Source organism: Rubripirellula tenax (assembly GCF_007860125.1).
GTDB lineage: Bacteria > Planctomycetota > Planctomycetia > Pirellulales > Pirellulaceae > Rubripirellula > Rubripirellula tenax.
On sequence record NZ_SJPW01000005.1, the window covers coordinates 295,988 to 353,658 of the forward strand.

Here is a 57,671-nt window from a genome sequence, read left to right on the forward strand (position 1 = left end):
CCTTCGCGGGCTCTTTTTCGGCTTGATCGATTAGCGCCAACTCATAAAGCGCGTGCCCCAAATTCGTACCGCGAGGCGGGATGGCGAGAAACGTTTCCAAATCGGTTCGCGCGTCGTCGTACCGCTTCAAGTTGCGTAGCGTGATCCCGCGTGTCAGCATCGCGTCGCCTCGAAGCGGATGACTTTTGTACTTGTCGATCAAAGTTTCGACGGACGCCAAGGCGGATGTGTGGTCCCCGGACTGAAGCAGCGCGAATGCTTTTCCGTACAGCGCATACGGCAACAATCCCGGGTCACGGTCCGATGCCAAAATCTCATCAAACCAGCCGACCGCTCGGTCGAACTCTTCCTCGCTGCTTGCGGCCTGTGCCAACTTGTATCGAGCCTGGTCGGCCATCCGAGTATTCGGCGACGACTGGATCATCTTGGCCCAAGTCGCAATCGCCGATCCAGAATCACCGTCCGCCAATTTCGCCTGACCGACCATCAACGTCGCCTCTTCGGCACGCGGCCCCCTGGGATCGGCTTTGGCCGCCGTCGCGAAGGCTTCCGCAGCCTTACCGGGACGCTTCGCCATCATGTGAGCTTGGCCGATCAACATGGCGGCCTCTGCTTTCTGTGACGTCTGGGGCAATGAGTCTATTTCCGCACCCAGCATTTTGATCGCTTCATCGAACTTACCCGATGCATTTGCGGTCGTCGCCGCGCGAAGAACCCACACCGGACGCTGGACATTGTCCGGCTTGGTCGACGCAATCAGTTCACGATACGTTTGGGCTGCTTCATCCGTTTTGCCTGTCAATAGCTGGCCTTCCGCGGCAACAAACTTGACGTCTGGCAACAGTGTATCGCTCGGAAATTTGCTAATGAATTCGCCCGCGAGTGCAAGCGCCTTGGCAGGATCATTGACTTGAAGCGCCGAAAACGCAGCGTTGTAAAGCGCGCGAGGCGCAAGCTTGTCACCGGGCAATTCTCGATAGGCTTGCTCGAACAGCGACAACGATTCGGCAACCGTCTTCGGATTCATCGATAACGATTCGGCCAAATCCAGTCGCACGTCCATCGCGAACTCGCCTTCGAGCCCCTTCTTGATTTGAGCACGAGCGACTTCGGCGGCTATTTCTGGCTTTCCACGATCGATCGCGATCCGCGATAACCAGTGCGTCGCTTCGGTTGCAGCGACGGCGTTGTTTTGATCAAGCACCTTGGCGAACCGCTTTCCGGCTTCATCGATGTCGCCGCTGCGGTAGATACTTTGGGCGGATGCCAACGTGGCCGCTGCGGCGTATTCGGTATCCGGATAGTCCGACAACAGCAATTCGTACTTGGACGCCGCTTCGGCCGGTCGCTCGGCTTGAACTAACGCAAACGCTTGTCGAAAGATGGCGTACGACTTGTCCTCACTTGACTCGGTGGACTCGACCGCTCGGTCAAAAGACGCAACCGCTTTATTGTGTTCGCCTCGCAATATCGCCAGGTCACCTAAACGCAGATGAACATCGGTAACCAGATCGTTTTTTTCGCAACTGCTAAGCAATTGCTGAAACGAAGCCATCGCTTCTTCGAACTGATCGAGATCCTCCTGCGCAACACCGCGAGCATACAAGGCATCGCACCGGAGCGGCGATTCCTTCGCATCGGGCATCGCCATCAGTTCGTTGTAGTATGCGATCGCCTTCGCCGCGTCACCCAAGCCGTAAGCCGCTTCGCCACAGTAGAAAATGGCTCGATCCAGAAACCGTGATTTCGGAAATTCTTTGCGAAGCGTTTCGTAGACGTTGATCGATTCTTTCAACTTCTTTGCATCGCGTTTGTCTCGTTCGCCGGCCGACGCGTACAAACACCAACCTCGGTTGGCGAGACTCTCTTCGCGAAGGTCATACTTTTTGTCCTTCAGCGCTCTGGCAAACGCATCCGATGCAGCCGGGTAATTAGGCTTTTCGGCCTGCATGTAACAAACGCCCAAATAGTGCGCCGCCCGCGAAGCCATCTCGTGATCGGGGTGCTGTTTCAAATACGCCTGCCAACCTTGGATCGCCAAATCGATCGCGCCACCGGTCTGAAAGTTGGCGGCGTCTGCGTAGGCGGCCATCGCGGCCTCGGCTTTTTCATCAATCCCGCCGTCGCTCTTCTTTTGCTTGTCCTGAGCCGCCGCGGTAAAACCCGCCAAGACGATTGATATCCAAATCAACGCAGCGATCAATCTTTGGCCAATCACAGACGGGTGTTGGCCAACAACAGACAAGAAAGATGGCCGGGGTGATACGTCAGACGTCCAAATCACAAACTCTCTCCGAAGCCATTGCATTGAAGGAAAACAGGGATCCGGTGAAAATACGTTCCCTAAAACCTTGACGGCTTATTCTAGCGGCCTCGCAAGATGGTCGATAGTTCGCAGGCACGGCTTACCCAGACCTCAAAACTCACCAAACTTCGCGAATTACCTAATCGGTTGCTCGTCGACCGGCTCGGATCGAACCGTTCCCTGCTCTGTTTCGTAACGGTCCACCAATGGTGTGGTAGCGTCACCACCATCAACGAGGCTTGATTTCCCCTCAACGCCAGATGACGGAATCGCGGCGATCCGTTAGCGTCTATGAACGTTGTGCTCTTTGCCTAAATTCACTTCCATCATTCTTCGGTTCACCTGTGTCTGCGAAAAATTGTCTTATCACTGGCGGCGCCGGCTTCATTGGTTCCCATCTTGCCGAAAATTTGCTTGCGTCGGGGCACAAGGTCATCGTCGTTGATGACCTTTCGACCGGACGCGCAACGAATCTCGCAGCGGTGATCGATCATGAAAATCTTGAGTACATCGAGGGCACCGTCGAGGACGAGGACTTGGTGGCCGAAGTGGTCGATCGAGCTGACCGCGTGTACCACTTGGCCGCAGCCGTCGGCGTTGCGTTGATCGCGGCCCAGCCGATTCAGACGATCGAGCGAAACATCTACCCGACGCAACTGATTCTCAATCGCCTCGGCGAACGCGCCGTCAAGGGCGACCTTGTCCCCTGTTTCATCGCCAGCACGAGCGAAGTGTACGGAAAGAATCCCAAAGAAGTTTGGACCGAGGAAGACGACCTGGTTTTCGGCGCCACGACGAAACCTCGCTGGAGCTACGGCGTATCGAAGGCGATCGACGAGTTCTTGGCGCTGGCGTTCTATAAAGAGAAAGCGCTACCCGCCGTCGTCGGCCGTTTCTTCAACGTCGTCGGTCCACGGCAAACGGGCGCCTACGGCATGGTCCTCCCTCGATTCGTCGACGCCGCCCTGCGTGGCGAATCCCTTGTCGTTCATGATGACGGAAAGCAAATCCGATGCTTCGCCCACGTTGATGACGTCGTCGGCGCGGTCGCCAAGTTGGTGGACACCCCCGAAGCCGCGGGTCGCGTCTACAACATCGGCAGCGACGTGCCGATTTCGATTCTGCAACTCGCCGAGCGGGTCATCGCACGCGTCAACCCAAAGGCGACGATCGACTTTCAATCGTACTCCGAAGCGTACGACGATTCATTCGAAGACATTCGCCGTCGCGTACCCGACCTGACGCGCATCAGCAACACGATCGGCTACAAGCCAACCCATCACCTGGATGCGATCATCGATTCGGTGGCAGCGTTTCAACGCAAACAACTCGGCGGACAATAAGTGTCCGACCCCTTTTGTGCGAAGCACCCGCAGGACCGGTTCCCGGCAAAGGGGGTCGGACACTTTTTTGCTCGCCCACTTTTTTCTCGCCTAAGGAAGTTTGGAATGGACCTGAAAGATCTCGTACGACAGACGATCGCGACGACCGACCATGTCTGCATGATGTACCTTGGCGATTTGACGGACGCCGACTTGCTGCATCGACCTGTAGAGGGTGCCAACCACATCAACTGGCAACTCGGGCACTTGATTTCGTCGGAACACATGCTCGGCGAGATGGTCCAGTCCGGCGCGATGCCTGCACTGCCAGACGGATTTTCCGGAAAGTACGGCAGCGAATCGGCCAGCGGCGATGATGCGACAAAGTTCGCAACGAAAGACGAACTATTGGCCGCCAAGTCCACTCAGCGTGAGGGGCTGCTGAACCTTTTGGACACGCTGCCCATGGAGAAACTTTCGGACACGGCACCCGAAAGCATGCGTTCGTTCTTTCCCAATATGGCTGCATTGATTTTGTCCGCCGACAGCCACTGGATGATGCACGCCGGACAGTGGGCAATCGTGCGACGGTCACTCGGAAAGCCAGCGATTTTCTAGGCCCGCTTTCAACGCAAACCCGACGGGCCGCCGCTGGTTAAGCCGCCGACGGTCTGGCGAATCCACCAAAAGCGACTTACCGCCGGCTAGGTATCATCATGGTCGCGCAGTCGACGTAGCTTGTTGATCTGTCGCTGGACGAACCTTGCTTCGGATTCAATATCGGCGAGCCGCCTTTCCAGCTTTTCAATCGCGCGATCGGGATCGCGATGAATGTATCTTTGAAAACCGTCCAACAGCACGACCGCGCGAAGTGCTTTGACCGCCGTGCCGCGAAGTCGGTATACCCGGGCAAGCTTGGTCAGTTGCTGAATCTTCAACAACTTCGTCAGCCGCGTTGACTGGACCATCTGCAACGATCGAAGAAACGAAAAGAACGGCAATGAAATGATCGCCAAGTCGATCCAGTGTTTCTTGCAATACGCCAACTTCTTTTCGGCGACTGAGACTTTCAAGATGAATTCGAAAGCGAAAGCGAACCAGATGACCCCCGTCCCGATGTGCAATATCGTACGCAACCACGTGTACTCGGCGACCTGAGCTTTCATAAAAAACTCGATCACTAAGACTGGCAAGATCAACAGCGCGATTGCGATCATAGGAATGCTGAAGCTTCGCTCCAAACGACTCCTCAATCGCCGATTCGCTTGTCGCCAACCCAGCCCCGGCAACCACAACCGACAATTCATTTCGGGGCTTCGCGCGCACAACCGCAGACTGGGGCTGATGCAAAACAGCAACGCAAAGAAGTGGTACTTACGGTTCGCAGCGTTCCATGGCCGAGTCAACCAATGCCAAACGGACTCGACCACGACAATCGGCCAGATCAGAAACATCGCCCAACCGGCAAAATCGATGAAGCGATGGTCAATCACGTCATCGGTGTACATCGACCGCAATCGCGTTGCATCGGGACTGGCGGGGTCGATCGTCGTCAGCGCATTTTCCGACAAGTTCGGAACGTCGACCCAGACCACAACCAGAATCGCCTGGCAGACCAAAAACACTAACGACAATGTGAACATCAGGGCTGCCGTGTGAACGGCAATCCAGCGTCGCAAATCGTTTCGGTGGAGTTGGTTCATGCCGTATTCCAAGGCCGAAACGACGCCCTATCAGGGCGCGAAAAAACAGGCCGATTGCGAAACAGCGAATTCGCTCGCGATCACGACTGCTTGACGCTGACGTAAGCCATTCGCATCGCGTGCAGGGCTTCGGAGTGCATTTTTTTTTCCTGGTCGCTCAGGTTGCCCTTGGTCTTTTCACCCAGCATTTCCAACACATCGATGAAGTGTTTCGCGTAGGGTTTGTTGACGGTCGGCTGGCCGGTCGCCGGATCGGGAATTTGCCCAAGCATCGCCATCGATTGCGTAAAGAGCATCGAAAGCAGTGCCTCAAACGTGGCCGGCGGCGGAGGCATTTCGCCCGATGGCTGTTCCTTGGCGACGGCATCCGTTCCACCCTCACCGACTTTGATGTCCGCGTCGATCTTTTCCGCGCCGATCTTTTCCGCGTTAGTGCTTTCGGGTTCCTTGACGTTTTCCGCTTCCGTGCTGTCGTTTTTGTTTTCGTTTTCGCTCATCGGTTGCTCCAGGTGCGCGGCGAATGTTGATCGCCCACTGACTTTATGTTTTTATTCTAGTGCCTGCTCGCCTACGGTGCTTCGCTTGCCGATCGCGACTGCATACGATCAATCGCAGCGCCCACGAAACCGGCGAACATCGGATGGGCCTTCAACGGTTTACTCTTAAATTCGGGATGGAACTGAACCGCCGTAAACCAAGGGTGTTCCGGGATTTCAACGATCTCGACGAGGCCGCCATCAGGACTGGTTCCGGAAAACCGCATTCCGGCCGATTCAAATTGCTGGCGATACGAGTTATTGAATTCGTATCGATGGCGATGTCGTTCGTTGATCGATTCGGCGCCGTATGCTCGACCGGCGATGCTGTCGGGTTTTACCTTGGCCGGTTGAGTCCCCAGCCGCATCGTGCCGCCCATCTGGGTCACGTTTTGCTGTTCGTCCAACAAACAAATCACCGGGTGCGGCGTGTCTTTGTCGAACTCGCTGCTATGGGCGTTGTGCAGTCCCATAATGTGACGACCATATTCGATCACCGCACACTGCATCCCCAAACAGATGCCAAAGAACGGAACGCCGCGTTCGCGAGCGAACCTGATCGCTTGCACTTTGCCCTCGATACCGCGCTCGCCAAAACCGCCGGGAACCAGAATGCCGTGATACCCGCTGAGCAATCGCTCGGCACCCTCGCGTTCGATATCGGCGCTTTGAATGCGTCCGATCCGCACCTGCGTTTGGTGATGCATGCCTGCGTGGTCGATGGATTCGTAAATCGACTTGTAGGCGTCTTTGTGTTCGGCATACTTGCCGACCACGGCAATCGAGATTTCGTGGCGCGGATTGCGGAGTCGGTGCAGCAAGTCGGTCCAGGGCGAAATGTCCAGCGGCTTAGCGCTGGTCAGCCCGAGACGTTTGATCACCAATTCGTCCAGCTTGTTGTCGACCAGCGACAAGGGGACTTCGTAGATCGAAAAATCTTTATCCTTTTCTTCGATCACGGCTTCTACGGGAACGTTGCAGAACAACGCAATTTTTTCTCGGTCATCGCGGCTGATCGAGTGTTCACATCGACAAACCAGCACGTCGGGCTGGATACCGATTTCGCGAAGCTGGCCGACGCTATGCTGAGTCGGCTTGGTCTTCAGTTCGTCCGCAGCCTTCAGGTAAGGAACAAGCGTTAGGTGCATGTAAAGCACGTTTTCGCGACCAACGTCCAAAGAGAATTGACGGATCGCTTCCAAGAACGGCAAACTTTCGATGTCACCGACCGTGCCGCCGATCTCTGTGATCACGACATCGACGTCGTCGCCGCCCATCCGTTTGACCACCGATTTGATTTCGTTGGTAATGTGCGGAATGACCTGAACGGTCTTGCCCAGGAATTGGCCCTTGCGTTCCTTTTCGATGACGGACAAATAGATTTGCCCCGTCGTGTAATTGCAGTCTCGCGACAATAGCCCCGACGTGAAGCGTTCGTAGTGGCCCAAGTCCAGGTCCGTCTCGGATCCGTCATCCAGGACGTAGACCTCGCCGTGCTGATAGGGGCTCATCGTGCCGGGGTCGACGTTGATGTACGGGTCCAGCTTCTGCATGCGGACACGCAAACCCCGCAATTCCAGCAACATGCCGATCGAGGCGCTTGTGAGCCCCTTGCCAAGAGAACTGACCACGCCGCCGGTTACAAAAATGTGTTTCGTCATGGAACGAGATCATAGCGAACCGCTCTCGAAATGGGACCGGGTCAAAAACCGGGTTTTTGGCGAAACGGCGTTCTAAAACAGATTCCCGACGATGTGCGCTGACTCCACCCCATCGGCGTCCCAATCCGACGCAGATCGGATCGCCGCATCGATCGATTCGAAACTTGTGGGCAGAACATTGCGGCGGCGGCCGACCTCGTTGATGACCCTCAGTGCGTCCAGGGCTGTAATCGCGGTGTCGCCGCTGACGTTGTAAAAATACGCTTGGTTGAGCGTTGTTACGGCCCCAGGCTGCAGGTCAAAACCGGGCAGCTCGATGGTGCCGCCAGCCCGGCCGAGCACGTTGATGATCAACAACGCATCGAACGCCGTCACCGCCCCGTTGGCGTCCACATCGAAAGCGTCTTGAGGGTTCAAGTACCGCGACGTGACGGTGATCTCGAAGTCCTCATCACGAACGTTTCCTGCCACGTCGGTCAATTGCACGACGACAGTTTGTGGGCCGCGAAGCGGTGAACCGGTGACCCAAGTCAATTCGCCCGAGTCGCCGTCGATCTCGGCACCTTCGACCAAACCAGCCAACGACCAACGCGTTGCCGATTCGTCCGAAGTCAAAACACGTGTGAAAGCTTCACCCGCGAACACATGAACCACATCGTTGTCGCGGACAAGCGTCGGCGCGATCCGGTCCAATGTGATCGCCAATTCGGCCGTCGGGTCACTCGATTGGCCGCCACTCGTCGCGCGTGCCGCCAACGTCACAAGCCCGGTTCGATCGGCGACATCGATCGTCAGTGATACGGTCGCCTCCGTCGCGGTTGCCGATGCCAGCACTTCATCGGTCGCAACGTCGAACACTTCGACGGTCGTACCGACACTGACGCCATCGACGACCAACAAAAGCGAAGTCGCATTGGTGACGTTGTCATCATCGGCGGAACCCGAATCACTGGTCGCGTCGAGCGCTAGCGACCCGACGAACGGCGTGGGTGCAAACGTGATCGTCAAGGACTGGGTATCGAAAGCACCATTTCCGGTTGCGGTTGTGACACCTAACAAGAATTCAATGGAACCAACAAAGTCTGCCGCAGGGATCAATACGAACCTTCCGGTCACCGAATCCAAGCTCGCCTGGCTGTCAAAACTCTCACTTACGTACTGGCCTGCGTAAGCGACCGCATCCGACTCTAAGTCGAATGCGCGCAAGTCCAATTCAACCGTCTCGCCGGCCGTTGCGATGATCGGTGAAACGAATGGCAATAGATACGGATTCGCGTTGACTTGATCGTCAATTGTGCTGACCGTGAATGTCTGGCTTGTCGCGTTGCCTTCGGCGTCGGTGACAGTCACGGTCGCCGTGGTTTCAATGTTCGGCGCGAGCGCCCGCAACATCACCAGCGAGTTTTCGGTGTCACTAAAGATCTCGGCATGGGTGATCACGACATCGCTGACCGGGCTCTCGTCGCCGCCGCCGACGATGGGAGTCTCGCTGATCGCCTCGCGCACATCGAACCCTTCGATCAATTGACCAAAGATGGAGTGATTGAAATCCAAAAAACGAGGATCGGCTTCCGTCACAAAGAACTGCGAATCGTTGGTGTCGTCGGTGCTTTTTGCGAACGACAAGATACCTTCCCGATTGTGCTGTAAGTCAGGATGAAACTCATCGTCGAACGCACCCAATCCCGAGCCTTCGTTCGTCGTGCCGGCCGCAATACCGGCTTGAATCACGAAGTCACTGTCGACCCGGTGGAACAAGACGCCGTCATAGAAACCGGCTTCCGCCAACGCGATAACTCGCCCCGATGCCCGCGGCGCCCGCTGTTCGAACATCTGAAACACCATGGCACCGAAATCGGCAACCGATAGCCGCATGGAACGGTTACCGGTGATCACGATCGCTTCGACCAAGTCAGGATCGGCGACCGTGATCATCGTCGTCAGCGGCCCGCCGTTCTGATCGGCCGCGTCGATCGGCACATGCAGGGGGCTGCCGACCTCGACCGTTTGCGCATCGATGGAAACAAAGGTCGGCGCATCGCCGGCCAGCAATCGCCGCGATTCAAGCGACTCGATCCGGAGGGCGTTGGAACGCGACGAAATCCGGGAGTGTCGGCGGCGGCTTGGAAGAGTCATAGATTCAGTCACGAGGGCGGAAGATCGAGCGTCTAGTTTACCTCAACTTTTTTACGGCACAGCCCGTAAACACCGCACGCCGCATTCCCGGTCTTCATCCGTCATTTCGAGCTCATTCGATCCTGATCCGAAACGCTTCCAAGTCCGCCAAGGTGTCGATACCGGGTGCGGCGTGCTCTGCCCGCGCGACAACAACTCGCTTTCCCGCCTCGATCGCACGAAGCTGTTCCAGCTTTTCGGTCGCCTCCAAGAGACTGACGGACTGGCCCGAAAACCAATTCAAGAAGGCTCGGCGATAAGCGTATAGTCCGATATGGTGCCAAAAGAGGGGCGGTTCAACGGCAAGAGAATCGGCGGTCACGCCATCGCGGACATGGGGCACCGAGGATCGGCTGAAGTACACTGCCCTGCCCTGCCCTGCCTCGTTCATTCCGGCCATCACGATCTTGACCTTCGCGGGGTCATCCAGCGAAGCGGCGTCGCGGATCGGAACACCGGCCGTCGAAAGATCGGCATTCGCATCGTCGATCAAGCACCTTGCGACACGGTCGATGATCGCGGGATCGATCTCCGGTTCATCGCCTTGTACATTAACGAAAACGTCGACGTCGGGCATCGCCGCGGCGACTTCTGCGATCCGATCGGTTCCGCTGGCGTGATCCACGCGAGTCATGAACCAACGCCCGCCGAACGACTCGACTTCATCAGCGATTCGAACATCGTCGACGGCAACGACGACGTTCTCGGCGACATCGGACCGCATTGCCGCTTCGTACGTGAACTGCAACACGGTTTTGCCAGCCACCCGGCGCAACAGCTTTTCGGGCAACCGTGTCGATGCGAGTCGGGCGGGAATGACGATTTGACAGCGGGGTGCGGACATGGCGTGGCTACCGAAACGGGATCGTTGGACCAAAATCGAGGACCGAGTGACGTTAAATTTAGGGTTTTTGGGTTCGTTTGACACGCTGGCACCCCGTCGATAAACTCGCGACAACGATGCACGGTGACGCTCGGCGGATTGCTCCGATCGAGCGTACACAGGGAACTTCGGTGAAATTCCGAGACGGCCCGGCCGCTGTAACTGATGTGGATGAGTTGTTCGATTTGAACAGTTGGCCCACCACCCCTTCATTCTGTTTGCCATTGGGAGACTCGAAAGAGCCCCCTCCCGAGAAGGCTGAAATGGGTGGGAACGTCAGGAGTCAGAAGACCTACCGCGTTATCGGACACGAAGTGACCTTCTTGGGTGAGGTCCGTGTCGAGAGCTGAGTTGACACGATGCCAACGCGCGGAATCCGAAATTCCGTTCGAGCTTGCGTTCGTTCGTTAAAATCCGTTGCGACGCCAATCGGCGCACGTATTGGAAAACACCGAGTCGATCCAATGACCGCTTCCCCAACACGACGTAATGCGGATGCCTGCGCGTCCGTCATTCGAGCTCGAAAAGCGTTTACGTTGGTCGAGTTGTTGGTGGTGATTGCGATCGTTGGCGTTCTAGTCGGATTGCTGTTGCCGGCCGTGCAATTCGCGAGAGAGGCGGCTCGGCAGACGACTTGCCGAAATCACTTGAAGCAAATCGGTCTTGCGATACACGCCTACCACGGCACCCACCGGGCACTGCCGGTTGGCTGCGTTGATTCGCGAGTGGTGAGTCGTTCGCTGCGTTCGAAGAACTATGCCTGGTCGGCGCTGCTGCTGCCGTTCATCGAACAACAGCCACTGCACGAGTCCATCGATTTCGGTATCCCCTTCGATCACGCAAACAATGCCGACGCAGCATCGAAACAGCTAGCCATTTACCTTTGCCCGACCGTCACGCCTCAATACTCCGTTCGTGGTCCGACGCACTATGGCGGGCTGTATGGCGAAACCTTGGTCGATCCGGCCAATGATGACGGCTTGTTTCTTTACAACCGACGCTTGGCGTTCCGCGATTGCGGCGATGGACTCAGTCATACCATGGCGGTCAGCGAGGACGTGATCGGCCCCCATGGCGAGTGGATCAACGGCAACAACATTTTTGTCCAATCGCACGGAATCAACGACGAAACGGCCTGGATATTCGACAACGAAATTCGATCACTTCATCCCGCCGGCGCGATGGCGCTGTTCATCGATGGGTCGGTCCACATCGTGAACGAATCGCTCGATCGCAAATTGCTTGGTGCGATGATCACGCGAAATGGCCACGAAGTATTGGAACAAGGCGATCTGTAACGAACGTGATTTTTGAAACAACTTGAATACAACCTAACTTGAACTCAACCCCACTTTGACGAACACCATGAAGACACGACTCAATCCGGTTTCTAAGCTACTCCTCGCCCTGGCGTGCGTTTCACCAGCGGCTGCAAGTGCCGCAACCCTCGTCGACTTTGAATCACTGCCGATCGCGTTCGACGCCAACAACGTCAACGTCGGCCCCTTTGTGGATAATGTTTCTATCCAGCCGGGGATCTTCGGTGGCAACGACATCAGCAGCACGTTCAGCGCTGGTGGCGTCGCATTCAACAACACCTTCAACGACGCCTTCGCATCGTTTCAAGGCTTCGCACTGTCACAGCGGGGCTTGAGTCAGTGGTCGAGCGGCAGCTTTGCCGAGTTCTTCAATGGCAACGATACGGTCAGCGCGAACGGCATTGGCAATTTCGCGTCGAGTCGCTGGGTCGTTGCGTTCGGCGACTACTCGGGGCCCGACGATCCGCTTGCCAACATCGCGTCGATCATGGAAGCACCCGCAAACTCGGTCTTCGATTCTCTTTATGTGAACAACACCCGGACGACCACTCACGTGTTGACGACCGGGAACTCGAGTGCCCGCGCTTTTGGAAGCATCAACCAGGACGAGAAATTCACGGCACGATTCATTGACCTGTCGCCGGGCTCGAACGGGTCGAACTTTGTGGAGGTCGAGCTCGCAAGTTTTGTGAATGCCACCAGCACGCTTTCGATCGTCGACGATTGGATGCGAGTGGACTTGAGCGGATTGGGTGGCGCCACCCGAATTGGTATCGACTTCACATCGACCGACGAGGGTGCGTTCGGACTCAACACCCCCGCCTACGTCGCCGTAGACAACATATTGGTTGTGTCGGTTCCCGAACCTTCGACATGGTTGATGCTAGCCATGGGATGCGGAATGCTGGGATGGCGAATCAAACGTCGCCAAGAGAATCTGACAAAGTTGGTCTAGAAGTCCAAATACCGGTCTCTGCAGACGGCGAGATTCCGCTAAATTGTCGCGGCGAAATTGCTCCGATCACTCTAGCCTCGCACGCTCATGCCAACCGAATCCGCATTGCCACCGGGGATGGAAAACATCTTCGCCGGCGCCCTGGTGATTTACCTTGTCGTCTTGTACGTCATCGGTTTTATCGCCCAGCGGCGCGTCAAGAACGTCGAAGACTTTGTCCTTGCCGGACGCCGGCTACCGACGTCGTTGGCAACCATCACGATCATCGCGACGTGGTTCGGCGCCGAGTCGTTGATGACGACGGCGGACGAAGTCGGCAACGAAGGGCTACGCAAAGCGATGCTTGATCCGATCGGGATCGCGCTATGTTTGTTTTTGGCGGGCCTGTTTGTGGCTGGCCCGATGTGGCGGATGGGTATCTTGACGGTTCCCGATTTCTTTGGTCGCCGCTACGGCAAAACGGCCGAGGTCCTTTCGTCGCTGATCATCGTGCCCAGCTACTTTGGTTGGGTTGCGGCCCAGTTTGTGGCGCTGGCCCAATTGCTGGACGTATTCTTTGGCGTGCCCAAGGAATGGGGCATCATGGCGGTGGCGACGTTGGGAACCGGCTACACGCTGTTGGGCGGAATGTGGACGATCACGTGGACGGATGCGATCCAAATGAGTTTCATTTTGCTCGGCCTGATCTTGCTCGGCCATGCGATTTTGGTGCAACTGGGCGATGGCAGCATCTCGGCGGGCCTAACAGCCATGCAAAACGATATTCCGGCCGAGCGTTGGCGGATCGCCGACCCACCGACGTTCTGGCGAGACACGCTGACGGCGATCAGCGCGTTGGCGATCGGCGCGCTTGGCAACCTTCCGATGCAAGACTTGATGCAGCGGATCTTCTCGGCCAAAAGCGACCGTGTCGCCTCGCGAGCCTGCTTGTGGGCGTCCGCCGGTTACATACTGATGGGCATCCTGCCGGTGGGTGCTGGCATGGCGGCGCATTTACTGCTGCCGCAACAGGAAGGCGACATGGACGGCGTCGTTTTGTTGATCGCAGGGAAACTGCTCAACCCGATGCTGTTGTTGGTGTTCTTCTTGGCGATCGTTTCGGCGGTCTTGTCAACGATCGTCAGCGCGGTGATGGCACCGGCTGCGGTCATGGCCCACAACTTGGTGGAACCTGTGTGGCGCCGGTCGCAAACGATTCCGCCGTCCCAAGAAGGACTGCTGTGGTTGCAGCGCGTCGCGATCGTCGTGGTCACGATCGCTTCGGCATGGCTAGCGTTCAAAGGCGAAGGGGCTTACGAACTGGTGCAAGGTTCCTACTCGATGCCGCTAGTCAGTCTGTTTGTTCCCTTCATGATCGGGATGCACTTCAAAGGGTTCCCGCCGCTGGCTGCGATCCTTGCAATCGTCTTCGGCATCACACCCTGGTGTTTGCACATGTTGGTCGGCTGGGAAATTTTCTTCGAACCTTGGCTCGAAGCCGCCGGCCTACCCATCCCTCACGAATTGGCGGGAACGGCCTGCAGCTTGGTGGGTTTCATGATTGGTGCAGCACTGGGTCGCAAAACGCCGGAAACCGACGCGGCTACCCAAATATAGCTTTCGGTGAAACGGGACGAACGCTCGCGCGTTATCGCTTGGAATATTCTTTACAGTACGGACAACTTTTCTCGCCGCCGATGCGCAGCGATTGCCGAACGTCTTCGGCAAAGCTGATCGCGGGGACGTAGATTCGGTCACCGGGCAACAGTTGATAGTTGGTAGAGACATCGCCAAGCTGAAGGACTTGTTGATAACAGACAGGCAAAATCATCCGCGGTTCGCCTGCCTGCTTCGGTCGGACCAGAATGATTTTGTGATCATTGGAACGATCCGAAAGACCACCCGCCGCGATGATAGCATCCAGCACCGTCTCGTTGCCTACCATCGGATACGACCCCGGCGCGTTGACTTCCCCCATGACGTAGTACAGCGTGCTGTCTTGGTTGACCAGGCGAACGTTGACTCCGTAGTCGACCTGGGGATCAAGAGCGGGATCATGTTGGTTCGTGCCACCGGTTCGATGCGACGCCAATCCAATCAACGAATCGCGTTTTGCAATTTCGACACCCGTGACGAGTGACTCGACTTCCTGTTGGATCTCTCTCGTCGACCGGCCTGCGACGGCAACTCGTCCGTAAGCCCCCAGATCAATCGTCCCGTCTTGCTGGACCGTTTGGTCCGACTGTAAACGCACCGGTGAATTGAAATCGTTCGGCTCGATTACCAACACATCACCGGCTTCGACACGATGGGCGGGCAACGCCGCCTTCGCCAGTTCGGTCGGGATCGGCTGGTGCCCGGCCTTCTGGCGCATTTCAGCAACCGACGAGAGCATCGAGTTCGATCCAGAATCGACGGGCAACCCCAACGATGCTGCGGTCCGACATCCCGTCACGCACCAACCCAACATGATCGTCATGCCAATCGATCCGAGTATACCCGCGGATCGATTTCGCAGGTGTGAGATCGAGTTGGCGGCAACGCGTGTATGTCGGTGGAATGCCTTGGGAATTTTCATTGGTTCTAACGTTGTTGTTGATTGTTGCTTCTTGTGGATGCGTCGGCAATTTGTCCGCCGACGGTACTGGAAAGGAAAAACCGAAGGGCATCTTGGGTCAGCGCCTTAGCGGGCTGGATTTTCATCATCGGGCGAGCGGCAGTGCCGCCCACGTGCACATTGACGACGCGATCCTTCATCGCTTCGTTTGCTTTGGCCAGCAACGCGACCGGTGCGGGCGCCGCCAACATCAATGGTGAATCGAGCATCGACATCAATCCGTCGGTGGGTGACGTCGAACCCGTGCTAGCCGTCACGTTCAAGTCCAGCCGACCGTCGATGGTTGCCCGACCTTCGACCAGTACCTGAACGTTGCTTTGCTGGAGCGCAATTTCGTCGACATAAATCACGGGACCGGAAAGTCGACCGCGAACCACGCCACCATCGACGGTTGGTCCGGATCCGAATCCTGTAACATCGGGCAACTTGATCATCTGGGTCAGATTCGAAAGCACTGGTACTTCCAATGCTTTCACGTGCGACAACTCGAAATCGAAGTCGCCGCTAACGTTCTGGATCGATGTTGCTCGGTTGGCTTTGATCGTCACGCGTCCGTCGACAATACCGGCGCCGGCCGATTTTCCAACCATCAAACGTGACGTGTCGACTCGCGAGATGTCGGCGATACAGTTCACATTCAGGTTGCGGTTGTAGCTGCCATCGGTCGTGATCCGAACTTCGCCATTGCCAGCTTCGATCACACCGCCGCGACATCGCCATCGGGCCGAATTGGAATCAAGCGTGTACGACCACTCCAGCGGCATTCGAACTCGCGGAACACTGATTCCCGACGCCGTGATGTGATTGGCCCCCAACCGAGCTTCGCCGGTAATCGTTCGCCCCAGTCGGCCGCGAATCGATACATCACCCGAACCGCTGATCCGAGCCGATGAATCTGCCAACGCTTCGGTCGCTCGCCGCAGGTTCACCCGCGTCGCCGCAAACTCGAAATGACCATCCAGTGCAGAACCCAATCGCACCTCGGCGCGTCCCGTGACACGACCATCGGCGAATTGTCCCTTCAATTCTCTCAGCACCACTCGGTCCGGTTTGACTCGCAGGTTCGCGGTCAACAACGGAGACAGTCGATACTGTTTCCATCGCACGTCTTCCACGCTTGCGACGACGTCGCAAATAGCTCCCGAATCTCGGGTTGAGATGTCACGAACAAGCGTCAAATTCGCCGCCGCTTGAATGGGAACTTCGCGGCGGTTCAAGCCCGCGGCCATGATCAATCGCTCGGCCGACACGCGGTTCAATTGGAAGTCGGCCAGCACCGGCAACTGCGACAGACGAAGTTCCCGTTCGGAAGCGAATTCGATCACATCGGAAATGGTCGTCGATGCAGCACCTTGAAACGTTCCTTCGGCCGCCATACCGTTGCAAGTTGCACTGACGTGACCGTCTTTAAAGTGCGTCACACAGCGTTGGACTTCAACGGGCACGTCGTGCGCACTGAACGCATTCGTTCGAAACCATGCACTGCCATTGAGTTTCGTCAAATCTGCAAGCGACGTGAATCGAGCACCACCCGAGATCGTGCCGGCAACGGGCATCTTGCTGGGCGAAGCCATATCGCCCGGAAGCATCGCCGCGATCTTCGCTGCTTGAACGCCTTCGAACGTCGACGCCACTTCGGCCGTCGACCAATCCAGTTCGCGCATGGTCGCGGTTGCGACGTAGCGGCCACCGAAGAAGTTCTCCGATCGGCTGGTCAACTGCAAAGCCGTTTCGTCAAACATCCAATCGAGTTTCGCAGTACCGATCGAACGCCCCGCGTAGGTTGCGTTTTTCAAGTTGGCGATGCCCTCGGCGCGAAACGCCAGCGGGGCCGTCGTCAGATGAAAATCACCTCGCGCATTTGCATCACCAGTCGCGGGAAGCGGCGTTCGCGAAAAGCGAGATGCCGCCTTGGCAAGTTCGCCGATCGAGATCGGTGCGACCGTGAATGCACCGTCAATCTGCAACTGCCCCGCCGAAATCGCTTCACGCAAATCCGCTTGCGCGACATAGTGGAACTTGGTGCTACGGTAGTGAATCTCGGTCGGGGGAACCGCCACGATACCGTCTCGCAACTTCGCAACGGCGACAAACGAATCCAGTTTCTCGCCCGCGATTCGAATCCCGCTGCCCGAAACGGACGCATCGGCAGTCCAAGCCGCGATGTTCGCAACTTGATCACACGTCACCTCGGATGACGCGTGCACGGCGACGCTGCCATCGAACCCGCGATCGTTTTGCCCGACAAGTCGCATCACCCGCGGCAAGGACACGACTTCGGCATCGAAGCGAGTCACGAGTGGACTCTTCATCAGGTCCGAAGTCGTAATCGTTGTCTGCGCCATCGCTGACCCTCGCGCGACTACCTCACCGCTGTGGGGCTCCAGAACGAAAAGCTCACCCGTTGTTGCGTGAACGATGCCGTCAGTCACCTTGAGTGACAGATCACCGTCTTGCAAACGAAGACCGGCCGCGCGAACGTCGGTGGTCGTGACATGACCGGACGCAACACATCGTTCGACAATTTTGCTGATATCCAGCGGCGACGCGAACTCGCCGTGGATCGCGACCTTACCGTCGAGATCCCGAAGTTGCTGGACACTATTCAGCGTCGAGAAGCGAGCAAGCGGCGCCAGCAGAAACTCGGGGCAGTCGAATTGGCCGTGGATAGTTCCCTGGATCTTTTCCGGATCAGCAATGGGGAGACTTCCGGCCACGCGAACACTGGCCGTTGTGATCGCACACTTAACAACATCGCTGGGGCCTGAACTGGATCGGTCAACGCGGGCATTCATTTCGGATGCCGAAGCATCAACGACCGCGTCAAAAGAAACAGAAACTCCATCAAAGCGTGCCGATCCATTTCCGGTCAGATTTGCGATCGCGCCGGCATCCATCGAAGGATCGAAATGCTGGATCACTCGACGCAAGTCAAGGTTTTGCGCCAACGTTGACCACTTGGTAGTGACTTCGGGCGACTGCAGATCGACGTTCGCGAGAAACCCGATCTGTCCGTCGATCGCTTTGCCATCCAAAGTAATGTCCAGCTGACTTTCGTCTAATTTGGCCGCGCATTGCATCGAAGCGACTAAGGTTCCGGCGCGATCTGAATCAACGTTTCGCAGCGACGCGTTCACACTCGCCCGATGATGAGCCAGATCGAAGTCATTTGCCGGATGGTGGATCGAAACGGACACTGCGGCATCAGCAGAAATCCCGACGCCGGCAAGCATGTCGGGTGCCAACGAAAGCGTTGCGAGGTGGTTCGTATCGATGTGAAAATCGGGGACTCGCAATTGCGTATGACCCGCAAACGTTTTCGCATCCACGATAGATCTCAACAGCACGTGGGCACCCAAAATATCGGGAACGTTGACGCGGACCTGGACTTCGTTATCGGCCAAAACCTCCATCGAAACGTCACCGACTTCGAATGGCAAACGTCCGACCTGAGTCGCCGTCAACTTGGCATCTCGAACCAACAACTGGCCAACCGGGATCGTCGTGGCCGTCGATCCGCCCTCGCTTTGCGAAGCGGGTAACCGCGTCGCCAGTTGTCCGTCGTCTGCGAAACGCAACGCGACTTCGGGGGCCTCAACAATGACACTTTCCGCCCACACGCCATTGCGGATTCCGTTGACGATCGACAAACGGACTTCGGCGCGCTCGACCACCAACAACGGCGTCGCCAGATCGGGCTCGTCTTCGATCCGAAGCCGCGTGACGGTGATCGCGTGAAACCCGATATGAATCTTTTCCACTTCGATCGTATGTTCGGCGATGCGAGAACCAATTCGCTGGACCAGCTCAACCGCGATCCAGTTCCGCGCGAGCAACATCACCAGTCCACCCCAAAAGGCGGCTTTGGCGAGGCGATAGAACCACGGACGAAGGGAAACCATAAGAAAAATGCCGTAACCGCTGCCGCACCGAAGTGCGCGGCAGGTCATGAGGGCATAGGTCGCCAACGTCGACCGCATCGGTCAAGACCGATTGGCCGCGAAGCATCGTCAAGACGATCGTGAAACAGCAAGCCAAACGAAGAAACGCGTGCTGGCCGAGCTCACGAGGTCCGGCGGCTCGAGTAGCACCAAACGACGTTCTCGCACATCAAACCCAGTGGGTGCTTTCTTCTTCCGGTGCTTCGTCGGCGTCCAGGAACGCGAGGTGGTCCGAGTTGAAAAAGCGATCCAGCATCGCGCGGACGGGAACCAACAACGCGATGAAGACGGGAAACAGGATTTGGATCGGACCGTATGGCGTCACGTTGATGATGCACAAGACAACCAAGCAAACCAATTGGATCAACGTGAACAGATTGATCGTTCGCGTCGGCACCCGGCGCGTGTAGTGATTGATCGGGTATAGCGCCGAGTCCATGAACAGGTATCCAAGACGGTCGATGAACTGGATGCCGCGAAGGGACGAGAATCCCATGAAAAGGAAGATCCCATACAGCGCGGCCATGGGAACGTACTGCAGAAGCGGTAACGCTAACAACGTTCCTGCGATCAACAAGTGAATCGCTACTCCGGTGACTCGGTTTTCTAAAACGTGAATGACTTCGGCTTGCTTGGCGCGGTTGACGACTCCTTCGACCACGGCGAGGGCGCGGACGTGTGCGAGTGACCGCACCGTCGCGGCAACCATCCACGGCCAACCGAACAACGAGCAGACGCCGATCAAGCCGCCAACAACCGCCAAGTCGAGATGGTACGAGTCACCTTTGGTCAATTTGTTCTCGGGGCTGTTGATCAAACGCGCGGTGATGTTCTGGGAAAGAAATACCAAAACCGTTGCGAGCGCAGCGGGCCCCGCCGCGGCAAACTTGATCCACATCGGCACGCTCGCCAGATCGACCAACAGACTGCGATCACCACCATCGGACGCATCACGGCTGACACTGAGCGTTTCCAACGTGTCGGAATCGCCTAATGACCACGCCACAATGATCATGACCACCAACGCGATCGAGGGACCGAAGTCGGCCAAAAATTCGCGTATCCATGGCAGCAGATATCGGCTTGTCCGGATCCGGGCCAACGTCATAGCGATATAGAAGGTCCCCACAGCCAACACCAACGCCAGCAGCGCTTTTTCATGAGAGACGGCTTCGTCGGCACGAAATTCCACAATCAACGCTTGGACCGCTTTATAGATGAAGATCAACGACATCAACGCCGAAAAAATCTCGTCGGTAAACCGCGTGAAGAATCGCATCAGATTGCTAGCGTTGAAGACCGCAAGCGCGATCGTCATCGCGGCCGTCCAAATGCCAACCCAACCATACACACCAAGAAACTGATCTTGGTGACCCATGTCGTCACAGAGTTGGTACAGGATGATGGTGAAGATCAGCAAAGGCCCGATCCCACCAAGGATGATCAGCGGTTGCCCCGCGAACAACGCGTATGCGAGGCCACAAAAAGCTGTCGACATCAGCATCTCGGGCGCACCGATAGAGCCGCCGGTTTCCAGACCCATGAAACCGCCAAAGGTGACGGCCGGCGCCAAGCAGGCAAAGAACATGAATACGATCGACGCGATCGATTTCGTTTTTAGGCCTGACTTGAAGTCATCGACATAGTGTGGCAGTCGGCGACGAACATCGCCGATCAATCCGGCAAACGGATAACCGCCCGCCTTCAAACCCGCCGAGACTTCTCGGGGCTTTGGCGACGCCGACAGCACGTTTCGATTGACGTGGCGTTCGATCGCGTCCAGAACGTCTTGCTGGGTCTTGGCATAAATCGTTTCAAAGTGGAAGACATTGTCCGACATCAAACGGGCGATGGAGGACAGCGAGTCGAGGTGTTGAACGGTTTGGTCCTTGGACCCGATCATCAGAAAAACGTATCGGGTGGCAATTCCGTCGGGGGCACCCAAATTGACCGCTGTCTTCAAACGAACAAACACCATCGCTGGCGTCGCGATCGCGTCGTCATAAAAGTGGGGAACGGCGCAAGCATGGCCGATCACCGTCGGAACCGAGGCCTCGCGTTGCATGATGCCTTTGGAAACCAATTGACGCTGGTTTTCGGGCAAACGTCCGGTTTGGATCAAAAAGTCGACCGAAGCGGCAACAATGTCCTCCATGTTGCCGGCTTCAAGATTCAGCAGGCAACTGCCTTCCGCGATGGATTGAAAGAGAAATTTCACTGCAGCATCGCCGAGGGCTTGAGAAACGCGGGCTTCTAAGGCGACATTATGGACGATGGAAGCGAAAGATTCGATCGGTCTGTTACGAGCCTGCTATTTCGCGAATCTGTGCCGCGATTGAGGCGATTGTCGACTCAAGCCGGTTGATCCCGCCGAACTCCATTCCCAGCTTTCGAATTTTCGACGTGTCGATCGCGTGCTTGGCGGCCTTGGGTGTCCCATCGATGACCGACGAACTGGATACCATCGTTTTTGCGATCGTTGCGACTTCGTGATCGCTGATCATTCGATCACAACAGTTATAAGTTTGCCCATCGACCCCGCCGTTTGTTCCGATCACCAAAGCAACAGCCCCGGCGACATCATCGACGTGCACAGATTTGCTTCCGCCGGTTGGCACGACGGATTTTCCGTCGACGACGTCTCGAATCAATGAAAACCATTTCGAGTTCGATAGAGGGTCGTCGACTCCGTAAATCGATGTCGGGCGAATCGTGCAACACGAGAGTCGTCCGGAGTGGCCGTAAGCATGGATCAATGTTTCGACCGAAGCCTTGTAGGAACCGTACAGGGATGCGGGCCAAAGAGGATTCGTTTCGTCGAGCGGTTGGCCGGCGCCCAGATGAGGCGAGACCCTTTCGTGAACGGCGCCCGAAGACACGAACACGAATCGCCGAACATCATGGCGCGCGGCGGCTTCTATCAACTCGAGCGAGCCCATCACGTTGGTTTGAAAATAGCCGATCGGGTCGGCAGGTTCGGCCATGAATGACTTCCCACCACGATCGAGCGCCGTGTGAACGATCGCTTCACAGCGTTTCGCGAAGTCGACCGTTCCGTCATGGTCACCAAGTCGAACGGGCCGCCAATCGATGACGGTGTGCCCCCGGGCAGTCAACGTGCGGGAAAGGGAACGCCCAAGAAAACCTGATGCTCCGGTCAATCCGATGATCATTACTGTATGTCTCTCTATGGAGTCGGAAAGACACAGTATGCCGAACGACGAACCCGTCGACTAGATTTGAACGCGGGATGTGAGATGCGGACGCGAAGGCCGACTGAAGATCGGCGCTAGCCGCCGATCGAAGCCAAGAAATCGTCGGTTTCGTCCGCCTCGGTGTCTTCCGTCGAAAACAGCGCGGCTGGCTTGATGATGTGACTCTTGGAACTCTTCTTCAACTCGGTGGACTTTTTGAACTCTCGCAGCTCTTCTAACTCGTCCCGAAGTTGGTTGAACACGTCGGCGAATTCGGTCCAGTAGTCACCATCGCGAAACGTCAACGGACGCTCACATTCGCCGTTCGCCAAACGCTGCATTTCTCGTCGCAAACGGAACATCGGACCGGCAAATCGGTTGGTCAGCTTCAGCATGTCATAGGCCACCAGCGGAGCCAACAGGATCAATCCTGGTGCCCAATAGATGGCTTCATCAATGCAGCGTTCGATCGCTTCGACAAGCGTTGTGTCGGAACGCGACATCGACTCGGTGAAGATCAAGATGACGATGAAATAGACGGCGCACGCGGCGCTGTAGAGCGCCGTCCGTCGCAACAGCGATCCTTGAACGTGGTGATCGATCAGAAGTTGCTGGCGAAGGAAGGTTGGTCGTTGAATCATGGCCGTTAAACCGGAAGGTGTTCGACTCAGTTACCGATCGCGCCGGCGATGGCCTGTCCCGACTCGTCAAAGCTCTCGCGAGTCGCGTCAGCCAAGAATGTGACCGAAGCCGCACAGACACCGATGATCAGCGCCAACATGATGGCGTACTCGACCGCGGTGGCGCCGTCTTCTTCGGCGACGAAGTCTAAAATGGAGGATTGGATCGTGCCTCTAAGCATGGTGCGACCGATCGAGTGTGTGCAAAACCGAAAAAAATCACTGGACGACGGTTTTTCGCGTGTCCGCTGAGTTACTGTAAAAACCCTAGTGCGCTTTGCCGCGTAGGGACGGGTGCAAGAGAATTCCTTTGAGTCAATATGATCTTCGTGAACCGGTTGAGCACGGCTGGAACGGTTCGCACGGTCGTAACGATTGCCCGCCTCACTCGGATGTCACGGCGCGACGTCTTTGGTACTCTGGAGGACGTTTGTTTGACGAATATTGGCGGCGCCGGAAGCACTACTGCCCTTGCACCGATTTGCTTTTCCACCCCCCTGCTCTTTCTGACGTTTTTCCATGCTCGGCCCCATATTTTCCCGCGAGGCGATGGTCGTCCCCAAACGACCGAAAACCTATCTGTCTCGGGCCGTTTACGTGCTAGCATTATTTCTGCTGCTTTGCACGGGTTATCTGGTCCTAGACGGGTCTCGATCGCTTGCCAGCAGCGGTGACGCGGCACGGTTCGGTGGGTGGATGTTTACGCTTTTGGCGCCACTTCAACTGCTGGTTCTGTCCAGCATCGCGGCCGTCGGCGCCGCCAGCAGCGTGGCTCAGGAAAAGGATCGCCGGACCTTGATTCTGTTGCTGCTGACTCGTCTATCGGGATTCGAAGTCGTGGCGGGTAAGCTGGCGGCGACGTTGCTGTCTCCGTTTTCGATGCTGCTTTGCAGTTTGCCCCTATTCCTCTGTCTGCCACTTCTGGGCGGCGTTTCGCCCCGCCAAGTCATCGGCGTCTATGCCGTCACCGCGGCATCAATTTTCTTTGCCGGATGCGTCGGCACGGTCGTCGGCATGTGGCGAGAAAAGACGTTTCAAGCGATCGCCGTAACCGTCTTGGGACTGCTGATGTGTGTCGGCTTGGGTGAAATTGTGGCTGAGTTGGTCCCAAGTTTGCCCGAACCTGCCAAGCTTGCGATCAGTGCGCCGCGAGCTTTGGCAGCAGCCGCGTCACCGATGGCAAGCCTGTCACAAGCGACAGCGGCGGGAGTCCTGGGATTTGTTGTCGTCACATCGGTTCTAGCCGCCATTGTATTGCTCATCGGGGTCATCAAGGTCCGTGTTTGGAATCCGTCCCGCGAGGTGCGTCTTCGTGCACCCGAACCAGAGTCCTCCGAGGAAGCCCTGGCAACGTCCTCGCCGACCAGTTGGAAGGTCAGGGCGCCACGGCCGGTTTGGGACAACCCGATCCTGTGGCGTGAAGTTCGCACGTGGGCCTACGGGCGAAAAGTGTTGGTCATCCGCGTCGCCTTTGTGTTGCTGTTTTTGTTGATCGCGGCGGTGTTGTATATGCAAGTTCAAAGCGGTGTCGCCATGGAACAGGGCGGTCGCATTGGCCGTGCTCTGCCGTCAGTGACGTTGCCGTTGGTGGCCTTGGGTGTGGTCAGCTTGGTGCTGGTGAACGCACTTGCGGTGACTTCCGTGACCGGCGAACGTGACGGATTGGCGCTCGACTTGTTGTTGGTGACTGATCTGAGCCCGGCCGAATTCGTTTTTGGCAAACTGCTGGGCGTGATGTACGTCGCCAAAGAGATGATTCTATTGCCGATGGTGTTGGTTCTGTATCTGGCCAGCCAAGGCGTGTTGACGATCGAAAACACCGTTTACGTGCTGCTGGGGTCGGTCGTCCTTTACCTATTCGTAGCGATGCTTGGCGTTCACTCGGGGCTCAACTACGTCGCCGGCCGCAGTGCGACGTTAGCAAGCCTGGGGACGGTGTTTTTCCTGTGCGTGGGAATCGCCGTTTGCATGACAATCATGGTCAGCTTCCGAGGCGCGTTCCAGCTTCAGTTGGCACCGTTTTTGGTGATGATTTTGGGTGGCGGTGCGGCGTTGTTTGCGGCGTTGGGCTGGCGCAATCCGTCATCGGCGATCTTCATGGCGTCGTTCGGATTGCCACTGGTGACGTTCTACGCGATCACGCAATTTTTGCTGCAGACGGACCACCTGTACGTCTTTTTCGCGATGCTGGTCGGCTACTGTTTCACCACGGCGGCGATGATGATTCCGGCGCTGAGCGAGTTTGACGTTTCGCTGGAACGTGATCGCGGAGCCGCCGGAGACCCAGCTTGAGTGCGGTGGTGGATGTATTGCCCTGGCTGATCGCCATGGCGGTGCTGATTCTGTTGAGCGCGTTGTTCAGCGGCAGCGAGGCCGCCCTGTTTTCGCTGACGCCACGTGGCCGCAAGGGCCTGGACCGCGCTGGCATAGGCGGGCGGATCGCAGCCAAGTTACTGGAAGACCCCGAACGGCTTTTATCAGCAGTCCTATTTTGGAACCTGCTGATCAACATGACCTACTTCGCAATCGCCGCGATCGTCGGCGGCAAGTTAGAGAATGATCCTGCGGCTGGCCATTCGCTGGCGATCCTCTTTACGATCTCGTCGCTGATGACGATCATTTTTTTCAGCGAGATGCTGCCCAAGAGCCTAGCCCTCCTCGCACCTCTTCGGCTATCGATTTTGGTTGGACCGCCGCTGTCGTTGGCCGTCCGCATCGTCAGCCCTGCCCTGCCCTTGGTCGCCGTGACCAACCAAGCGGCCAGCCGATTGATCTGGCCCACGTTCGAGCCCGAGCCCGATATCGACCTGGCTGATATCGAAAGGGCCATCGAACTGGGTACCGATGATGCCGCGCTCTTGCAACGCGAACGGATGGCGCTGCGTGGGTTGGTTGAGATTGCCGAAACTCGCGTCGACGAATTGATGCGACCGCGCAGCCGCCTTTGGCTGTGTCACGACTTGTCCGATCGCAGTGCCATTGTTGATCAACCGCTGCACAGCAATTACATGATGGTGACGGACCCCGACGAAGAGATGATCGTCAAAGCGATTGGCATGCGAATGTTGCGGCCCAGTCAAATGGATGATTTGGCCAACCATGCCGAACGGGTGATCTATGTGCCATGGTCGGCATATGTGTCGCAGGTACTGGACCAACTTAACGAAGAAGATCTCAGCGTTGCGGTAGTCGTCAATGAATTCGGCGAGTTGATTGGCGCCGTTTCGATCGACGACATCCTGCGCCGTGTTTTGGCTCCGCGACACGAAGAAGACTTTTTGGGCGAAGCATCGGTGCAAGAGATTGCACCGGGACGCTATCGCGTCTGGGGATCGGTCAGCGTTCGATCGCTGACGAAACGGCTGGGCATCGACGTCGACGGTGTAGGCGTGACGACAATCGCGGGGTTCATCGGTCGTCACAACGAACGTGTCCCTCGGCTTGGCGATACCGCGCCGATGGAACGGTTCACGTTGCTGGTTGTCGAACAGGACGATGACGGCGTGTGGATCGAGGCTCGGACGGCCGACGAGAATGGCGAGGTGACGACATGATCCTAGCGATCGTTTTGTTCCTGGTCGGCTTGGTCATGAGCGCGTTCTTCAGCGGCAGCGAGACCGGAATGTACCGCGTGTCGCGCACGCGTTTGGTGCTGGACGGATTGAGCGGTTCATTGGCCGCACGCGGGATCATTTGGTTGCTGAATCATCCCGCGGTTTTCGTCGCAACGGCGTTGGTTGGCAACAACTTGGCGAACTATTTGACGTCGCTGGCGATCGTGATGGCCGTTGCGTCTTGGTTCGGCGTTGGTTCCAGTGCCGAGCTGATCGGGCCAATGCTGATGACGCCGATCGTATTCGTGTTCGGTGAACTGCTTCCAAAGTATTTGTTCTATCACGCGCCGTATCGAATGATCACGGCAACGCGACCGCTGTTGCTAGGCGCTGCGGTGTTGTTCTCGCCGGTATCGTTGTTGCTGGGATTTCTGGGCCGCGGACTGCAACGCATCACCGGCCAGACGCCGTTTCGTTTGCGGCTAGCGATGGCACGCGGCGAGTTGGACCAAATCCTTCGTGACGGCCACGAAGCAGGAATCTTGGCCGCCGGCCAACGCTCGCTTGCCCAGCGGTTGTTCGAAGTCGGAAACCAAAACGCCGTCTCGTTCGGTGTGCCGGCGAATCGTTTGGCCATTGTGTCGGCACCAGTCGATGTCGACGAAGCCAGACGCCAGGCGCGTCGGCGGAATCATCCGATCGTGTTGGTCAAACGTGGTACGCGAATCATCGGCTTTCTTTGGTATGCCGATCTGTGCGTTCGCGAACCAAGCTTGGAACTAGGACCGGTGATTCGCGGCAAAGTAACGGATCGTCACCTGGGAATCCTATTGAGGCTGTATGACGCCGCCAGCGATGTGGCGGTGCTGTTCGACGATCAGGGTGAAGTGCGATGCGTCGTGACCCGACGACAATTGCTGCAACCGTTGATCAAATGACCCTGCCGTTGATATCGGATCACTGACCCGTTTTGGCGTAGCCCAGAGCAGTCAGAACGGTCAACATTTCGTCACACGTCAAATAGCGGCGATGGTGTTGAAGTTTGTATTGGTCGATCGCTTGAGCGAGTTCGCGTCCGTCCTCGGACAGCCCCATATGCGAGCTGCCGAACTGACGTCGTTCGCTGCGTGCGGACACGCCTGACTTGATGGATCGACGGTCAACGAAACTCGAGTCGCCAACTGCGAACGGGACAGCAGACACATCAACGTTGGATAAATGATTCGACAGCGACATTGGTTGGCTCGGCGCGATGAAAAGAGAGTCGGATTCAGCCCGTGCGGTGATTTCCACCAAAACCCTACGCCACAATCGGATGACGCGCCGCCATATTGGCTTACTTTGTTAAGTTTTAGGCCGCGCAAACCGGACAGCCGTCACTACCGAAACTGAATTCCGGGAACGATCTGCGGCCCCGGTTCGCTGGCCATCCGCTGCTGGACGTCCTGAAGCTGCAACATCCGGTTGCCTTGGTCGATCGACGCTGGGCCAAGCTGGGTGGCAGCAGCCAGCGATTGACGCGCAATATCGATCTCGCCACTTTCAAGGGCAATCGCCGCAATCTCGAGGTGCGGCGCCGCATCGTCGGGGTTCTTCGCTGCGGCGCGGACAAAGCAACGGCGTGCCTCTTCGGAACGGCCCAATTGCCGCATTGCGATACCTTGCAACATATCCACCTTGGCCGGCGCACCGTCAATGCCTACGCCGTCCTGCAATCGGTCCAGCGTTGCCAGTAGCCGATCGTAACGTTTCTGTCCCATATAGATCTCGGCCGCTTGCATTTGTACTTCTGCGTAATCCGGTTGCAGCGCCAAAGCACGGTGGTAAGCCGCCAACGCTTCTTCTTCGCGACCGGTCGCATGAAGACAATCGCCGCGAAGGCGCCAAGCTTCCGGCGAATCACGCTTGGACTGCAACGCGATCAGGCTGTTCGCGTCGGCTTCCGCACGGCGACCCAGGTCTAGATACATGCGACCGAGTCGTTCGACGAACTTGGGATCATCGGCGGACAAGCGAACCGCTTGTTCCATTTGATTGATGGCCAGTTCACGTTCACCTCGTTTCCAATACGCCTCAGCCAAACCCCAATGGGCACGGTCGTCGGACTTCGAAACACTCAACGCATCGGTGAACAATGACTCGGCAAGTTCCCATCGACCTTCGTGGATCGCTTGGAAACCCTTGCCCGACAAGCTGCGTGCGGCGATCGATTGCCGGCTCTCGCCAAATCGACCGATCGCCCGGCAGCCAGTAAGGGTCATCACCCCCACCGCCACACAGACGAAGCAGAATCGAATGGCGGGAGGTTTCATCGGATTACCGAAAACGAGGAACTGAATCGTCGTTCGTACCAAAATGTGCCAGACATCGGCAAGACAAAGCCGCACGCTTGGAAAGTAACGATCACCACCCGTGACTCACCAACGACGGGCCTTTCGATCAACGGGCCGACAAAAAGCAATATCGCTCGGGCTATAGACTTCGGCCCATCGATCAAAACAAGGAAACGGCTAAAATACACGCCATCCAAGCCATTTGCCCTTCCCGCAGCCCATTGCTCTCATGCCTTCCACCTTCGAATCGCTCGGCATCAAGTTCCTTTACCCCGACAATTGGGTCATCGCCCAGCGTCCCGTCGAGGAAGGTATCGAAGGCGTCACGTTCGACCTGCCCACCGGCGGCTTCTTTAGCCTCGAACGGGCTCGTAACGTTTCGTCCAACGACGAATTGATCGAGCAAGTCGAAGCCTCGATCGCCAAAGAATACGGAGAAGTGGAACGCGAAGTGGTCGAGACCGCCGACGCAAAGCCAGGCGAGCAAACGGTCGATTTTCGCTTCTACTATCTCGACCTGGTGATCGCTTCTCGATTGATGATCGCTCGAATCGACGATCGAAAGTTCGTCATCCAGATGCAGGCCGAAAGCCGCGATTTTGATGCCAACGAATTGGTGTTCCAGGCGATCCTAAAACAGATCCGTCCCGAGTGATTCGTGCCTCGAATCACACCAAGTCGTGCTTGCGTTTCTTGCGACGCGCCTTGCCGCAATCTTTGCAGACGCCCTGAACGATCAAACGGTGACCGCTGACACGAAAGCCCATCTCGGCGGCGACCTCGTCGCGTAACTGTGTGATCGATTCGCTTTGGAACTCGATCAACTTGCGGCACCGGGTGCAGTACAAGTGGTCATGGGCTGGATACCCATAGTCGAGTTCGTAGACGGTTCGACCATCGAGCTGAAAACTCTTTAGCAACCCGGCGTCGACGAACTCTCGAAGCGTTCGGTAAACGGTTGCCGAGCTGACGTAGTTTTCTTGACCCCGCCGCGGCAGCCGGTCAATCAATTCGTCGGCGTCGAAATGGTCATGCTCGCTGAATACCGCATCGATCAAAAACTTTCGCTGGCTCGTCTGCCGCAGACCGCGAGTTTGCAAGTACTCCTCAAATCGCTCTTGTGGCGACAGAGAGACGCTTAACGGTTGCAAGGAATCGGACGACGTCGACACAGCGAATCAATCAATAGCGGCACTGAACAGTTTCACCTTAGCATACAGCAGCGACCGGGAAAGTTTACCCTTTCCTTCGGGAACCAGCCCCGAATTCACGTTCGCGTCTGCCGGCGTGCGGCTAGGCGAGTTGATCCAGCAACCGATCGAGGGCTGCGTCCATCTTCTCGGGCGTGTCGTAGCTGCCGTCGGCGATTTGACGACGAATATCAGCGACACGATCGATCCGAATTTCGCCGTTGCCGGCGACTTGGGACGCCCCGCCGAGGCGATTGACGCCCCCCGCGGCACTGGTGCTCGATGTACTCGACAAGTCCAACGAATCGACCGGCGTTGCCGTGGGGCGAGCCCCGGGCGCTGGTGCTTGAGGCCCTTGAGGCCGAGTGGCGCCAGAGGTTTGGGGGGTCGTTGATACTCGAAAAGGACCGTAAATCTGCATATTGGAATTGCTCCCGTTTGGGACTGGAACTTCCACCCACACGATATCGCCCACCTAAGTGGACGCGTTTCCGGACGTGCGAAATGGATGCGAAAGCGCAAAGGGCGACCGGGTCAGTAACAATCAAACCATCCTGGCATGATTGCCGTCTAGACCGTTTCCGCGTCGGTCGTCAGCGCCGCTATCCTTGTCCCAGGATGCAATCCGTCAGCGAAAAGAGACTTTTCAGCGCGAAGCGGGCGGAAACATTCAAAGAATCGTCACCATGGCCGCCCCGGCATCAATCAATTCTCGCAAAAGAACCATTTCCCAAGACAACGGCACAGTATCAAAGCCGTGAAACACTCGGCAAGTGCAAAAACGGGCGATTACCACAAACGTAAAACGCTGACCAAATTGTGCTGTTGGTCTGTCCACAAAGGCGCTTCAGCCAGCTCTTTTTCCGTGGCCGGTTGTGCGTCTTGCATCGATACATGGCCCCAAATCGGGTGGCTGCCGCCGTTTTCCGGCGTCTCGGTCGCTAGCATCTCGGTCGCTAGCATCTCGGTCATTAGCATCTCCGTCATTAGCATCCAAGTGGCGTGCTGGGTCGACAACGACGGCTCGCCCGGACTGCGTACGACTCGCGTCTCTAAGCCTCCGTCGCGGCCCAAACGGTGAACCAATGGCACCAGGTCCAGGTGATTGTTGGAGACGTGAATCGCCAAAATGCCGCCTTCGGCCAACCGATCCCGGTACAACGCGATCGCTTCGCGGGTCAGCAAGTGGGCCGGAATCGCGTCGCTGCTGAATGCATCCAGCACCAGCAAGTCAAACTTCTGGTCCGTCATCCGTTCCAAAACCAATCGACCGTCGCCCAGATGGACTCGGCTGATCGCTTGGCTGTCCGACAAAAAGGAAAAGTTCTCTCTGGCGATCTCGACCACCGCCGGATTGATTTCGATCATGTCGAACTCGTCCGATGCGCGCCCGTACGTCGCCAGCACGCCGCACCCGAGTCCGACGACGCCGATCTTTAATCGCGACCGGTCCCCCTGCATCGCCATGATCGCACGGCCGATGCCGCTTTCGCGACCGTAGTATGTCGTCGGCTCGGCCGACGCGGTGCCCCCACGCTGCATCCCGTGGATGGTGCTGCCGTGAACCAAACGCACACCCGCGTCATCACGCAGGACTTGCAACGTCCCAAAAAAGTTTCGTTTTGACGAAATTGTCTCGTCCTGGTCCGCCATCATCATGCTGACCATCGGCGCGACCATCAACAACACCGCGGCAAAGCGAAGCCGATACGCCGCGGACCAGTCATAGTCGGTACGCATCCAACCGCGACAAGCAAAGAACAACAAAAACGCCATCGACGTCACGACCGAGAGCGTGAACGGCAACTCGATCGAAGTACTCAACAGCATCGGGCAAGCGATCGCGACGATGATGCCGCCAATCGCGCCACCGGCCGAAAGCAACGCATAGTACTGGGTCAAAAGCCGCGCACTTGGTTTCACGCGAGCGACTTCGCCGTGACAAAGCAGGCAAACGCCCAGTAACAAGGTCATGTACATCGTGACTTCGACGATCAACTGTACCGAACCGGGCAACAGCGTTTTCGCTTGGATTCCGAAGACCGAAATCAACGTCATCGCGGCAATCAGCTTCGGCTTGTACCACTGGGGCGAATCAAAACAAATGATAAAGCTGACCAAGTACAGACTCAGCGGCAGCACCCACAAGAAAGGGATCACGGCCACGTCCTGGCACACGTGGTTGGTCACCACCAACAACATTGTCGACGCCAGCGCTGGCAGCGCAACCCACACCGATCGTTGTCGCCATCCGATCGACTCGGGTGCCGCGGTGCGAACGGGCTGTGCGTCGGCGCGTCCAACACGGAACAGTCCGATCGCAACGACACCCTGAACCAATACGAACACACAGAACATCAACGACCATACCATCGATTGGTTGGAAACCGACAGCACCGGCTCGACGGCGAACGGATAGCTGAGCAGCGCGACCAGAGACCCAGCATTCGACAGCGCGTACAACCGATACACGCGATCGGAATTGTCTTGGTAGCTGAGCCATGCCTGGATCAGTGGCCCGGTACTGGACAACACAAAGTAGGGCAGGCCGACATGAGCCGCCAACATCGCTAACAAGTGCATCGTCGGCGATTCGGTACCGATCGGTTTCCATGCGTCCGCTGGCTCGATCGGAAGCACCAACGCGGCCGCCGACAGCAGGCATAGATGAATGCACCCTTGAACGGCCGGACGAAAAAACGTTCTCAGCACGTGCGCGTACAGATAGCCGCCGAACAACAGAATCTGAAAAAACAACATGCACGTCGTCCAAACCGCCGGCGTGCCACCGAACCACGGCAAGACGCACTTGCTAATGACGGGCTGGACCTGGAACACCAAAAACGCACCCAGCAGCGTCGTGGCGGCGAACCAGAAAATCGATCGTGTTTCGCCTTTCCCAAAGCCCCTGCCGATGCATTTGCGTGACGACGAAACGAGATCGGTGGATGGTAACGATTGTGCGGTCATGATTTACCCGTGCGATGGACAGACGACATAAAAACCTAGGCCACCGATTGGTAACCGCCAACGGAAAATCGCGGCGGTGCACCGATGCAGTCTACCCTGTTAGAATTCGCGGCCATTCGTTCTCTTTCCCGCGAGCCTACGCTTTGCCGACTACCTCTTCTCGCGACGAAGCATCTTTGGCCGTTCGCCAGCGTGTATACGTTGACGCCAGCCGGGCCGCCGTATGGGGACTCGGCGTCAACGTCGTTTTGGTCGTTATCAAATTGTTTGGCGGTATCGCGACCGGGTCAGCGGCGCTGATTGCCGACGCCGTCAACTCGATCGGTGACGTGGCCAGCGCGATCGCCGTTCGCGGCGCGCTAAGCGTGGCACAGATCGAGGCCGACGATGACCATCCGTACGGCCACACGAAAGCCGAATCGATCGCGGGACTCTGTGTCGCGTTATTGGTCGCGTTCAGCGCCGGGCTGTTCGCGCTCGAAACGATCAAGCGTTTCGGCGGCGACTTGAAGGTACCCGGCATGTTGGCGGGAATCGTTGCTGCGGTCTCGGCAGTGGTGAAAGAAGCCATCTATCGCTACACCAACCGCGTCTCCAAACGACTGGATTCGTCCGCGCTGCGCGCCGCGGCGTGGGATCACCGCAGCGATGCTTGGGCATCGGCGGCTGTTGGCGTATCGTTGCTGGCGGCTCCCTACACGGGAAGGTTAGCACCGTACGTTGATCCATTGGCCGCGGTGTGCGTGTGTCTCATGTTGGTCATCACGGGGATCCGGATCTTCGCGTCAACGGCCCGCGAATTGATGGACCAACAAGCCAACGACGAACTTGTCGATCGTGTCCGCGTCGTCAGCTCGAACGTCGACGGTGTTCGAGATGTCGAGAAACTTCGCGTCCGCAAGAGTGGCCTCGAGTACTTCATCGAAATCCACGTCGAAGTCGACAGCCACATCACGGTCGCGGAAGGCCACCGAATCGGCCACGCGGTCAAAGACCACTTGCTGATCGAAATGCCGCGTGTCCGCGATGTCCACGTGCATATCGAGCCGCACGATGGCTAGGGGATGGGCGAAAAAAAACCGGCCGTTCGATGACTCGAACAGCCGGCGGCAAAATTATCGTTGACCGATTCGGTCCAGACTACGAATCGCATCCAGGACAAACGCAACCTTCGCAGGTGCACACTTCGTCGTCACAGCAATCACAGCCCTCTTCGCAGACGCCACATGGGCAACCCGCGTCGGCTGCTTCGGTGGTCACCGATGCCAATTCGGTGGCGGATGACGCCGCCGACACAGGGCACGTTCCACCGCTGGCACAGCAGCTTGGCAAGGCCTCGGTCGTCATCACAAAGCGAGTCGCCGCATCGCAACCGCAAGCGTCGCACGCACAAGAATCGCACGTGCAATCCGCGTCAAGACAGCAACCACAACCGGCTTCGCATTGTCCGCAAGGACACGACGCCGTGGTCGATGCAAACGTCTTGGCAGCGTTGCCACTTGAAAGGGCAGAAGAAGCCGAAGCAATCACTGCGAGCGCAACGTAGGCGCCAATTATCATTCGATACATGAGTTTCTCTTTTTCGTTTGAAAATGGTTTTGTTTCATTAGCAGTCGGTTCAAACGATGACCGCTATTTCAACCATCTACACAAACGGGCGCATTGATGCTGCGCCAAAAGAAATGAATCCCAGACCGGAGGCAATGCGAAATCGCGACCTGACGGCACCGGGTAAGAAAATGCTTGCCAGTCGACGGCAGGTGAAAACGCGACCGAGGCATCCGATTGGGCGAGTGCCCACTTATGAGGCACATCGGCACAACAGCGAAACTGGCACTGACAATCGTCGCTTGGCGTGCCGACCGGTTCGGCATCCGATGGTGAACAATCGCTTGCCACATGATGCTGGCAACACGACGGACCCGGAGCGGGACAGGAAGCAATTTCGCTGACCTGGGCGGCCCGCTTACAGCAGTTCGCGGCGGCGATCACCGGCGAACAAACCAGCATCAGCGACGCTAGCAACGCCAGCCCAGATCCGCAGATTCGTTTCGAAGTGCTCCAGCATCCCATGTAGGAGATTTTATGCCCGCCGACCGCGTTCTCGTAATGTTACTTGCAAAAATCCCGAAATTGTGGCTGGCTGGCCAACTACACATTCACCGATGCGAGCTACTTTGCGTCGGCCATGGCAGCCAATTGAACGGTTGCCCTGCCCTGCTCTTTTTCCAAATACGGGCGGCCGAATTTGACGTTTACGTGGTCCCAGGGCAGCTTGTCCATCAACTCGTACGGCTGGTGGATGTGTTTTTCGACGTCGATGCCGGCGTCGTCAATCGAGTCCCACCAACGCTTCGGATCCAAGTACTCCGTCCAGCCGTCCATCCGGGCGCCACGCTGCCACGCGGTCAGTATGACCTTGCCCATCCGCCGATCGCCGCGGCTGATGACGGCTTCCAACAGACTGGTTTCGATGTCGTGGCACTTGATCGTGACGCTGCGGATCTTGCGATGCGCCCGCATCACCTGGTGCGCCCATTTGAAATACTCGCGCCGCTGCATGCCGTTCCATTGGTACGGCGTGTGTGCTTTGGGGACAAAGTTTGACACGCTGGCCGTGACCCGCGCGTAACGACCGTTGACTTCTTTGCCGACCGTCGCGATCGCTTCGGCCAATTCGACGATGCCTTCCAAGTCGACGCGCCGCTCGCCGGGCAAGCCGCACATGAAATACAGTTTGACGCTTTCAAAACCGTTGGCGAATGCGACGCGGCAACCTTCGATCAGATCGCTATTTTTGATCTTCTTGCGAATCTGTTCTCGCATATCATCACGGGCCACTTCGGGCGCAAGCGTCATGCTGCGGCGACGATCGCCGGACAACAATAGCGGCAAGGTCCGAAGCTGGTCGTTGACTCGCAGACTGGGCACGGTCACGTTGACGTTGTGAGGTTTGAAAACTTCGTGAAGCCGTATCACCAACGGTTCAAAGTGCGGATAGTCGCTACTGGAAAGCGACAACACGCTGACTTCGTTATAGCCCGTGTTCTTGTAACTCTCCCAAGCCGCATCGACGATCGTTTCGACCTCGCGAATCCGCAGGGGCCGCTTGATCACCGTGCTTTGGCAAAAACGACACAGATGTGGACAACCCCGCATGATCTCCACGGCGATCCGATCGTGGACGCATTCGATGTAGGGCACGATCGGTGACGTGGGCAGCGGCATACCGTCCAAGTCGCTGATCGTGCTGGGCGCAATCGTGGCGGGCACGTCGTCACGCGTCCGATCGAGTGATGCGATTCGATCATCGGCATACTGCGGAACATAGAACCGAGGCACGTAGGCACAATCCATCGCACGTGCGACTTCGGCAAGCGATTCTTCGCGTTGCCCACGACCTTCGTCACCACCGGCAAACGTGCCATCAACGCGGCGATAGCGTTCTTTCAAGTCGATCCATAAATCGCAAACCGTCGGCAGTGCCGGTTCGCCGTCACCGATGATCATGACGTCGAAATAGTCAGCCATCGGCTCCGGGTTCTGACAACATGGACCGCCAGCCAGCATCAACGGATCAGCCATCGTTCGATCCACCGACATCATCGGGATTCCACCCAAGTCGATCATCGTCAACACGTTTGGCGAACTGATCTCGTACTGCAGCGACAGTCCGATCACGTCAAAGTCGGACAGCGCCGTGAAGGTTTCTAGACTGTAAAGCGGAATGCCGTGCTGGCGTAGCTTTGCTTCCATGTCGGGCCATGGCGTAAAGACTCGCTCGGCGCACCAATCGTCGCGTCGGTTCATCATCGAATAGAGAACCTGCAACCCGTGGTGACTCATGCCGATCGTGTAGGCATCCGGAAAGCCCAAGCAGAGCCTGCCGCGAACGGCCGCGTGGTCTTTGACAACAATATTCCGCTCGCCACCAACGTATTGGGCGGGCGCTTGGACGTGGGGCCAAACGCGGGCTTCGAGCAATCGGCGTCGTTGTTGGTCAATCATTTTCGGAAAACCCTAAGTGGACCCGCCACGCTGTGGGGGATCGAAACTGCAAAGCAGTCTACAAAACAGAACGCACCCTGCGACGGCGTCGCACGGCCACACAGGGTGCTCCAATTTGGGCAACCGGATGTGAAAAACTGTCCGCTGGGCTAAAGTGTGTCGAATCAAACCCCATCTTGGCAAGGCAATTCGAAAAGGTGAACGACGGTGAGCGAATTTGAAGTGGTCGGGAAAGTCAGTGATTTCGAAGACAACGTCGGCCAAGCGGTTCCCGTCGATGGTCGAATGGTGGCCGTGTTCCGCAAAGGTAACGACTGGTACGCGATCGACGACTTGTGTCCTCACATGGGGGCGTCCTTGGCCGAAGGCTACGTCGACGAACACACGGTGACGTGCCCTTGGCACGCGTGGCGGTTCTGTATCAAGGATGGAACGTGGGAGGACAACCCGCGAGTCAAAGTGGAATCGTTCGAAGTCAAAATCGAAGGCGACGATGTTATGGTCCGTGAAATCGAAAAGCCAAAATCCGACGAAAGCGGCGAGGATTGATCCCAACGTCGCGATTGAAATTTGTCACTGCGAAAGACTGTAACGCGTTGACTACCAAGTCTCGCCACGCAGTCTCGCGATTTCCATCGCATCTTTGTCGCCGCGTCCCGACAAACAAACGACCAAGTGTTCTTTGGGCGACATATCGGCTGCGATCGAGATGGCCTTGGCCATTGCGTGCGAAGTTTCAAGCGCCGCGATGATTCCTTCGGTGCGAGCTAACTTGTCAAACGCCGACATGGCCGCGTCGTCACCGCACTCGATGTAATCGACGCGATGAGTGTCTTTCCAATAACTGTGTTCGGGACCGACACCAGGGTAATCCAGTCCGGCGCTCATCGAGTGGACGTCGCACGTCTGGCCGTCTTCGTCTTGCATCACGTAGCTGTAACTGCCATGCAGCACACCAGGGCTGCCGAAGGTCAATGGCGACGCATGGTCACCCGGATCATGACCGCGGCCCCCCGCTTCGACGCCGACCAAACGCACGCCTTCGTCTTCGACAAAAGGATAGAACATTCCGGCCGCGTTCGAACCGCCACCAACGCAAGCGACAACGCAGTCGGGCAGTCGGTCGAACGAATCCCGGCACTGCTCGCGAGTTTCGCGGCCGATGATCGATTGGAAGTCGCGAACCATCATCGGGAACGGGTGCGGACCGATCACGCTGCCAATGATGTAGTGTGTGTCTTCGACGGACGACATCCAATCTCGCATCGCTTCGTTAACCGCGTCTCGCAAGGTCTTAGACCCACTTTCAACGGGACAAATATTGGCCCCCATCAACTTCATACTGAACACGTTCGGTTTCTGACGCCGAATGTCTTCGCTGCCCATATAAACCGTGCAGGGCAATCCGAAGTGGGCGCATGCCGTTGCCGTGGCAACGCCGTGCTGGCCGGCGCCGGTTTCGGCGATCACGCGAGTCTTACCCATCCGCAGCGTCAACAGCGCCTGGCCGATCGTGTTGTTGATCTTGTGAGCGCCGGTGTGATTGAGATCCTCACGTTTGAGCCAAATTTGTGCCCCGCCGATCTCGTCGCTGATCCGTTTGGCGTGATATAGCGGGCTGGGGCGGCCGACAAAGGTCTTCAACAGCCCGTCGAGTTCGCGCTGGAACTCGGGGTCTTTTCTCGCCTTTTCGTACTCTTCGGTAAGTTGATCGAGTGCCCTTGTTAACGTTTCGGGCACAAATCGGCCGCCAAATTCACCGAAACGGCCGCGGACATCAGGTACGGAAGCCGTCGCGTGCTCGGGCGAAACGGAATTACTCATAGTGGGGTATTTCGGGGGGCAGTGGATTGGTCGACATCGGATCTACACTAGCTGAACCCCGATTCTCGCTCGCACATAACATCCGGTCAACGCGATGGTTTCCCCAATGGTCCCGCTTCCGCCGATTCACACCGTCATTGGCGTCGATTTCAGTGGCGCTGCAAAATCGGGAAAGACGGCATGGATCGCCGAAATGGCCGTCCAGGGGGACTCGAATCGGATGGAATTGACGGTGTTGAAGTCACTTGGGTCGTTGGCGGGCTGCGATGATCGGGCAGCAGTATGCGTCTCCCTCGCCGATCGTATCCTGGCCTGTGCAGGGTCGCTCGTCGGGATGGACTTTCCGTTCGGGCTGCCGATCGAGCTAGGTTTGGGTGCGTGGCCCGACCAGTTGCGGCATGTGCAACAGTTCGACGGAGACGCCAAGGACTACGGTCGTTCGCTTGTCGCTCGCGCTCAACAGCTTGGCGACACAATGCACATCCGACGGAAGACCGATCGCGAAACAAAAACTCCGTTTGACTGTTACCACTATCGAATCATCTACCAGACTTTTCACGGCATGCGCGACGTGCTGGCGTTGATCTGTGATGATCCCGCAACCTCGGTGTTGCCGTTCCAGTATCCAAAGCTGCGCGAATGCAAAAGAATCGTTGTGGAAGCCTGTCCCTCATCGACGCTGAAACGGTTGAGCTTGCCGCACCAGAAGTACAAACAATCGGGCGGAAAACCTCCCGACGACAATCACAAAACCGTCCGCCGGTCGATCTTAAAAGGTGTCAACGCCACAGGCAAAAACGCGAACGTGCTGATTTCGCCTCACCATCGGCGTATCATCATGCAAGACTCTGGCGGTGACGCATTGGACGCCGTGCTGTCGGCCATCGGCAGCTGGCAAGCCTTTCGATCCGCCGACCACGTCAACATCGCCAACCACCAACGCTATCCCGCCGAAGGCCGCGTCTACGCCTAGACCCCAAATTTCACCTGTCACCTGTCACCAACTCCCCTTGCCTGAACTTCCCGAAGTCGAAACGATGCGCCGCGGCGTGCTGCCGATCGTCGGCAGCCGCATTGAGTCGGTTGATTGTCCGCCGTGCCTGCGTCGACCGATTCAGATACGTCCTCGCATCGATGCAATCGATCGTCGCCTGCGCGGACACACCGTGTCCGGCATCGGCCGGCGCGGAAAGCGCGTCATGATCGAATTCGACGACGGGCAAGTGATGGTGATCGAACCGCGGATGACGGGACTGGTGCTTCTAGCCGATCCGCCCACGACCGATCACTTGCGACTTCGGATCGTATTATCGGGTGGCCCCTGCGAACAACTTTTGTTTTGGGATCGCCGTGGACTCGGCACCATTCGGCTGTTGCACGCGACGGAAGTCATATCGATCGTTGATGCCAAATTGGGCGTTGACGCGTTGCAAATCACGGCCGACCAACTGCGTCAGAAGCTGGGCACCAGCCGCCGCGCGATCAAAGTCGCGTTATTGGATCAAGCGGCTGTCGCGGGCATCGGCAATCTGTACGCGGCCGAGATTCTGTACTTGGCCGGCATCGACCCGCGAACTCGGTGTGACAAGCTAACCGGGCCCCAGTGGTCGCGAATCGTGCGAGCGACGGGCGAAGTTTTGGAGCTTGCGATAAGTCACGAAGGCAGCACTCTGAGCGACGGCACCTACCGAAACGCCCTCAATGACGCCGGTGGCTATCAAAACTATCACCGTGTCTATGATCGAGCCGAAAAACCGTGTCTCCGCTGCGGCGGCACGATTCGGCGGATTGTCCAGGCCCAGCGAAGCACGTTCTTTTGTCCCAATTGCCAACGAAAAAGCGGGCTGCACAAATCGGTTGTTGCCGATGGAACGTTAGAATGATGGGGCTGGCCAACGCCCATCCCACCCAGCGACCAGGAATTCCTTCATGAATGATTCGATCAACCGACGCGACTGGCTCCGTACCGCCACGTTGCTTACCGTTGCCGGCGCCACCGCGTCGTCGGCAACCGCCGCCGATTCCGATCGACGTGGACGCTGGGACAATTCGATCGCCAAGGGCCTCGATTGGCTCGCGCGGACGCAATCCTCGCGAGGCCAATGGAACACCCAGGTCTATCCGACCGCAATGGCGGCGTTGGCCGGTACCGCGATGATCGCCAGCGGCAGCACCACGACTCAGGGCCCCTACGCAAAAGAACTCGCTCGAGCGTCGGACTACCTGATCAGCAAGTCGCGTGACAACGGATTGATCGGTGATCCGCAAACCGATTCGCGGTACACATACGGCCACGGTTTTTCGATGCTTTTCTTGTCGCAAATTTTAGGCGAGGAAGGATTGATCGACCGGCGGGAAGAGCTCGTCGAAGTGCTGACGAAAGCCGTCGAGTTCAGTGGAAATGCCCAAACAGCCGCCGGTGGCTGGGGCTATGTATCCGCCCGCGAAGGCAACGACTTCGACGAAGGATCCACCACGATCACTCAAGTGCAAGGCTTGCGAGGCTGTCGCAACGCCGGCATTCCCGTCAGCGGCAAGATCATCGAGTCGGCGAAAGAGTACATCTACGGATGCAAAAACCCGGACGGCGGAATCAGCTATAGCAGTCGCCAAAAAGGCAGCAGCCGCCCGGCCATCACCGCCGCCGCCCTGGCCGCACTCTACAACGCAGGCGATTACGACAGCCAGCATGTCCCCGAAATGTTGGTCTATACTAAAGATCAACTGCACGACATCAGCGACGGCACACGCGCGTTCGGTCACTGGCACTACACCTATCTTTACTACAGCCAAGTCGTCTATCGCCAAGGCGACGAATTGTGGCAACCGTTTCGTGATCGCTTGTACGACCGCATCGTCAGCGAGCAGCGACCCGACGGTTTCTGGGAAGGCCAAATCCACCCGGTCTACGTCACCGCGTGCAATCTGATCATGATGCAGCTCGACCGCAGCTATCTGCCGATCTACCAACGTTAGTATGACGGATACTCAAGAAAAGAGCTTCGCGTGATGCGTCGATTCAAATCGGTTTCGGCATTCATCGTTGTGATGGTGTTCGCACAGGGTTGCCAACGCGAAATCGCTTCGACGAGTTCACCGAAACCGACGCCGCCGGCATCGATGGTGGAAAGCGATCGCGTTGCTCCCGACACGATCGCCGATACGGCGAGGTACAACGATATCACTAAGGCTCGGACGACTGCCCGGGCACGCATGATCGCGTCACCCAACGATGCATCGGCAAGGTTGGCGGCCGCCGAAGTGGAACTTGCTGATGGACAGTTCCCACAAGTAATCGAATTGGCTCGCGGCGTGCCAAAGGGCAATTCGTCTTTCAATCTTGCTCAAGAGTTGATCTCCGACGCCGCAATCGCCTTGAACGATGACATCGCCTTCGATGCCGACGTGGCTTGGGCCGCGATGGAACATCTGTTGACCATGGAACCGAATCGGCACGATGTCCGTCATCGATTGGTACGCCTGCTCAACCGCCGCGGTTATCGGCATCGCGCCTGCCAGCATGTCCATGCTTTATGCCGCCTCGGATTGGCGACGGAAGACGAACTACGAAGTTTGATCCATCGTCGCGATTCGTATCCACCATCGCGCAACTACGATGTTGAACAAGCATCCGACATGAGTCCGGCATCGCAACGGCTTGCCCTTGCACGCTACCAGCACACGCACCGAAGAGACCACGAAGCCTACCAAACACTTGAGCCTGAGCAACGCGGTGGCTGGACACACCCAGAACACGCGGCCCTATTCGGTGCCGTGCTGGCTGAATCACAACAGCTCGAAGACATCCCGGCTTGGTTGAATTCGTGCCCAAAGAATGCAGATAGATACAGCGAGTACTGGTCGGCCGTCGGTGCGTTTCTGATTGAGCAACGCCAACCCCGAATGGCCGCTGGCGCATTGTTCCAAGCCATTGAAATCGACCCCACGAGCGACGTTGACTATAAACGCCTAGCCGTATGCGGCTTGTCTCTAGGCGATTCCGAGGCTGGAAAAATTGATTCACGAGCGTCGATAGAGCGGGCGTTGTTAATCGACCGAACTCGCGAACTGGCTTTGGCCACGACCAGCCAGGCGGAAATCACGGAATTTCAAAATGAGTTGACCGTGCAGTGGCTAAAACTCGGATTGCCGCTTGAGTATCTGCAATGGTCACAAATCCATTCGGCTGACAAACCCGATTTAATCGTCCGAATAGCCCGCGAACGAAACAAGCTGCTTTCACAGTCTGACTTTGCTACCCGATCCGCCGATGAAGCGACGTTGGGCATGAACCGTAATCCGTTCCCGCCACCGACACGGGAACAAGTACTAGCCTTCGCCACCACGACACCCAAAACGAAAGTCATTTCGAATGCGAATGACGCCGCGCAGGTTCGCTTTATCGACGTCGCGGTCCAGACGGGACTGACGTTTGAATACTACAACGCACCAACAAAAGTTGAGAAGTACTTTCGACTGCACGAAACGCTTGGTGGAGGAATCGCTGTCATCGATTTCGACCTCGATGGAAAACCCGACGTCTATCTCGGTCAAGGTTCAGGCGAACCACCGCATACGCTCGGAAAACTATCCGATCGCTTGTTCCGAAACGGTGGCCGAAAATTCACCGATGTCACATCCGATGCAAAAGCGGTCGATTTCGGTTACACCACGGGACTGGCCGTCGGCGACTTGAACCAAGACGGTTGGCCCGACTTAGTGGTCGGCGCGTTGGGCAGTAATCGTATTCTGATCAACCAAGGCGACGGATCGTTCATCGACGGATCGGATTGGATCAGCGATGCGACACCGATGTACACGTCATCGATCGCGATTGCCGACGTAACGGGCGATCGGCTTCCAGATGTCGTCGAAGCCAACTACGTCGACGACCCGGCAGTCTTCCAGCGACGCGCCCCGCCCAATGACGGCATACCTTTCAATGTTTCGCCGACGATTTACCAAAACGCGATTGACCGATTCTTTATCAGCACGGGTCGCAATCGATTTACGATAGAGTCGCTTGACCAAGACACCGAAACCGGTGGCAGTTCACTGGGCGTGGTGGTCACCGACATCGATTCAAAACCGGGCAACGAAGTACTGATCGCCAATGACTCGTGGCCCAACCACTACTGGGTTTGGCCAGACACCGGCTCAACACCCCAACAGAAGGCCGTTATCAGCGGCATCGCACTGGACAATTCTGGTACTGCAACAGCCGGTATGGGAATCGCTTCGGGAGACTTTGATCACGATGGCGAACTCGACTTCCACATGACCAACTTCTCGCGTCAGTCGTCTAGCTTGTATATTCAGAATTCAACCGGATCGTTCACTGATATTGCTGCGAGGTTAGGGCTGACCGCCGCGACGTTCCCGATGCTCGGATTCGGCACGCAAGCAATCGACGCGGACCAAGACGGCACGTTGGACCTGTTTATCTTGAACGGGCACATCGATGACTACTCCGTGATCGACCAACCCTTTCGGATGCGTCCCCAATTCTTTCGCGGCGTAAGCAACGGCTTCGAACTGCAAGCAACCGACGATGACGACTCAGGCTATGGGCAAGTCGAAACGCTCGGCCGGGTTTTAGCAAAACTGGACTGGAATGGTGACGGAAAAACCGACTTGATCGCCAACCATTTGGACGCGCCGATTGCTTTGCTCGAAAACCAAACGTCTTCAACGGCTCATTGGGTTAGCTTTCGATTGGTCGGCACCGAATCAGAACGCGATGCCATCGGTGGTCGCGTCACCGTCAGCGCTGGATCCACTTCATCGCATCAGTGGCAGACTGCTGGCGACGGATACCTTTGCAGCAACGAACGCGTGCTCGATTTTGGCCTTGAGAAAGACGCGGCGATCGACGAAGTCATCGTCCGCTGGCCGACGGGGACGCTGCAAACCTTCACAGACATCGCCGTCGATCGACGATACGTTCTAGTCGAAGGCCAGTCTTCATTCGTGCTTGACTAGGCCGTCCCGGCGACCAGGACTACTTTCGACTGATGTCGTAGGCGAACATCAAGTCTTGATCGCGGATGATCAACATGCCGTCAGCGATGATCGGGTGTGCCCAGATCGCGCCTTTGTCTCGCGGCAGATCCGTTTGCCGAGGCAACTCGAGTCGCCCACTCGATTCCCAGCCTGTACGACTGGGTTTTACCAAGTAAACACTCCCGTCTTTGTCGTTGTAGCAATAGAGGCGTCCGTCGGCGAAGGCGATGGATCCGCTTCGGTTCGGTCGAATCTTTTCTTCCCAAAGTGTCTCGCCCGATGCCATGTCCTGCGCCATCCACGTGCCACCGTTGGCTTTCGTGAATCCATAAATCACGCCGTCGACCAACACGACGCCACCGTGATGGTTTTGCATGGTCTTGTCGGCCAAGTGATAGATCGATTCGGTTGCTATTTTTCCGCCGCCATTGCCGCTCAACTTGATCAACGTATTCCCCGACCCATAGTCGCTGGTGTGATAGAGTTCATCACCTTGAAGGATCGGCGTTGGAATCACGGCGACGTTGTTACCAGTCGATGCGTCAGAGAACACCTTTCCGCCCGATGTGGTGTCGAAGGCAAACAGCCCCGGCTTGCTGGCTGTTACGTAAAACGTCGTTTCTGCGACAGTGGCTTTTATGGGAGACACATATTGAGCAGGGGCGTTAACGCCCTGGCTGGTCCAAACCTTTTCGCCGCTGCTGCAGTTCAGTCCGACCATGAAATTGCTTTCTCCCGGGGTCACGACGACCCGGTCACCATCGACCAACAACGACTCGCTATAGCCCCACGTGGGAACTTTGCCGCCATAGGATTCCACAACGTCGACTTTCCATGTCACATCGCCGCTGTCCCGATCGATGGCCGCGGCAACACCAACATCCGAGAGCACGTAGATGTGGTTCCCGACGACCGTCGGTGTACTGCGCGGTCCGCCGCCCCAACCTTGGTTATAGTCGTCACCATTGCTTGCTCTCGAAAACGTTGTCCTCCAGACTTCGCCGCCGTCCGCTGCGTTCAAACAAACTGCGAAACACCCGGCTTCGTCCGAACCCAGCGTGTAGATCCGCTGGTCGACGACGGCGGCAGTCGAATACCCTCGACCAAGGCCACTTGCCTGCCAAATTTGTGCCGGCCCACCGTCGGGCCACGATTCGAGCAAGGGCTGGGCTGCCGCATGTCCGTCGCGCTGGGGACCTCTCCACTGTGGCCAATCCCTGTCACCCGCGGTGCCGATGGACGGCGAGATCAGCGAGCAAAAGCAGGCGACGAACAAGCAGTTTCGCAGTTTCATAGCGATTTGAAATATCAGGCAAGGTGGGAAGGTGGGAAGCCAGAGTATAGCAAGGGTCAGGCCAGGGCAGTCAAAAATGCGACACATCGTCCCTCGAAACGTCGCCGGTTTGTAGCGTCACCATATCGCGATACTTCCCGCCGCGAGCCACCAACTCGTCATGGGTACCGACTTCCAGAACCTCGCCGTCGCCAAGAACGATGATTTTATCGGCACCGGTGATCGTGCTCAAACGGTGGGCGATCACAAATGCGGTTCGGTCTTTCAGCAGTTCGGCCAGACTGTTCTGGATCATCCGTTCACTCTCGCTATCCAGATTGCTGGTCGCTTCGTCCAAGATCAATATCTTCGGATCGGCCAAAATGGCCCTGGCAATCGCCAATCGCTGGCGTTGGCCACCGGACAGCTTGACGCCACGCTCTCCGATGACGGTGTCGTAACCATCCGGCATTTTGCAGATAAATTCGTCGGCCGCCGCCGCGGTCGCAGCCGCAATGACCTCGTCATGAGTCGACCGACGCCGCGCGTAGGCAATGTTTTCGCGGATCGTGCCATCAAACAGAAAGACATCTTGTTCGACGATACCAAGCAGACTTCGATAGCTCGACAATTCAATGTCACGAAGATCGCGACCGTCCAAGCTGATGCTGCCCGCCGTCGGATCATAGAACCGAGCGATCAAATTGGTCAGCGTCGTCTTGCCCGCGCCGCTGCGTCCGACCAGGGCAACCGTTTGCCCCGCTTCGATCTCGATCGACACATCGCGAAGGACTAACGGCGTGGATTCCGGGTACGAGAACGAAACGTCACGGATCGAGATCGCGCCGCGGACATCCGATCGCTTCAGCGACTTGGCGTTATCGCCCGTCGGCAACTCGTCTTCGATTTCCAAAACGTCCAAGACACGGTCTAACCCAGCCAGATTATTTTGAAACGTCACCGCGCTTCCGGCAATCGTCGCCAACGGATCCAACAGCATCGTCAAGTACACCAGAAACATCATCAGGTCACCGAGCGTCAATTGGCTTTCGATGATTTGATAGCCGCCGTACAACAACAGCCCTGTTGATGCCAACGGGATGATGACTTCCCAAATCGTTTCGATGATTCGCGTCCACCACCAAGTGAACAGTTGCTGGCGAACCAAGAAGTCACCTTCGCGAACGAACCGCGAAGATTCACTGCGACTTCTTGAGAACGTTCGCACGACACGAATTCCGCCAAAGGTCTCCGTCGCCCCCGCATCAATTTTCTGACGCTGCTTTCGAATATCGCGGTACAGCGGACGGATGCGATTGATCCACGTGCGGTGAGTCACCCAGACGATCGGAAGCAACAGCAAACCGCCCACCATCAATTTCCAATCGACCAACATCAGAATGATCAGGCTGCCGATAAACTGGATGATCGCGCGCCACGGATTGTAGATCATGCTGAAGATCAACTCGGCCACGCCACCCGCATCTTCGCGAATCAAACTAGCAACGCCGCCACTTTTCATGTCGTAAACGCGGTGAAGCGGCAGCTTGATCGCATGATCGAAAACGCGACGGCGGATCGCAACTTGCGTTTGGTTGACCGCCTTGGTGGCCGTCCATCGGCTGATCAGCGCAACGATCGTCCCCAATCCTGTCACCACAACGACCACGCCCGCGATCGCGATCAACAATCCCATTCGGGAATCCGGAACGGGGATCGATTCCAACCAGATCGGCAGCGGCTTCGGTGGCGTCGTTAGCGCCGAATCGATCGCAAGTTTCGTCCCGAACGGCGGAATCAATCGCAATCCAATTCCGATGGTCAAGAAAAACAAAGACACCGCGATCTGCGACCGGTGTCCGGCGATCAAGCCCAAAAACGCTCTGAACAGCTCCCAGAATTTGCGGTCGCGCGATCCTAGTTTCCGGGCGCTGCGATCACTGTGCGGATTCGTGTCAGAACGCGTTTTGGACGTATTCCGCTCGCGAACGGTTTCTCGATAATCATTAAATCGGCTGCGACTGGGATGGGTAGGCATGATTAAGTAGTAGTACCGATCCGCCGAATCGACAAGGGATGCCCCCCTGCAAGTGGCGGCGATCGTATCGGCGGGGCGAGCGACAATGGGCAATGAAGACGATCCTCACCACCACGCCGCGAGCCGCCGCAAACTAGAATCCTAGGATCGTCGATCCTGTACGTTGATCTGCGGCCGTCGATTCCCTTTGAAAGTCAAACCACCATGCGTTCAGTCTTGTCCGGCCTTGCCTGCCTTTTTGCCACTTTTGCAGTCGGTGATGAACCTGCGTTCCCGCTGACGGCAAAACGAATCGTCTTCTTGGGCGACTCAATCACGTACGCCGGCCACTATGTTGATGTGATCGACGCGACCGTTGTCGCAAATGGATACGGGCCCGAAATCATCAACCTGGGTCTGTCCAGCGAGACGTGCAGCGGACTTACCGAACCCGACCATCCGTTCCCGCGACCGAACGTGCAAACAAGACTCGACCGCGCGCTGTCGGTACTAAAGCCCGATGTCGTGGTCGCTTGCTATGGGATGAATGACGGCATCTATCACCCATTCAGCGAAGAGCGGTTTGCGATCTACAAAAAGGGCGTCAATGATCTGATCGACAAGGTGACCGCCAGCGGCGCCAAACTGGTCTTGATGACGCCACCGCCGTTTGACCCCGTTCCGATTCAAGGAACGGGCAAATTGGTACCAATCGATGCCATACAATTCGGTTGGAAAACGGTTTACGAAAACTATGACAGAGAAGTCATTAAGAAATACGGTGACTGGGTCAAGCAACAATCCGATCGCGTCGCGATGGTGATCGACCTGCACGCTCCCGTCACGTCCTACCTAGAAGCCAATCGAGCCGTTGACCCTCGCTACACGCTCTCGGCGGACGGCGTCCACATTACCAACGAAGGTCACCGCATTCTCGCCGATGCCATTTTAGACGCTTGGGGCTTGTCGGATCGAAAAACGGCCGACGAGGAAGATGTCAAGAAAACCGCGGCCCGTCAAGCCATCATGAAAGCCGCGTGGCTAACCGAAGTCGGCCACGATCGTCCGGGAATAAACGCGGGACTCCCCATCGACGAAGCCAAGCAAGAAACAAGCGAAATCAAGTAGGTTCCGCGCATCCTCGCCGGCGAGACGGGCATCGCTTTCCAAGTGGCCAAGCAACCTACGAACTTGCGCTTCGATAGCTCAACAACGCTCGGCGGAATACCCATCGACTTGCCAGCAGACTCAAGACCGTTGCCACCAAAGCCCACGCGATCAACATCCATTCTTCGTTGGTCCGTGGACTGATAGGCTTGGCGATCAACCGAGCGGGAACGTTGACGACCAACAGCACCGGAATCACGAAGGTGAAGAAACCGTACATCGGCGTCCCCCAACCCCGATTGTACATCTCCATCGGATAGCGGCTGAAATTGGTAATGTAGAACCAAAAGTTGTACAGCGTTTGGTTCCGTCCCAACCAAATGCTTGTTGCACTCAAACAGATCATCAGGCTGTACATCATCGCGACGCCACAGCCTAGAAAGATGACGTACAAAATCAACGACAGCGCCGATGGAACCATCGGATCCACCTCACGAGTCGCCAACTGGTACAGCGACACCGCCGCGATCAACATTCCCGCAAAGAAGTTCGATAGCGCGCTCCAATCGATCCGTCGAAACGACACCAAAAACTGAGTATCGATCGGCTTCAGCAACGCAAAATCTAAACCACCGGTTCGAATCAACTCGCTAAACTCTTCGGCATTCGGCATGAAGAACGCCTGCACGATACTGTTGATAAACCATGTCGTTGCAATGAACAGGAAAAACTTAGGCTCGTCCCACCCACTGTCTTGCCCGATGGTCTTGGTGTGCTGGAACAGAATCAAATAGAAGCCGACGTTCATTGCCGTCCATCCGATACTGCTAACGCACTGCAACGCAAAGTTCGTCCGAAACGTCATGTCCCGAACCAGACTATTGCGGGCGAACGTCAAAAACACCTTCGTGTAACTAGGCTCGACGCTGGTCATCCGATCAACCTCCGAATCCGCTGTACCGGCGAACGCCACGTGCGTAGGCAACACGACACACAATGATGAAGAATGCCAACCATGCGGCCTCGATGGCCATTTCAATCGGCAATTCATCCTCGGGAACTTTCCCCAGAAACACCGCCGCCGGGAAGTACGCCAAGTATTTGAACGGTAAAAAATTCACGAACGTTTCAATTCCAGGCGGCAGCATCGACAAAGGAAACATGTGGCCCGACAGGAAAAAACTGAACAACATATAGACGAACAGCAGCGATGACACTTCCAAGAACCAGAAGCCAATCATCCCGATCGCCGCTTCCAAAAAGAAACCGATCAAGAATCCCATCACCAATGATCCAATGAACGCGATCACGATGGATGGGGACGGCCAGCCGGAAACGAAGTAGCCACGGCAAAGATAGAACACCAGCGCGAACGGCAGCGTCGCAACGGCATAGTAGGCCAGTTTGTGAGCGATCCGTGTCAGCAGCAGAAATCCGATCAGGTCCACCGGCTGAATCAAATAGCGTTTGATCTCGCCTTCGCGGATCTCTTTCGCGATGCCCGACGCCAAACCCGGCATACTGGAAAACGCTCGAGCGATCATCGTCAATAGATAGTAGGCGACGATTTCGCGAAATCCGAAACCACCGATCGACGCTGCGTCCTCACCTTCGGCTTCACCGATCGAATCAAAAACTGCGTACCACAAAAATATCTGCGTAATGATCGGCAAGAACCGCATCAACGTCCCCAGCGCGAAATCACCTCGATAAACGAGACGTTCGCCTAGGGCCGTCGCCAGAATCGTTCGCCACAGCGACAAACGCTGGCGCAACCCGAAACGTGGCGGAGCGGTTGCAATGACAGAAAACAGCATGGCAAGTGAATTCGCATGGAAAGGAGCGACAACGATCAGGGTGGTGATACTCGCTATCCCGAATTTATGCGATCCCCGACCGAGGATTGATCCAGGGCAAGATGGCGCAGCGGAACCAGCGCAAGTCGAATTCGGTGCGGTAAACTGTGGTCTTGGTGATGCGAACTGCCGCGTCCACTACCCTGCCCTACCCCTCGCGTTTCCTCATTCCAAAAAGCACTCCTGCCATGACATTCAAGCTCACTATCACAACTCTTTTTCTTTCTAGCATGGCTTGGATGGGCGCCAGCGCGGTGGAACCCGTCACGTTGAAGTTGTGGGAAAACGGGGCGCCCGGCGTTACCGCAGACAAAGAAGGGGATGCCCCGAATTTGATCGTCACGCGAATCGATTCCGAGACGCCGACGGCGGGAATCGTGATCCTTCCCGGTGGCGGATACGGTGGCCATGCGATGGACCACGAGGGTCACCAGATCGCTGACTGGTTCAAATCGATGGGCGTGGCGTCCGCCATTTGCGACTACCGACTTCGCGGCAAAGGGAACGCGGGGAAGGGATACGGACACCCGGTGCCGATGCAAGACGCGCAGCGTGCCATTCAAACGATGCGAGCGGGCGCCAAACGCTGGAACATCGATCCGGACCGTATCGGCGTGATCGGATTCTCGGCGGGTGGTCACCTGTGTTCGACCGTATCGACCCAATTTCATGAAGCGGATCCCGATGCAGTCGACCCGATCGACCGATTCTCGTCTCTGCCAAACTTCTCGATCTTGTGCTACCCCGTGATCACGATGGATCCCTCCTTCACTCACGCCGGAAGCCGTCGAAATTTACTGGGCCAAGATCCTGACCCACAATTGGCGCTGTCGCTGTCCAACGAAACGCGAGTGACACCGCAAACGCCACCGACGTTCCTATTCCATACCATCGAGGACAAAGCGGTGCCGGTTGCAAACAGCTTGCGATACTTCGATGCCTGCATCGAACGAGGCGTTGCAGCGGAGCTTCACGTGTTCCCGGCCGGCCGACACGGCTTGGGGTTGGCCGCCGACACACCGGGCGCTTCACAGTGGCCCAGACTCTGTGAGAACTGGCTTCGCGGGCTCGGCATCGTGACCCAACCCTGACCCAACAACATACAACACACGTGACCCCGTTCAGCCCGTTGTCGTGAACAAACGCCCGCGTTGACGTGGCGCGTCGAAGGACGTTCCTAACTCACCGGCAAAACCGGGTTGCGGCTTTTCTTTTTCAATGGATTCGATCGCATCGGCAAAGTTACGTTTCGAGTCACCCAGACAAGCGGCGGTCAGACGTCGGACTTCCTCGGCATCGGTGATTTCAGCAAGCGGGCGGACTTCGGTGGCGGTTTGAGACAGCACCAAAATACGAGCTCCACAGCGGATCATCGTCAATCGCGTTCTCGGGTCGATCGCGGAACTGCCAAGATGTTCCATCACTTCACGCGGGATAGCCCCGGGAGCGATCGACCGCGAACCGTATTTCCGCGTCACCCAAACCATCGCGGCGAACAACCCCAAGACGACGGCCAAGCTGGATGTAACCGTGATCGCGGGGATCGCGAACTGGTTCTTGCTTGGCTCGGCAGTTTCGACGAGTGCGTCGGACGCATGTTCGCGAACTTGGAAGGCTGGGAAGTTTCCGGGGCGAGCGATTTTCGCTTGCGGCGTGACTTCGTCGTCGATCGCCATCGCGGAAGGTCGTTGGTAGACCGATGCGGTATCGAATTCCTGCGCCGCACCATCGGCGGTGACCAAGATCGCCATCGCAGACAACCAACAAAAGATGTGCCTGGTGAGCATGGGGAAGTCCTTGATGTTAGGCGCCGACAAGTTCGGTAACTCGAATACAGAAGTTATCGTTCATGACCAGAACTTCGCCTCGGGCAATCAAGCGTCCGTTGACAAAAATGTCGACGGGATCGCCGGCAAGCTTGTCGAGCGCGACGACGGAACCGCTGCGCAATTGAAGAACTTCTTCGAGTCGCATTTGAGTGCGACCGAGTTCGACCCGCAAATCCATCTCGACTTCGCCGAGCAGATCGATCGGTTGCCGCTGGGCCGGTTCCGTACCGGGCGTCAGATCGCCGAAACTGAACGGTTTCGGCTGGGCTTCGGTCGAAACGTTGTCGCCAACGGCTTCGTCCAGCGACGCAGTGGCTTGGTTGAGAAGATCCTCGATTTCGTCTGTATTGAGCTTCTTTTTCGAGTCCGCCGGATCAGGCCCAGCCGCCGCAACGGCTGGCTTGTCTGCGCTTGCTTCGTTTTCTTCGACTTCGTCGTTCGGATCAGCCACGTTCGTGTCCTTCCCTGGACGATTGGATCATTGAATGGAGAGTGTTTCACACGTGAAACACAAGTTGTGAATCACTGCTCGATCAGTTGATACGACTTAAAGCCGACGCCCAACAGCAAATCTTCCTCGAGCATGTGGTTACATTTCGTCAAAATGCCTCGTTCGAGCAAGCCCAAATTATTTTCGCCGAGCTCTTCCATCGAGCTGTTTCGGATTTTCATGCGAATGGCGTTGCGGAGTCGGCCTTCTTTGCTACCAAATTCCGATTTCATTTTCTCATCGTTTTTCTTCCGGATCAAACCGTAGAGATCGAGCTCGACGCGGTACGTCCGTTCCGTGTCGTGTGGGCTGAAGATTTCGCCATACATCCCCAACTGGAATTCAACGACCTCGTTCTCGTCGGATTCCTGTTCCTCGGCTTCGACTTCGCCTTTTTGAACCGACTGGATCAATTTCGCTTCAGCCAACGCACTGACGTCATCAGCGCTGGGAACAAAGAAAAAGAACATCGCCGTTTCAAGCAGCACGACAACCGCCACGAACGCGATGATCAACATGCGTCCACCGCCGCCGGATTGTGGTTCGGCTGCTACTTCGGCGTCTTCCTTCTCGGGTGCTTCATCTGCCATGGCGCTGTCTCGATTGTTTCGCTTGGACTGTGCGAATGGGATTCAGGAAATATTCTTTAGTTTCCACCGGGAATGACCACGGCGGCATTGCGTTCGGCTTCCGTACCGACAAGGTCGTCGACCGTCTCATCTAGCATGAAGACTTCGACACGCGAATTCTGGGAAACCGAGTTTCCTCGGCCGCTGCTACTCATCGGTTCGCTTGCGGCGGCGGATGAAATCCGGAAACGATTCGGGTTCAATTCCGTATTTCTGGTAAGGAACCGCTGGACCGCGGCGGCGCGACGGATACCTAACATCACAGCTTCTTCGGTACCTTCGGTTCGGGCTGCGTACTCGGCCGATACGTGGCCACGTACTTCGATCTTCTGCGGCTTGCCTCGCATCTGGACGGCCAGATCCGTCAGCACCGATTCGGTTGATTTCGACAAACGATCCGAACCGATTTCGAAAAACACAACGGAACCGACTGCCGTGACTTGTCCGGGCCGGATGATGCGCACAAGCGGTTCTTCGCCGGTCGGTGCCTTTTCAGGCACACCGCCGTTGGCCGTATCTTTTTTCTTGGCGCGTCCGGTCGTTGCAAGCGGTTTGAACGCCGTGCTACGCGGACGTGAATCGCCTGGTGCGAGCGCGTCAAGCGTTTTGGCGTATCCGAATTGTTGCTGCATCGAGTCGACGAGTGCTTGATACGTTTCTTCTTCTTTGATCTCGCTAAGCGACACCAACATGATAAAGAACGTCAGCAGCAAACTCATCATGTCGCCGAACGTCACAACCCACTCGGGGATGCCGATCACATCTTCTTCTTGATCCATGATTTACTCCGCAGCACGTTGTTTGGGCGGCAGGAATGTACGCAGCTTCTGGTCGATCGCACGAGGGCTTTCGCCGGATTGAATGGCCATGACTCCTCGAATGGCGATTTCAAGACTGATCACTTCGTTGCGGCTGATCAGACCCAATTTTTCCGCAAACGGGCAACAGATAACGTTGGCCACGATAGCGCCGTAGAGCGTCGTGATCAACGCAACCGCCATACCGGCACCAATCCCGGATGGGTCGGACATGTCTTGAAGCATCATGATCAAACCCATCAACGTCCCGATCATCCCATAGGCGGGCGCGAATCGCCCGAGTTGGTCCATGATGCCCTTTCCTTCGCGGTGACGACACTGGATGGCCTCGACTTCGGTCCGCAAGACTTCTTCTACAATTTCAGGCGTGCTGCCGTCGACAGCCATTTGGATGCCTGTTTTGACGAGCGGGTTTGCGATGTCGGCCACTTTGGATTCGAGTGCCAGCAATCCGTCGCGTCGCGCCGTTTCGGCCAACTCGACGATCTGCTTGATCAGTGCCAAGCGATCTTCACCCTTGTTCAATAGCACCTTCAGCGCGATCATCGGCGACTTCAGCATACTGCTAAGCGGGAATGCAATCAGCGCGGCCGCGACCGCTCCCCCGCAAACAACCATGAACGACGGGATGTCGATGAAGGCTGAAAAGGGAGCGTTACCTAACGCGATCGATCCGAGGATCAAACCGACGGCGAGGATCACACCGACGAGGCTAGCGATATCCATGGTTCGTTATCTATGTCGCAATGTGCGAGTACGTGGATGAAGGAAGTTTGAGAACACTCGTGTCTGCAGCGATGGACGTTAGGCCTAACCCGCCATCACTCGCGGCATCGGCATGAAGTGCTTTTTCTGTTGGTAGTCAACAGCACGTTCGATCACGACATCCATCGACTCGACAACAACAATGCGGTCGCCCGATGTCAGGGTGATGAAGGTATCGGGGCGTCGTTCGACGTATCGAATCAGTTCGGCATTGAGCACGAAAGGCTCACCGTCGAGCCGCGTTAGCTTGATCATCTACATCACCCCGTGTTTGGATTCACAATTCGCCGATGGCAAATTTCCATCGGAAACGCCCGTAGTGACCTCGACCCAAGGGATCGATGGCACTCGTTCGTCAGGGAATGCTAGGACACGGTGCATGCACGAGACGGGTGTGGCGAAAAAGAAACACCATCTTCTCTGGTTGGTTCGACTCACCCGTCTGATACGAGCGACAGAATCGGTATAAACCGACTTTCGAACGCCGAAAGTTGAGCCACAACACAACAAACGGCAAGCAACCCGACCTTTTGTACTAGCCACGTCGGGGGCGATAGAGATCAAGCGTGGACCGACCCGCCAAACTTGCATACGTGGCGACGATCTCCTTCAACCCGGTCAAGAACGTTGTTTCGGACAACGGTTCGCCCGCCATTGCTTTCCCGATCGCAAAGAAATAGTCCGCCGGAAGCGCAAACCCCAGTTCGATCGCATCGGCGATTCCGGTCACCACGATGACGGACTCGGCGTCGAACGTTTCGTCTCCGCCGTAGGGCGTCGACAACGTCAATCGGAAATCGGGAGGCACGTCGCTGGTGTCTTCATCCGGTTCATCGGCTTCGACCGCGACGGTTTCGATCCGCGTCACTTTGGCGGGACAACGCAGCCGATCACGCAACAGATCCGTTTGCAACAACATCTCCAACCCGTTCTCGATCCACTGTCCATAAGTCATGGGCAGCGCCGGAACGAGTTCGGGTTGCTGGGCCTGCAGCGCCGAAACTGCCAACGGCGACAACGACCGATCCGGCAGCATCGGAAGCGGTTCCTCGTCGTGATTGCGATGCGAGTTCGCTACCGCGACGGCCTCGAAAACCGTGACGTCATATCCCATAAATCGGCCGTACAGCGCCGCTTCGATTCCTAGCGGTCCGGCGCCGATCACGGCGATTGATCCGGGCGGGTCAAGGGTGGGTGAGTCGTCGATTTCTTCGTTTTGCATAGGGATCAATGAGGTTGAGTTTGTTGTTTGCCGACGCGAAACGCGTCCAGAGAGACCGCGGGCGTATTTCCCTCGATCAAATCGGACAGCACGATCGCGGTCCCCGGCGACAAGTGGACACCGCTGCGAAAATGCCCCGCCGCGACATATAAGTTTGGATGGTTGGGCACACGACCGATCATGGGGAAACCGTCAAAAGTCAATGGACGCAGGCCCGACCATTGATGAATCCTCGCTGCCGATGCCAGCTCGGGTGCCATCGCGACTGCGAACGCATTCAGCTGGTCAAGCATCGCTTCATCAGTGCCCAATTGGAATCCGACCTCTTCTTCGCATGATCCCACCAATGTCGAACCGTCGTCGCGGCACATCACATATCGGTGACCCACATTGACGACGGAACCCACGACGGGCCGTTCTGTTTTCAACAGCAAAATCTGACCACGGATCGGAATGATCGATTGTTCAAGTTGCAACATTTCGGCGACGCTGCCCGTCCATGAACCACCGCAG

49 protein-coding genes and 1 riboswitch (2 of these 50 running past the window's edge) are annotated in these 57,671 nt (G+C 56.8%); of the genes, 18 read left to right on the forward strand and 31 right to left on the reverse strand.

What is annotated here, in order from left to right; translation table 11 throughout:
* Positions 1-2,191 carry the 5' portion of a tetratricopeptide repeat protein gene (locus Poly51_RS19475; protein WP_246114618.1) on the reverse strand. Its footprint begins 1,070 nt before the window's first position, so the window shows 2,191 of its 3,261 coding nt (coding positions 1-2,191); it begins with the start codon at positions 2,189-2,191; the stop codon falls past the left edge of the window.
* 458 nt (positions 2,192-2,649) lie between these two features.
* On the opposite strand from Poly51_RS19475, the gene Poly51_RS19480 reads away from it, so the two are divergent.
* On the forward strand, positions 2,650-3,648 hold the full coding sequence (locus Poly51_RS19480) for an NAD-dependent epimerase/dehydratase family protein (RefSeq protein WP_246114619.1): 999 nt from the start codon (positions 2,650-2,652) through the stop codon (positions 3,646-3,648).
* Between the two features lie 105 nt (positions 3,649-3,753).
* Positions 3,754-4,245 (forward strand): DinB family protein, encoded by a 492-nt coding sequence (locus Poly51_RS19485; RefSeq protein ID WP_146459457.1) that lies wholly within the window; start codon positions 3,754-3,756, stop codon positions 4,243-4,245.
* A gap of 86 nt (positions 4,246-4,331) precedes the next feature.
* On the opposite strand, the gene Poly51_RS19490 is transcribed toward Poly51_RS19485, so the two are convergent.
* The 5 genes from Poly51_RS19490 to kdsB form a co-directional block, all read right to left on the reverse strand.
* On the reverse strand, positions 4,332-5,330 hold the full coding sequence (locus Poly51_RS19490; protein ID WP_146459458.1) for a potassium channel protein: 999 nt from the start codon (positions 5,328-5,330) through the stop codon (positions 4,332-4,334).
* Positions 5,331-5,410: 80 nt separating this feature from the next.
* On the reverse strand, positions 5,411-5,827 hold the full coding sequence (locus Poly51_RS19495) for a DUF1844 domain-containing protein (protein WP_146459459.1): 417 nt from the start codon (positions 5,825-5,827) through the stop codon (positions 5,411-5,413).
* Positions 5,828-5,898: 71 nt separating this feature from the next.
* A complete protein-coding gene (locus Poly51_RS19500; RefSeq protein WP_146459460.1) occupies positions 5,899-7,527 on the reverse strand; it encodes a CTP synthase in 1,629 nt (542 codons plus the stop codon).
* Between the two features lie 72 nt (positions 7,528-7,599).
* Entirely contained in the window at positions 7,600-9,663 is a 2,064-nt protein-coding gene (locus tag Poly51_RS19505; RefSeq protein ID WP_146459461.1) for a peptidylprolyl isomerase, read from the reverse strand.
* Positions 9,664-9,775: 112 nt separating this feature from the next.
* Positions 9,776-10,546 (reverse strand): 3-deoxy-manno-octulosonate cytidylyltransferase, encoded by a 771-nt coding sequence (gene kdsB, locus Poly51_RS19510; RefSeq protein WP_146459462.1) that lies wholly within the window; start codon positions 10,544-10,546, stop codon positions 9,776-9,778.
* Positions 10,547-10,651: 105 nt separating this feature from the next.
* Positions 10,652-10,899: riboswitch (cobalamin riboswitch) on the forward strand.
* A 150-nt stretch (positions 10,900-11,049) separates the two neighbouring features.
* Here kdsB and Poly51_RS19515 point away from each other — a divergent pair.
* From Poly51_RS19515 to Poly51_RS19525, 3 genes are all read left to right on the forward strand, one after another.
* On the forward strand, positions 11,050-11,883 hold the full coding sequence (locus Poly51_RS19515) for a DUF1559 domain-containing protein (RefSeq protein WP_146459463.1): 834 nt from the start codon (positions 11,050-11,052) through the stop codon (positions 11,881-11,883).
* A 67-nt stretch (positions 11,884-11,950) separates the two neighbouring features.
* On the forward strand, positions 11,951-12,859 hold the full coding sequence (locus Poly51_RS19520) for a DUF4465 domain-containing protein (RefSeq protein WP_146459464.1): 909 nt from the start codon (positions 11,951-11,953) through the stop codon (positions 12,857-12,859).
* Positions 12,860-12,946: 87 nt separating this feature from the next.
* Entirely contained in the window at positions 12,947-14,455 is a 1,509-nt protein-coding gene (locus Poly51_RS19525; RefSeq protein ID WP_146459465.1) for a sodium:solute symporter family protein, read from the forward strand.
* A 31-nt stretch (positions 14,456-14,486) separates the two neighbouring features.
* Here the strand turns inward: Poly51_RS19525 and Poly51_RS19530 are convergent, their stop codons facing one another.
* The 6 genes from Poly51_RS19530 to Poly51_RS19555 form a co-directional block, all read right to left on the reverse strand.
* On the reverse strand, positions 14,487-15,416 hold the full coding sequence (locus tag Poly51_RS19530; protein ID WP_146459466.1) for a polysaccharide biosynthesis/export family protein: 930 nt from the start codon (positions 15,414-15,416) through the stop codon (positions 14,487-14,489).
* Positions 15,417-15,421: 5 nt separating this feature from the next.
* Entirely contained in the window at positions 15,422-19,405 is a 3,984-nt protein-coding gene (locus Poly51_RS19535) for an AsmA-like C-terminal region-containing protein (protein WP_186775681.1), read from the reverse strand.
* A 160-nt stretch (positions 19,406-19,565) separates the two neighbouring features.
* Positions 19,566-21,614, reverse strand: coding sequence for a PTS sugar transporter subunit IIA (locus tag Poly51_RS19540; protein ID WP_146459468.1), 2,049 nt, complete (start codon positions 21,612-21,614; stop codon positions 19,566-19,568).
* 82 nt (positions 21,615-21,696) lie between these two features.
* On the reverse strand, positions 21,697-22,569 hold the full coding sequence (locus tag Poly51_RS19545; protein WP_146459469.1) for an NAD-dependent epimerase/dehydratase family protein: 873 nt from the start codon (positions 22,567-22,569) through the stop codon (positions 21,697-21,699).
* Positions 22,570-22,685: 116 nt separating this feature from the next.
* On the reverse strand, positions 22,686-23,231 hold the full coding sequence (locus Poly51_RS19550; protein WP_146459470.1) for a hypothetical protein: 546 nt from the start codon (positions 23,229-23,231) through the stop codon (positions 22,686-22,688).
* A 26-nt stretch (positions 23,232-23,257) separates the two neighbouring features.
* Entirely contained in the window at positions 23,258-23,452 is a 195-nt protein-coding gene (locus tag Poly51_RS19555; protein ID WP_146459471.1) for a Flp family type IVb pilin, read from the reverse strand.
* 337 nt (positions 23,453-23,789) lie between these two features.
* Between Poly51_RS19555 and Poly51_RS19560 the strand changes: the two genes are divergently transcribed.
* The 3 genes from Poly51_RS19560 to Poly51_RS19570 are packed head-to-tail and all read left to right on the forward strand — an operon-like array spanning position 23,790 to position 27,762.
* The gene (locus Poly51_RS19560) at positions 23,790-25,562 is read left to right on the forward strand and encodes an ABC transporter permease (RefSeq protein ID WP_146459472.1); all 1,773 of its coding nucleotides are present in this window, start codon (positions 23,790-23,792) and stop codon (positions 25,560-25,562) included.
* A 5-nt stretch (positions 25,563-25,567) separates the two neighbouring features.
* Positions 25,568-26,824, forward strand: coding sequence for a CNNM domain-containing protein (locus Poly51_RS19565; protein ID WP_315853674.1), 1,257 nt, complete (start codon positions 25,568-25,570; stop codon positions 26,822-26,824).
* A complete protein-coding gene (locus Poly51_RS19570; RefSeq protein ID WP_146459473.1) occupies positions 26,821-27,762 on the forward strand; it encodes a CNNM domain-containing protein in 942 nt (313 codons plus the stop codon). Before Poly51_RS19565 ends, Poly51_RS19570 begins: the two co-directional genes overlap by 4 nt.
* 19 nt (positions 27,763-27,781) lie before the next feature.
* On the opposite strand, the gene Poly51_RS19575 is transcribed toward Poly51_RS19570, so the two are convergent.
* Together Poly51_RS19575 and Poly51_RS19580 are read right to left on the reverse strand one after the other, a co-directional pair.
* Positions 27,782-28,060, reverse strand: coding sequence for a hypothetical protein (locus Poly51_RS19575; protein ID WP_246114621.1), 279 nt, complete (start codon positions 28,058-28,060; stop codon positions 27,782-27,784).
* A 143-nt stretch (positions 28,061-28,203) separates the two neighbouring features.
* A complete protein-coding gene (locus tag Poly51_RS19580) occupies positions 28,204-29,136 on the reverse strand; it encodes a tetratricopeptide repeat protein (RefSeq protein WP_146459474.1) in 933 nt (310 codons plus the stop codon).
* A 250-nt stretch (positions 29,137-29,386) separates the two neighbouring features.
* Here Poly51_RS19580 and Poly51_RS19585 point away from each other — a divergent pair, with 250 nt between their 5' ends.
* Positions 29,387-29,812, forward strand: coding sequence for a hypothetical protein (locus Poly51_RS19585; RefSeq protein ID WP_146459475.1), 426 nt, complete (start codon positions 29,387-29,389; stop codon positions 29,810-29,812).
* 13 nt (positions 29,813-29,825) lie between these two features.
* Here Poly51_RS19585 and Poly51_RS19590 read toward each other — a convergent pair whose 3' ends face one another.
* From Poly51_RS19590 to Poly51_RS19600, 3 genes are all read right to left on the reverse strand, one after another.
* Entirely contained in the window at positions 29,826-30,329 is a 504-nt protein-coding gene (locus Poly51_RS19590; RefSeq protein WP_146459476.1) for a Fur family transcriptional regulator, read from the reverse strand.
* A gap of 121 nt (positions 30,330-30,450) precedes the next feature.
* On the reverse strand, positions 30,451-30,642 hold the full coding sequence (locus tag Poly51_RS31695) for a flagellar biosynthesis anti-sigma factor FlgM (RefSeq protein WP_315853672.1): 192 nt from the start codon (positions 30,640-30,642) through the stop codon (positions 30,451-30,453).
* Positions 30,643-31,136: 494 nt separating this feature from the next.
* Positions 31,137-33,317 carry a fused MFS/spermidine synthase gene (locus Poly51_RS19600; RefSeq protein ID WP_146459478.1) on the reverse strand — a complete coding sequence of 727 codons (2,181 nt, stop codon included), beginning with the start codon at positions 33,315-33,317 and terminating at the stop codon, positions 31,137-31,139.
* Positions 33,318-33,460: 143 nt separating this feature from the next.
* Between Poly51_RS19600 and Poly51_RS19605 the strand changes: the two genes are divergently transcribed.
* Positions 33,461-34,378 (forward strand): cation diffusion facilitator family transporter, encoded by a 918-nt coding sequence (locus Poly51_RS19605; RefSeq protein WP_186775683.1) that lies wholly within the window; start codon positions 33,461-33,463, stop codon positions 34,376-34,378.
* A gap of 29 nt (positions 34,379-34,407) precedes the next feature.
* Complete coding sequence (locus tag Poly51_RS19610) at positions 34,408-34,863, forward strand: hypothetical protein (RefSeq protein WP_146459480.1); 456 nt, start codon at positions 34,408-34,410, stop codon at positions 34,861-34,863.
* Positions 34,864-35,489: 626 nt separating this feature from the next.
* Here Poly51_RS19610 and Poly51_RS19615 read toward each other — a convergent pair.
* The gene (locus tag Poly51_RS19615; RefSeq protein ID WP_146459481.1) at positions 35,490-37,325 is read right to left on the reverse strand and encodes a TIGR03960 family B12-binding radical SAM protein; all 1,836 of its coding nucleotides are present in this window, start codon (positions 37,323-37,325) and stop codon (positions 35,490-35,492) included.
* Between the two features lie 207 nt (positions 37,326-37,532).
* Between Poly51_RS19615 and nirD the strand changes: the two genes are divergently transcribed.
* Positions 37,533-37,874: a nitrite reductase small subunit NirD gene (nirD, locus tag Poly51_RS19620; protein ID WP_146459482.1), complete on the forward strand. Its 342-nt coding sequence runs from the start codon at positions 37,533-37,535 to the stop codon at positions 37,872-37,874.
* 51 nt (positions 37,875-37,925) lie between these two features.
* On the opposite strand, the gene trpB is transcribed toward nirD, so the two are convergent.
* Positions 37,926-39,149, reverse strand: coding sequence for a tryptophan synthase subunit beta (trpB, locus tag Poly51_RS19625; protein WP_146459483.1), 1,224 nt, complete (start codon positions 39,147-39,149; stop codon positions 37,926-37,928).
* A gap of 106 nt (positions 39,150-39,255) precedes the next feature.
* On the opposite strand from trpB, the gene Poly51_RS19630 reads away from it, so the two are divergent.
* Genes Poly51_RS19630 through Poly51_RS19645 form a run of 4 tightly spaced genes read left to right on the forward strand, consistent with a single transcriptional unit; the run spans position 39,256 to position 45,131 of the window.
* Positions 39,256-40,122, forward strand: coding sequence for a DUF429 domain-containing protein (locus Poly51_RS19630; protein ID WP_246114622.1), 867 nt, complete (start codon positions 39,256-39,258; stop codon positions 40,120-40,122).
* Between the two features lie 37 nt (positions 40,123-40,159).
* Positions 40,160-41,032 carry a bifunctional DNA-formamidopyrimidine glycosylase/DNA-(apurinic or apyrimidinic site) lyase gene (gene mutM, locus Poly51_RS19635; RefSeq protein ID WP_146459485.1) on the forward strand — a complete coding sequence of 291 codons (873 nt, stop codon included), beginning with the start codon at positions 40,160-40,162 and terminating at the stop codon, positions 41,030-41,032.
* Between the two features lie 46 nt (positions 41,033-41,078).
* A complete protein-coding gene (locus Poly51_RS19640) occupies positions 41,079-42,125 on the forward strand; it encodes a prenyltransferase/squalene oxidase repeat-containing protein (protein WP_146459486.1) in 1,047 nt (348 codons plus the stop codon).
* Between the two features lie 33 nt (positions 42,126-42,158).
* On the forward strand, positions 42,159-45,131 hold the full coding sequence (locus Poly51_RS19645) for an FG-GAP-like repeat-containing protein (RefSeq protein WP_146459487.1): 2,973 nt from the start codon (positions 42,159-42,161) through the stop codon (positions 45,129-45,131).
* A gap of 19 nt (positions 45,132-45,150) precedes the next feature.
* On the opposite strand, the gene Poly51_RS19650 is transcribed toward Poly51_RS19645, so the two are convergent.
* Both Poly51_RS19650 and Poly51_RS19655 read right to left on the reverse strand, forming a co-directional pair.
* Positions 45,151-46,446 (reverse strand): PQQ-binding-like beta-propeller repeat protein, encoded by a 1,296-nt coding sequence (locus tag Poly51_RS19650; RefSeq protein WP_146459488.1) that lies wholly within the window; start codon positions 46,444-46,446, stop codon positions 45,151-45,153.
* A 70-nt stretch (positions 46,447-46,516) separates the two neighbouring features.
* The gene (locus Poly51_RS19655; protein ID WP_146459489.1) at positions 46,517-48,463 is read right to left on the reverse strand and encodes an ABC transporter ATP-binding protein; all 1,947 of its coding nucleotides are present in this window, start codon (positions 48,461-48,463) and stop codon (positions 46,517-46,519) included.
* Between the two features lie 204 nt (positions 48,464-48,667).
* Between Poly51_RS19655 and Poly51_RS19660 the strand changes: the two genes are divergently transcribed.
* Entirely contained in the window at positions 48,668-49,570 is a 903-nt protein-coding gene (locus tag Poly51_RS19660) for an SGNH/GDSL hydrolase family protein (protein WP_146459490.1), read from the forward strand.
* Positions 49,571-49,625: 55 nt separating this feature from the next.
* On the opposite strand, the gene Poly51_RS19665 is transcribed toward Poly51_RS19660, so the two are convergent.
* Positions 49,626-50,483, reverse strand: coding sequence for an ABC transporter permease (locus Poly51_RS19665; protein ID WP_146459491.1), 858 nt, complete (start codon positions 50,481-50,483; stop codon positions 49,626-49,628).
* A 4-nt stretch (positions 50,484-50,487) separates the two neighbouring features.
* Positions 50,488-51,366, reverse strand: a complete 879-nt coding sequence (locus Poly51_RS19670; protein WP_146459492.1) for an ABC transporter permease — start codon at positions 51,364-51,366, stop codon at positions 50,488-50,490.
* Positions 51,367-51,593: 227 nt separating this feature from the next.
* On the opposite strand from Poly51_RS19670, the gene Poly51_RS19675 reads away from it, so the two are divergent.
* Positions 51,594-52,496: an alpha/beta hydrolase gene (locus Poly51_RS19675; RefSeq protein ID WP_186775684.1), complete on the forward strand. Its 903-nt coding sequence runs from the start codon at positions 51,594-51,596 to the stop codon at positions 52,494-52,496.
* 30 nt (positions 52,497-52,526) lie between these two features.
* Here the strand turns inward: Poly51_RS19675 and Poly51_RS19680 are convergent, their stop codons facing one another.
* The 8 genes from Poly51_RS19680 to Poly51_RS19715 all read right to left on the reverse strand — a co-directional run.
* A complete protein-coding gene (locus Poly51_RS19680) occupies positions 52,527-53,192 on the reverse strand; it encodes a FliO/MopB family protein (protein ID WP_146459493.1) in 666 nt (221 codons plus the stop codon).
* Positions 53,193-53,208: 16 nt separating this feature from the next.
* On the reverse strand, positions 53,209-53,685 hold the full coding sequence (fliN, locus tag Poly51_RS19685; protein WP_146459494.1) for a flagellar motor switch protein FliN: 477 nt from the start codon (positions 53,683-53,685) through the stop codon (positions 53,209-53,211).
* Between the two features lie 71 nt (positions 53,686-53,756).
* Positions 53,757-54,314 (reverse strand): dihydrolipoamide acetyltransferase, encoded by a 558-nt coding sequence (locus tag Poly51_RS19690; protein WP_146459495.1) that lies wholly within the window; start codon positions 54,312-54,314, stop codon positions 53,757-53,759.
* A gap of 56 nt (positions 54,315-54,370) precedes the next feature.
* Positions 54,371-55,132 (reverse strand): OmpA/MotB family protein, encoded by a 762-nt coding sequence (locus tag Poly51_RS19695; RefSeq protein WP_146459496.1) that lies wholly within the window; start codon positions 55,130-55,132, stop codon positions 54,371-54,373.
* Positions 55,133-55,135: 3 nt separating this feature from the next.
* Entirely contained in the window at positions 55,136-55,897 is a 762-nt protein-coding gene (locus Poly51_RS19700) for a motility protein A (protein WP_146459497.1), read from the reverse strand.
* A gap of 84 nt (positions 55,898-55,981) precedes the next feature.
* A complete protein-coding gene (locus Poly51_RS19705) occupies positions 55,982-56,191 on the reverse strand; it encodes a flagellar FlbD family protein (RefSeq protein WP_146459498.1) in 210 nt (69 codons plus the stop codon).
* A gap of 280 nt (positions 56,192-56,471) precedes the next feature.
* A complete protein-coding gene (locus Poly51_RS19710; protein ID WP_146459499.1) occupies positions 56,472-57,158 on the reverse strand; it encodes a hypothetical protein in 687 nt (228 codons plus the stop codon).
* A gap of 5 nt (positions 57,159-57,163) precedes the next feature.
* Positions 57,164-57,671: the 3' portion of an NAD(P)/FAD-dependent oxidoreductase gene (locus Poly51_RS19715; protein WP_146459500.1), read on the reverse strand. It continues 638 nt past the right edge of the window; 508 of the gene's 1,146 nt are visible here — the last part of the coding sequence; the start codon falls outside the window, past its right edge; its stop codon occupies positions 57,164-57,166.

Coding starts and splice junctions, on each gene's coding strand:
- Poly51_RS19485 (WP_146459457.1), top strand. CDS start 3,754: ATGGACCTGAAAGATCTCGTACGACAGACGATCGCGACGACCGACCAT.
- Poly51_RS19490 (WP_146459458.1), bottom strand. CDS start 5,330: ATGAACCAACTCCACCGAAACGATTTGCGACGCTGGATTGCCGTTCAC.
- Poly51_RS19495 (WP_146459459.1), bottom strand. CDS start 5,827: ATGAGCGAAAACGAAAACAAAAACGACAGCACGGAAGCGGAAAACGTC.
- Poly51_RS19500 (WP_146459460.1), bottom strand. CDS start 7,527: ATGACGAAACACATTTTTGTAACCGGCGGCGTGGTCAGTTCTCTTGGC.
- Poly51_RS19505 (WP_146459461.1), bottom strand. CDS start 9,663: ATGACTCTTCCAAGCCGCCGCCGACACTCCCGGATTTCGTCGCGTTCC.
- kdsB (WP_146459462.1), bottom strand. CDS start 10,546: ATGTCCGCACCCCGCTGTCAAATCGTCATTCCCGCCCGACTCGCATCG.
- Poly51_RS19515 (WP_146459463.1), top strand. CDS start 11,050: ATGACCGCTTCCCCAACACGACGTAATGCGGATGCCTGCGCGTCCGTC.
- Poly51_RS19520 (WP_146459464.1), top strand. CDS start 11,951: ATGAAGACACGACTCAATCCGGTTTCTAAGCTACTCCTCGCCCTGGCG.
- Poly51_RS19525 (WP_146459465.1), top strand. CDS start 12,947: ATGCCAACCGAATCCGCATTGCCACCGGGGATGGAAAACATCTTCGCC.
- Poly51_RS19530 (WP_146459466.1), bottom strand. CDS start 15,416: ATGAAAATTCCCAAGGCATTCCACCGACATACACGCGTTGCCGCCAAC.
- Poly51_RS19535 (WP_186775681.1), bottom strand. CDS start 19,405: ATGACCTGCCGCGCACTTCGGTGCGGCAGCGGTTACGGCATTTTTCTT.
- Poly51_RS19545 (WP_146459469.1), bottom strand. CDS start 22,569: ATGATCATCGGATTGACCGGAGCATCAGGTTTTCTTGGGCGTTCCCTT.
- Poly51_RS19550 (WP_146459470.1), bottom strand. CDS start 23,231: ATGATTCAACGACCAACCTTCCTTCGCCAGCAACTTCTGATCGATCAC.
- Poly51_RS19555 (WP_146459471.1), bottom strand. CDS start 23,452: ATGCTTAGAGGCACGATCCAATCCTCCATTTTAGACTTCGTCGCCGAA.
- Poly51_RS19560 (WP_146459472.1), top strand. CDS start 23,790: ATGCTCGGCCCCATATTTTCCCGCGAGGCGATGGTCGTCCCCAAACGA.
- Poly51_RS19570 (WP_146459473.1), top strand. CDS start 26,821: ATGATCCTAGCGATCGTTTTGTTCCTGGTCGGCTTGGTCATGAGCGCG.
- Poly51_RS19575 (WP_246114621.1), bottom strand. CDS start 28,060: ATGTCGCTGTCGAATCATTTATCCAACGTTGATGTGTCTGCTGTCCCG.
- Poly51_RS19580 (WP_146459474.1), bottom strand. CDS start 29,136: ATGAAACCTCCCGCCATTCGATTCTGCTTCGTCTGTGTGGCGGTGGGG.
- Poly51_RS19585 (WP_146459475.1), top strand. CDS start 29,387: ATGCCTTCCACCTTCGAATCGCTCGGCATCAAGTTCCTTTACCCCGAC.
- Poly51_RS19600 (WP_146459478.1), bottom strand. CDS start 33,317: ATGACCGCACAATCGTTACCATCCACCGATCTCGTTTCGTCGTCACGC.
- Poly51_RS19610 (WP_146459480.1), top strand. CDS start 34,408: ATGACTCGAACAGCCGGCGGCAAAATTATCGTTGACCGATTCGGTCCA.
- Poly51_RS19615 (WP_146459481.1), bottom strand. CDS start 37,325: ATGATTGACCAACAACGACGCCGATTGCTCGAAGCCCGCGTTTGGCCC.
- trpB (WP_146459483.1), bottom strand. CDS start 39,149: ATGAGTAATTCCGTTTCGCCCGAGCACGCGACGGCTTCCGTACCTGAT.
- Poly51_RS19630 (WP_246114622.1), top strand. CDS start 39,256: ATGGTCCCGCTTCCGCCGATTCACACCGTCATTGGCGTCGATTTCAGT.
- Poly51_RS19640 (WP_146459486.1), top strand. CDS start 41,079: ATGAATGATTCGATCAACCGACGCGACTGGCTCCGTACCGCCACGTTG.
- Poly51_RS19645 (WP_146459487.1), top strand. CDS start 42,159: ATGCGTCGATTCAAATCGGTTTCGGCATTCATCGTTGTGATGGTGTTC.
- Poly51_RS19650 (WP_146459488.1), bottom strand. CDS start 46,446: ATGAAACTGCGAAACTGCTTGTTCGTCGCCTGCTTTTGCTCGCTGATC.
- Poly51_RS19655 (WP_146459489.1), bottom strand. CDS start 48,463: ATGCCTACCCATCCCAGTCGCAGCCGATTTAATGATTATCGAGAAACC.
- Poly51_RS19660 (WP_146459490.1), top strand. CDS start 48,668: ATGCGTTCAGTCTTGTCCGGCCTTGCCTGCCTTTTTGCCACTTTTGCA.
- Poly51_RS19665 (WP_146459491.1), bottom strand. CDS start 50,483: ATGACCAGCGTCGAGCCTAGTTACACGAAGGTGTTTTTGACGTTCGCC.
- Poly51_RS19670 (WP_146459492.1), bottom strand. CDS start 51,366: ATGCTGTTTTCTGTCATTGCAACCGCTCCGCCACGTTTCGGGTTGCGC.
- Poly51_RS19675 (WP_186775684.1), top strand. CDS start 51,594: ATGACATTCAAGCTCACTATCACAACTCTTTTTCTTTCTAGCATGGCT.
- Poly51_RS19680 (WP_146459493.1), bottom strand. CDS start 53,192: ATGCTCACCAGGCACATCTTTTGTTGGTTGTCTGCGATGGCGATCTTG.
- Poly51_RS19690 (WP_146459495.1), bottom strand. CDS start 54,314: ATGGCAGATGAAGCACCCGAGAAGGAAGACGCCGAAGTAGCAGCCGAA.
- Poly51_RS19695 (WP_146459496.1), bottom strand. CDS start 55,132: ATGGATCAAGAAGAAGATGTGATCGGCATCCCCGAGTGGGTTGTGACG.
- Poly51_RS19700 (WP_146459497.1), bottom strand. CDS start 55,897: ATGGATATCGCTAGCCTCGTCGGTGTGATCCTCGCCGTCGGTTTGATC.
- Poly51_RS19705 (WP_146459498.1), bottom strand. CDS start 56,191: ATGATCAAGCTAACGCGGCTCGACGGTGAGCCTTTCGTGCTCAATGCC.
- Poly51_RS19710 (WP_146459499.1), bottom strand. CDS start 57,158: ATGCAAAACGAAGAAATCGACGACTCACCCACCCTTGACCCGCCCGGA.